A 54692-nucleotide genomic window follows, 5' to 3' on the forward strand; every position below is an offset into this window, starting at 1 on the left:
CCAGGCGCGCGGGACGGTCGTGCCTGGCCAGTTCAAGGAAGCGATGACGCCAGCGAAAGCTGGTGCTGCGGTGCACGTCGACGTGCGTTGCGGACCTGCGTACGCTCTTCGCGTCGAGCATCTGGCCCAGATAGTCGAGCCACTTGTCGCGCTGGCGCAGCCGGGAAAGGGGTGTTCCGGACAGGCGTGTGAAGGTCTTGCCGCAGGCGCGGCAGCGATAGCGCTGCAGGCCGCGGCTGTGGCCGTGCCGGTAGCTGCGTTCGCTCTTGCAAGCAGGGCAAGGCGGCGGCAGGCAAGCTGCGCCGTCGATCGCCTCGCACACCCGGTCCAGCCCGAGCGAGGGCCGCAGCGCCTGCACGAGGTGCGCGCGCTGGCGCCTCGTCAATGTACTCAATTGCCTTAGCCATGCTGTGAAGCGTCTTGCCTGCATGCCAGACTCCGCTCGATGGTCGAATAGCAGTTCGACCTCGCTAGCGCCCAGCAGTTCAATTTCTACACGTAGCGGTGACAGCGCCGTTTTTTTTCGGGTGGGCACGGTGCGCACGATGCGCCCGCCATCGGCGCGCATCGGCCCCGATGGCCCCGAAGGCCGCACGATTGGCCGTGGCCTGCGCAGTCGGCGAGGCAATGCTACGATAGCGGGCTGTCAATATTCGAGACCGCCATGCCCAAATTCGCCGCCAACCTGAGCACGATGTTTACGGAACTCAGTTTCCTCGAGCGCTTCGCTGCTGCGCGCGAAGCCGGGTTCGATGCCGTCGAATTCCAGTTTCCCTATACCTGCGAGCCGGAATGGATAGCCGGGCGCCTGGCCCGCTACAACCTCGAGCTGGTGCTGCACAATTTCCCGGCCGGCAACTGGCCCGGCGGCGACCGTGGCATGGCCTGCGATCCGCGCCGCATGACCGAATTCCAGGACAGCGTCGAACTGGCGCTCGATTACGCCGACGAACTGGGCGTCAAACAATTACACTGCATGGCTGGCATCCTGCCGCCGCATGTGCCGCGCGCGCGCGCCCACGCCACCTATATCGCCAACCTGCGCTTTGCCGCCGCCGCACTGAAGAAAAAAGGCCTGGCGCTGCTGATCGAGCCGATCAACGACCGCGACGTGCCCGGTTATTTCCTTACCGGCTCGCGCCAGGCGGCGAGCGTGATCCGCGAATGCGCCGTCGATAACCTGTTCCTGCAATTCGACATCTATCACGCGCAGCGCATGGAGGGCGATCTGGCCAATACCATCCGCGACCTGCTGCCGCTGATCCGCCATATCCAGCTGGCCGACGTGCCCGGACGGCATGAGCCGGGTACAGGTGAAATCAATTTCCCTTACCTGTTCAAGCTGCTCGACGAGCTCGGTTACGACGGCTGGATCGGCTGCGAGTACACGCCGGCAGCGGGCACGCTGGAGGGCTTGCGCTGGCGCGGTACGCAGCACGTCGCGCCGGTGTCGGCGCCGCAGGGCTAGACAGGCAGTGACGGCTACGGCAATATTGTTCACTTATCAATCAGGAGAACGCCATGATCCAGGGATTGCGCACCGTCGTCTATCCGGTCACGCAGCTGCCGGAGGCAACGCAGTGGTACCGCTCGGTGCTTGGCAGGGACCCGTATTTCAGCGAAGCCTTTTATGTCGGCTTCGAGGTCGGCGGTTTCGAGCTGGGCCTGGTTCCGGATGGCGTGCCGGGCAGCGCCGGAGCGACCGCCTACTGGGGTACCGAGGACGCGCAAGCCGAACTGGCGCGACTGGAATCGCTCGGCGCGGCGGTCGAATCGCCGCTGGCCGACGTCGGCGAAGGCATCAGGGTCGCCACGGTGCGCGATCCCTATGGCAACCTGTTCGGCATCATCGAAAATCCGCATTTCGACCGTGCCAAGATCGCCTGATTCGACTCTGTAATTGATCCACGGCAACGCTACCCTGCACGGCGTTTGCCAGAATGGGGACTTTCCGCCCGGCATTTTCGCCGGGTCGAGAGGACCCGATGACATTCTTCCGCCCTGCCCTCCTCACCTGCCTGGTCGTTCTCAATCTGCTGCTGGGCGGCTGCGCTTCCACCGGCGGCCCGGTCAGCTTGCAGGAAGTCCGCGAATTCGCCGATGCCTCCGCCAAGCTGGGCGGCTACGGCGAACTGTCGCGCCGCTATCGCGACACGTACGAGCGCGAACAACCTTATTTGCCGGCCTCGAGCGACAAGCTGGCGCGCGACAACGATGCCAAGCGGCGCGCCGTCTACGAGGACTTCGTCAGCGTGCAAAAGGCGGTCGTGCTCTATATGCAGACGCTGAGCCTGCTGGCAGGCGACACCCGCTACGACCTGACCGCGCAGATCGATGACCTCGGCAATGGCTTGAAGGCCAATGCCGAATCGGGCTTGCAGCAGCGCCATATCGCCGCCTACACCGGCCTGACCCGCTTGCTGACGCGGGCGATCGCATCGGGTTACCAGAACCGCAGCGTCGAGACGATGGTGCGCGACGGCGATGCCGATGTCCAGACCCTGCTCGAAGCGATGATCTCGCTCACCCGCCTCTACTACAAGACCAACGAGAATGAAAAGAAGACGATTCTCGGCATCTTCGACGTCGAGCTGCCTTTTTCGAAAGGCAATAACGAACGGATGCTGGTCACCCTGGCGAAGGTGCATTACCTGAACAAGGCCAGCGAGTACAAGCTCATCGACCGCCGCTACGATCTGGCCTTGCAGGGCCTGACCAAGGTGGCGCTCGGGCACCAGAAGCTGCGCGAAAACCTGCACAAGCTCAAGCAGGAAGACGTCAAGCGCATGCTCGGCAATTACGGACGCGACCTGCGGATGATCCGCGAGGGCCTCGCGAGCGAATGATCATCAAGGAGGCCGCATGGCGAACCAACAACCGAAGGGCGACACCACCGATCAGGCCATCGATGCGTTTGAGGGCGCGGTGGCCGGCGCCGCGGCGGCAGCCCCGCAACCCGGGGCCGCGGCGGGCGAAAGCAACGGCGGCCTGGCCAGCGTGGCCCAGATCGTCGAACTGGCCGACCAGCTGTCCGCCTGCGCCGACCAGCTCCACGAGCGCATCGTGCGCGACATCCGCGCCTACGAGGGCAACGCCGTGCCTGCCAAGGTGCAGGCGGCCGCGCGCGCCCTGCTGGAAGACGAATTGCTGCTGCGCCAGCGCGCCAACGGCCTGTATGCCGACGCGGCCACTTATGTCGTCAAGTCGCTCGGCAAATCGCAACAGGGCGTGGTGGCGCTGACCACGGCGGCGGCCGAAAAGATCCGCAAGATCGCATTGATCGGCGACATTACCGGGCTGGTGGCGGGCCTGCTGCACCTGGCGGGAGCGGCGGCCACCGGCCAGGCGGCCTCGGTCATCACCGCGCTCGACAAGATCCATACCCAGCTCAAGGCCATCGAGACCCACCGGGCGCCCGCGCCGAAGCCGGCCTGAAGATCGCGCGTGCGCCCATGTTCAAGGGGCGCACATCGCGCTACACTGGTCGCGCACCAGTGCATGCGGGAGGTCGCAATGAACGGTTTTTCGCGGTTTCGGCCCGGCGCGCGGCAGCCTGCCGCGCGGCCTTGACATGTGCGGACTTTCCCATGGCATCCCTTGATACCGGCCAGCTAGCCCAGTTGCATGCGGCGCTCGAGGCGCAGCTGGCGGCGCTCAGCCGCACCGACGAGCCGCCGGCGGACGACGGCGCACGCGACCTGCCGGTTCCCGAAATCGAAACCTCTCCGGCCGACAAGGCCACCGTACGCCTGCTCAACGACCTTGCGCTCGAAGCGGCTGGCCACCATGCGGCCAGGCGCCAGGTCTTGCGCCATGCGCTGGCAAGATTCGACGACGGCAGCTACGGCCTGTGCGAGGAATGCGGCGGCGACATCGGCTTTTCGCGACTGCAGGCATGTCCCGAGGCGCGCCTGTGCATCGGCTGCCAGACGCGCCTGGAAAAACGCTAGCGCATGTGCTGGCCACCGTTGATGGCGATGTCGGCGCCGGTGATGAAGCCGGCAGCGTCCGATGCCAGGTAGGCAACCAACGCGGCGACTTCTTCCGGCTCGCCCAGCCGTCCCAGCGGAATCTGCGGCAGGATCCTCGCTTGCATGATCTCTTGCGGCACGGCCTCGACCATCCTGGTGCGCAGGTAACCGGGCGAGACGGTGTTGACGGTGACGCCGTGGCGCGCCGTTTCCAGCGCCAGCGCCTTGGTGAAACCATGCATGCCGGCCTTGGCCGCGGCGTAGTTGGTCTGGCCGTAGGCGCCGCCGTTCGCATTCACGGAAGAGATGTTGACGATGCGCCCCCAGCGCTGCGCCGTCATCGGGCCGACGGCCTGGCGGCACAGGTGGAACACGCTGTCGAGGTTGGTGCGCAGCACGGCATGCCAGTCGGCCAGGGTCATCTTGCGCAGACTGGCATCGCGCGTGATGCCGGCATTGTTGACCAGCACATCGATACGCCCGAGTTCGGCCAGCAACGCCGCCATCATGGCCGCGCAGGCATGGTCGTCGGTAACGTCGAGGCGCCAGGCGCGAAAGCAGTAACCCTCGTCGCGCTGCGCCGCGAGCCACCCCTCCGGCGCGCCATTCGCGGGCGAATAGGTGAGCGCCACCGTGAAGCCCGCGTCGGCCAGCCGCCGGCACAGGGACGTGCCGAGTCCGCCCATACCACCCGTTACCAACGCAACCTTGTTCTTATCCATGTTTTCCCCTTGTCATGAACGGCCTGAATGGCTGAAGCGACAAGTTTAGGAGGCGGCACAATGCCGCCTTTGACATGGATCAAGATTTCCAGGACTGCAGCACGCGGCACGGGCCGCGCGCCCCGTCGCGTCAGTGGATGATATCGGGCGCCTGGGATGGGTCGAAATCGGCCCAGTCGCCATCGACGATATTGCCGCGCGCACGTTCGATCTGGACCGCGCCGAGGCGGCGCAGCGCATCGACCGCGCGCGCCTCGTCGCCGGCATCGTCGAAGGCGACGGCGACGAGCATGCCGGCCTTGCGTTGCTCGAGCGGGGCACGGCCGCCCTCTTCGCCTTCGCCGGCTTCCTTCATCTTGGTAAAGCTGAACAGCGAGCCGACGTGGGCGCCGACCAGGCCGCCGACGATGGGACCGGCCGGTCCGGTCAGCGGCGCGGTGGCGGCGCCGAGGACGGCCCCGATCACGCCACCGGTCGCGCCGCCTTGCAGCACGCCTTCCGGCGTTTCCCTGGCGCCGGGCGACAGGATGTTGTCGCCGCCGATCGGCGTCATGTCATGCTGGCCGGCCTGGCTCAGGTAGAAAGTACTGATGCGCTCCTGCGTGAAGCCGGCCTGGGCCAGCGCGCTGGAGGCGGCGTCTGCCTCCTCCAGGGTTTCGAAATGCCCTGCAATAATCGTAGACATGGCCTTCTCCTGCATTGTTGGTTACCCGAAGCATGCGCCTGCTGGGCTGCACCCTCTGTACGGAAACGCACGCAGCCTGGACCCGATCGCCAGGATCTTAGCGCCACTGCCCGTAGACCATGCCCTCGCACGCCGGCTCGGGCGCCGGTGCCGCCTGCCACTGGCGCGGATCGACCCGGTAATACTTCAGGAATTCCTCGTAGAGTGCCGGGTGGCGCAGGGCCAGGCGGTGCGGCTGCTCGAAGAACGCTTCGGTGGCGACGGCGAAGAACTCGGCCGGATCGGTCGCGCCGTAATGGTCGAGCACGCCTTCCTGTCCGAACCAGGCATCGTGGCGCAGGTCCGCGAAATCGCGCGACAGCACCTCGGACCAGCTGCGGTAGCGCTCCGGGCTGCCGAGATAAGGCGCGCCGTTGGTCGTCCCCGATTCGCTGTCGAGCTGGTGCGCGAATTCGTGCAGCACCACGTTATGCGAGGGCGCCACCGCCACGCCGGCGCGGCGCACGTGGTCCCAGGACAGGATCACGCGGCCGTCGCCCCAGGATTCGCCCAGCAGATCCTGGCGCTCCTCGGTCACCACGCCCGCCGCGTCCACCTGGCGCCGCGGCACCAGGAAAGGGCCCGGGTAGACCAGCACCGCGCTCAGGGTCGGATAGACAGCCTCGCCGCGCGCGCCCAGCAACAGCAAGCAGGCCTGGCCGGCGATCGTCAGGCGCATCTCGTCGGTGATGTCCAGGCCGGCGCAGCCGACGAAGGTTTTTTCATGGAGGAAACGCCGCACCAGGCGTTCGAAGCGGGCACGCTGCGCGCCGTCCATGGCCCGGTATTGCTCGACATTGCGTTCGAGCACCGCCAGCGCGGGCGCGGCCAGCGGCTGGGCCAGCGCGCGACGCAGGCGCCAGCGCGGCCAGGCCCAGGCCAGCACCGCGCCCGCCCCCAGCAACGCCAACGTCAACAAGGCTTCCATCAGGCTGCTCCCGCGTCGACGCCCATGTTCACGCGCCGGACAGGTGCGCGTCAAGCTCGTCCGCGCCGCCGATCAGGCGTCCGCCGATGAACACCTGGGGCCAGGTCATGCGCCCGGTGATCGCGCGCAATACGCCGCTGTTGATCTTCTGGTCCTGTGAAATATCGGTATAGCGCAAGCCGCGTTCCGACAGCGCCGCCTTCGCGCGCGCGCAGAAGGGACAGCCCGGACGCGAGAAGACGACGATCGGTTCCGGCGCGCGCGCCTCCGGATTGATGTGGCGCAGCATGGTATCGGCGTCGGATACCTTGAACGGGTCGTCTTCCTTGCCGTCGGCATCCTCGATGAAGGCTTTTTCGATCACGCCGTCGCGTACCAGCATCGAATAACGCCAGGAACGCATGCCGAAGCCGAGCGAGCGCTTGTCGACCAGCATCCCCATGCCACGCGCGAAGTCGCCATTCCCGTCGGGTACGAACGTAATGCCGTCCGCTTCCTGGCCCTGCTTCCATTCGTTCATCACGAAGGTATCGTTGACCGACAGGCAGAGGATGTCGTCGACGCCGTTGTCGCGCAGTACCGACGACAGTTCATTAAAGCGCGGCAAGTGCGTCGAGGAACAGGTGGGCGTGTAGGCGCCCGGCAGCGAGAATACGACGACAGTCTTGCCTTTGAATAGTTCTTCAGTCGTCAGGTCGCGCCACTGGTCGTCCACACGCGCCTTGAACGTGACTTGCGGAACGGGTTGGCCTGCGAGCGATTCGGCGGTGGGCAGCATGGAGTTCCTTTGCATCGGTGGAGAGGCTTTGCCCGCAGGTGGGGCTTGTTGCCGGGTTTTCAATGTTGTTCGTGCGTGCACGCGGCGCATCGGAGGTGAGGAGCAAACGATCGAGCGGAGCAAATTGTAAAGCGTAAACGGCAAACGCCGCGCAATGCGCGGCGTTTGCTTGACGACAGCGATCGTCGGTTACGGAAATGCGCCTCGGGTCTCCACCGCTGCGCCTTCCGGCAGAAGCGACTTACTTGGCAAGCTGGCTCGGCGCCGGGCCGAACAGGGCTGCGACCAGCGGATCGCGGGTCACCGGGCTACGGTTCACGCGGATCGCGTAATGGGTGTCGTCGGCCAGGATGTGGAAGTGGCGGCCGCTGCCGGCCATGCTCTGCTCGCGCAGGCCGGGACGTTCCTTGCGCGGCGCGACGCCTTCGCGCTTGGGCTGGCAGATCGCGGCGAGGAAGGCCTTGACGCGTTCCTGGTCGGGGCAGATCTGATAGACGGCCTTGCCGAGGTAAGTGGCGGTACCTTCGATGTAGCGGGCCAGTTCGATCACGCCGGCTTCGCGCAGGTCGCGGATATACTTGCGCGCGCCGGACGGCGAGAACTTCAGGAACCAAGCGATTTCGTCGGCCAGCATTTCGTGGGTCGACAATTCGTTGATCAGCTTTTGCATGTTCTCGATCCGACGCTGCGTGGCAGAGGTCGACCGCACGCGCTCAATCGGCGCCAGTGAAATCGGCGCGCGTTCGGTAGGCTGTGGCGGGACGCGTTCGATCAGCGCTGAATTGCTGGAAGTGTGCACTGCGCCGATGTCGCCTTGCACCGCGTTGTGATGAGTCGTTGCATGCATGTTGGTGTACTCCAATAGAAAATGAGACTGGGAGGTCCGGGTCGCTGTGTGTGGTCTGACACTCTGACAACACCTCGGGTTCCGCTTAACTGGCCTCAAGATTGCCTGTGTCAGCCCGGCCGGTCTGTGCGCCACCCCACATTGGCAAGATTCCTCCAAGCATTTCAACATTTCTGTTCACACGGAAACTTCGGCGAATATTTCCAATCGGATAGATGTCGCAAAAACGCAACGAATCAAACGCTATTTTTTGGAAATAATTAATTGAAGAAATTACACGGTTTTATGCACACTATATAAAGGGATGAGAATTACCAGGCGAATCTGTTGTACATCTGTCACTCATCAGTAAACCTAGGTGCGCTAGCGCACCGACCCGTTTGAACTCGGCCTCGTATTCTTCAGTCCAACATCACTGTCAAGCACGCGATGTCACACTACCTTTTTAACTTATGGGAGTTTCCTGTGAACAATACGAATAAGATCGCCCTGGCTGTCGCCATGTTCTGCGCCGCCGGTTCCACGCTGGCCCAAGAAATCAACCCGTCCTGGTACATCCAGCCGAGCGTCGTCGGCATGAAGCCGGACGCGGACTTCGGCGTGAACGACCGCGATTGGGGCGGTGGTCTGAAATTCGGTAAAGCCGTCAACCAGAACTTTGATGTCCAGTTCGGCGCCACCCACGTGCGCGCTGAAGACGGTTCGGCACGTTACCGCCAGACCGTGGTCGGCGCCGATGCCCTGCTGATGCTGTCGCGCTCGGCAGTGCGTCCATTCGTGTTGTTCGGCGCCGGCGTCGAACGCGACAAGGTGGAGAATTCGATCCGCCGCGTGAGCAAGAACTCGCCCTATCTGACCGCCGGCATCGGCGTCCAGGCCAGCCTGACCCCTCAGCTGTCGCTGCAAGCGGACCTGCGTTCGGTGCGCGGCTTCCTGCGTCACGAAGATCTGTATGGCTTTAGCCGCAGCAACAACAAGTACCTGACCATCGGCCTGAACTACGCGTTCAACCCGCCGCCAGTGGCCGCCGCGCCAGTGATGGCACCGGCACCAGTGATGGAAGCTGCACCGGCACCGGCACCGGCTCCGGTCGCTCCGCCACCGGCACGTTTCGAGAAGGTCACCCTGTCGACCACCGAACTGTTCGCATTCAACAGCGCCGCCCTGAACATGCCACAGCCTAAGCTCGACGAAATCGCTGCTGCCCTGCAAGCCGATACTAGCATCACCGACGTCGACATCACCGGCTACGCCGACCGCCTGGGTTCGGACAAGTACAACCTGAAGCTGTCGCAGCGCCGTGCAGACGCCGTCCGCGAATACCTGGTCGGCAAGGGCGTCGACGGTTCGCGCCTGAAGGCCTACGGCAAGGGCGAAGCCAATCCGGTCGTGACCTGCACCGAGAAGAACCGTGCCGCGCTGATCAAGTGCCTGGAACCGAACCGCCGCGTCGAGGTCGAGCAGATCACGATCGAAAAGCGCGTTCAGTAATCGCTTGACGAGCCGCCCCGCCACTGCGGCGGAGCGGCGCCATGCCGCGCCGGACGGCGCGGTTCGAGGGGTACTTCGCTCATGCTGGAAGCGTGGAGAATCGTTGCCGGGAACCCGGTGCCTTCTTCCATCTTCCAAGGGGCCTGGTGCCCCTTTTTCTTTTCCGGAGAATTGGTATGGATACGGTCAGTAACGAAAGAAAACAATGGTTCCCCTATTCGCGGCAAATCGCCCACATCCTGAAATGCGCGGTGACGGAATGGCTGGCCCACCGTGCCGCCAGCAAGGGCGCGGCCCTGGCTTTCTATACGCTGTTCTCAATGGCGCCGATCCTGGTGCTGGTCATCGCCGTGGCCGGATTCTTCTATGGCGCGGAGGCGGCCCAGGGCCAGCTGCTCAATGAATTGCGCGGCCTGGTCGGCAAGGAAGGCGCCGAAACCATCCAGGCGGTGCTGGCCGGCGCGCAGGACAAGGAGACCGGCAAGTTCGCCACCATCATCGCGACCGTGCTGCTGCTGGTAGGCGCCACCAGCGTATTTGCCGAGCTCAAGGACAGCCTGGACGAGATCTGGGCGGTGCCCGCACCCAAGGACGCCGGCTGGTGGGACATCGTGCGCACCCGCGTCCTCTCGTTCGGACTGATCCTGGTGCTGGGTTTCCTGCTGCTGGTCTCGCTGGTCGTCAGCGCCGCCATGGCCGTCGTCGAAAACTATCTCGGTGGCGTCTGGAAAGATTCCGCCGTGATCCTCGGCTGGGTTTCGTCGTGCATCGGTTTCCTGGTGATCGCGACGATGTTCGGCACGATCTACAAGCTGCTGCCGCGCATCAAGCTGTCCTGGCATGACGTGATCATCGGCGCCATCGGCACGGCGGCTATGTTTACCTTGGGCAAGTTCTTGATCGGCCTGTACATCGGCAACAGCGGCGCCGCCAGCAGCTTCGGCGCGGCCGGTTCGCTGATCGCGCTGCTGCTGTGGGTGTATTATTCTGCGCAGATCTTCTTCCTCGGGGCCGAGTTTGCCCGCCAGTACGCGCTGCAGCTGGGGAGCTTGCGGCACAAGCCGGCGCACGAGACCGGGGCGAAGAACGTGAAGCGCATGGCCTGAGGCCGTTCTTCGACGCCATGTAAAACGGCGCGGGATCCGCCAGGGTCCGCGCCGTTTTCTTTGCCGGAGGGATGAGCTGCGCCTTACTCGCCCAGCAATTCCGCGACCACTTCCATCCCTTCGACCCGCTCGGCTACCGTCTTGAGGATCACCACGACCGGCACCCCCAGCAGCAAGCCCCACATGCCCCACAACCAGCCCCAGAACAGCAGGCTGACAAACACGGCGGCCGGGTTCATCTTGGCGATCTTGCCGGTCATCCAGGTGGTGACGACCATGCCGACCAGGGTGGCAATGCCCATCGAGGCGCCGGCGACGAGGATCACCATGCGCAGCGATTCGAATTGCAGGAAGGCGACCAGGCCCGTGGCCGAGGTGATCAGGAGCGGGCCGAAATACGGCATCACGTGCGCCACGCCGGCGAAGATCGCCCAGGCGCCGGCGTTGTTCAGGCCGATCGAGCGCAACGCCACCCACATCAGCAGCGCCAGCAGGATATTGGTCACCAACAGCATGAACATGTAGTTCTGGATCGAGGTGTTGATGTCGTCCAGGATGTGGACCGTGACTTTCTTGCGCGTCAGCGAAGGCCCGGTCAGCTTGACGAGCTTGCGCTTGAAGGTGTCGCCCGCCAACAGCAGGAAGAACACGAGGAACAGCACCATCGTGGCCTGGGTCACGAAGGCGGCCAGGCCGACCGAGCCGGCCAGCAGCCAGTCCATGATGCGAAAGCCCGGCGACTGCGGCTGCGACAAGGTCGGGCGGCGCTGGATCAGGCGCGCGTCCTTGTTCTGGCCGACGCTGGCCGTGGCCTTCTCGATTTCGGCGGCGGCCTTCTGCATTTGCTGGATGGTCGAGCCCTGCCCGCTGGCGGCATTCGACACCAGCTTGGTGACCTTTTGCGTGAGCGTCGGGAGCTCGTCGATGATATTGAAGAATTCGTCTTGCAGGCGGTACATGGTCGCGCCGAGTCCGCCGATCAGAAGCGCGGTGACAAGGGTGGCGCCAATGACGCGCTTGATGTGGATGCGTTCGAGCCAGCGCACGACCGGGCTGAGCGTATAGGCGATGAAGATGCCGAGCAGGAGCGGCACGAAGAATTTCTGCGCCCACTGGAGCGCGAAGACGAAAGCGACCGTGGCAAGGATGCCGAGCGAGAGACCGCGGGCATTGACGTGGATGGGCAGGCGCAGGCCGCCGGAATGCAGGGTGAGGTCGTCGCCGGAGGCGGACACGAAGTCCGGCTTGTCGGCCGCGTCGGTCATCGCGTTCACGATGACCGGCGTGGCTTCCGGGGCGGCGGGATTGTTCGGATCGGCAGGAACCGATCCAGGACTGGCGAGATGCATATGTTTGCCAAATAAAAGTTGCCAAACCGCCGCCCAGCGCCCTTGCGGGCGTGGGGGAAATTACTTAACGCGGATGTCGTTCTTGACCGATGTTACACCCTTGATGCCACGTGCGACTTCGACTGCGCGCTGTGCATCGCCTGGCTGGGCCACGAAGCCCGACAGCTGAACGTCGCCCTTGAAGGTTTCGACGTTGATCTCGGTCGCCTTGACGGTAGGATCGGCTGCGAAGGCCGCCTTCACCTTGGCGGTGATGATGCTGTCGTCGACGTATTCGCCGGCGCTTTCCTTCTGTGGACCCGATGCGCAACCGACCATGGTGAAGGCGAGTGCGCCGGTGAAGATGGCGGTGGCGAGGCGTTGGGTGATTTTCATGATGTATCCCTTTCGTTGGTCAAGTCAAAGTCAAAATTGCTCGTGTGAGCGAATCCGGTACGTCACTTGCCGTACGCGGTTTTTGCGGCGTCGACACACTGGTCTTTCGCCGCGCCGGCAAACGCGTCGCACTTCTCGAGTGCGACCCGGTATTCCGCCGTCAGTTTGTCTTCGCGCGCATTGCTGCGCGCTTCGATCATCTTGCGGTCTGCGGTGGCATCGGCCTGGGCGGCGATCAGCGTCGCCTTGGCCTGCTTGATGCACACGTCGCGGTCGTTACCCGTTACCGCGCCGCAGCGTGCCTTGTCGCGGTCGTAATTCGCGTCGGCGATGCGCATGCGCGCCTGGGTATAGGATTTCAGCGTGTTCTTGTAGGCGGCGCCCGCCTCTTCCTCGACCCGCACGCGCTCGGCCTTCGCCTCGGCGACGCAGACATCGCGCGGGTTGCCGGTCACGGCGTCGCAGCGTGCGCGCGCCACCTTGTAGTTGGCGGCGGCCATGTCGCGTGCCGTGTTGTAGGCGGTCTTGGCATCGGGTACCACCACTGCCGGCGCGGCCGGGGCCATTGCCGGCGCCGGTGCGACCGCTTGCGCCTTGGCGTGGGCCGTCCACAGCATGGCGGCACCGATGATCAGTAGTGCATGGACGTTTTTAAGCTTGGTTGTCATGTTCTTGTTCTCCTGTGGCGTGACCTTGATGATGTTTTACGCGGAATGCGCCATCTCCTCTGTTCGCTGTCGAACACAACAAGGAATGTCGATTAGATAATGTGAATCTGGCAATATTAAAATAGCAACTCAAAGTGCGTGATTGCACAGACCGTGTTGTTGGGCGGGCATATTCTGGACTCACACTTTTTGCCAGGAGAACAATATGAAGTCACCACGTACCCTCGCCGCCGCCGCCACCGTCGCCGTCGCCCTGCTCTCGGGCTGCGCCAGCTCGCCGATGAACAACACCGGCTACAACGGCGGCGCTAGCAGCGGCTATGGCAACACTGCATCGATGGGCTACGGCACCATCGAATCGATCCAGGTCACCCAGGCCGACAGCGGCCGCACGAGCGGTGCCGGTGCCGTCGCCGGCGCCCTGGTCGGCGCGCTGGCCGGCAATCAGGTCGGCAGCGGTAGCGGCCGTACCGCCGCCACCGTGGCCGGCGGCGTCGGCGGCGCCCTGGTCGGCAACAACATCGAGAAAAGCCGCAATGCAGGTGGCGGCCAGGAGATGTACCAGGTCAACGTGCGCATGGATAACGGCGAATACCGCACCGTGGTCCAGGACAGCGTCTACGACCTGCGCGTGGGCAACCGCGTACGCCTGGTCGACGGCCGCGTCTACCGCTATTGATCGCGCCGGCGCGCGCGCGGGCATCGGTTGATGCCGCCGATTGATGCATCGACGGGCCGGCTTTGCCGGCCCGTTTCGCTTTTGGAGGTCGAGATGACGCGTCATACCACCCTATACGGCCTGCTTGCCGCTTGCCTGCTGGCGTCCGCCGGCGCAACGGCGCACGCCCCCCAGAGCAACGACACCCTGGTCGCACCGGCGGCGGCCAACAAGCAGGCGCACGAGATCGCGCGCGGCGACCCGGCGCGCTGGTACCGGGAGGACGCGACCAGCCAGCAGCGCCGGCGCACGCGCCAGAAGGAAATCGGCGCCGCCTTCGAAGAAGCGAAGATTGCCTGCCGCCAGGGTCCGGCGACGGAGCGTGCGGACTGCCTGAAAGCGGCGCAGGCGACATGGAAGGAAGAAATGGCGGCAGAGCGTGCCGAAGCATCGGCCCAGGTGGAAAGCCAGGTTCGCTAGCCTGCGACGGCGGCCAGGGGCGAGACAGGCTGTCTTGCTTGCCGCGCACAAAAAAAGACGGCGTCCAATCGATGATTGCGACGCCGCTCAAGCCCCACCATATTCGTTTCCCATCAGCTCAGGCTAGCGGCCGGGATGGATGGCATGGCAGCGGGAACCGCCACGCCGGTCTTGCCTACATTGCCCGCTGCGCGCGGCGCTTCTTCATGTACCAGCCCGCCACGCCCATCAATATGGCGCCGGCCACTGCGGGTTTTCCCAAGCGGCGCTGGCGCACGAAATTGAATGCGGTCAGCGCATACGGCATCAGCACGGAGATGCTCGTGCCGGTGGGTTTCAGCAGGGCATCAGCCCGGGCCCGCAAGGCCCATGTCGCGTGGTCCAGAGCAGAATGTAACATGACTTCGGGCCGCGCGCCGTGCTTTACCTGTGCCTTGGCGTAGCTCACGCCTGCACGATAGAACTCGCCTTCGCGCAGCAGCTCGGCCTTGCGCATGACCGGGTCGCGGCTGTGCTTGTGGCCGGCCAGTCCGGTAAGCTCGTCCTTGTGATGTTTGTGATCGTGTTTTTCCATGTTTCTCCCCCTGTAGGTGGCCGTTTACAGCAGCGCGTCGCGGTCGTTCCGGAGTTCGTTCATCGTTTCCGGGAAGGCGAGCTTGCCCTGCTTGAGCATGGCCAGCCCTTTCATCACGAGTGCGGCCGTGACCGCCAGAAACACCAGGAACATCACCAGCAGAATCTTCCAGCCCCAGCTGTCCCAGGCCAGCATCACGATCGTCGCGGTGCCATAGGCCAATGCGAACCACACGGCGAGAACGGCGCCGGCGAAGATCGCCAGCAGTTCGATCGCGTGGTTGCGCACTTCCGACATCTCGAGTGCCGCTAATTCCACGCGGGACACGACGAGGCCGAACAGGTTCTTCGCCAGGCCGGAGATGCCGCCCATCAGTCCAGGACCATGCACGACGGTTTCGGTCTTTTCCATGGCGTTATCTCCGGCGGAAATTATTTACGACCCAGATAGATACCGACCAGCAAGCCGACGCTGGCTGCGGCAGCGACCGTGCGCCATGGGTTGTCTTTAACGTAGACATCGGCGGTCTCTGCCAGTTCCTTGCTCTTGATGACAGCTTGACCTTGGTACTGGCTGGCCTTGCCCATGGCGCGGTCCAGCAGTTCCATGCCGCGCGTGCGCAGCTCATCGGCCTTGACGCCGGTCAGCGAGGCTGCCGCGGTCAGCATGGCCTGGGCATCCTTGACCAGGGCCTTCATGTCGGTGCTGGTGTTGTGCATGGTGTCATCGAACGAGCGGGTAGTGCGGGTGGTGGTGTCTAGCATGGTGAACTCCTGTTGTAGGTTATGTGAAAGGTGAATAAAAAAAATCAGCGCACGAGGAAGTCGTGCATGTCGTCGGCGTGTTCTTCCTCGACGGCGAGAATTTCGATAAGCATTTGTTTCGTGGTCGGATCCTTGTCGCCCAGCGCCACGATCATCTGGCGGTAGGATTCGATGGCGACGCGTTCGGCGATCAAGTCGGCCCGCACCATGGCCTGGGTATCCTCCGAATCGTCATATTCGGCGTGGCTGCGCGCGGTCAGTGTGGCCGGATTGAAGTTCGGCGAGCCCTTGAGCTGCACGATGCGTTCGGCGATGCGGTCGGCGTGCTCCTGCTCCTGCTGGGCGTGCTCGAGGAACTCGGCCTTCAGCTGACCGTTGTTCGGGCCGCTGACGGTGAAGTAATGGCGCTTGTAGCGCAGCACGCACAACAGTTCGGTAGCGAGCGCGTCGTTCAGCATCGCAATGACCGCCTCGCGGTCGGCCGCGTAGCCCTCGGTGACGGCGCCGTCGTCGAGGTTGGCCGCGGCGCGGCGGATGGCTTCGATATCGAAACCATGCGCCTTGGGAATAGTGCTATGTTCCATGATGCTTCCTTGAAAATTCAGCGGTGAATCAGCGGCTGGCCGTGCGCGCCGGAATCGGTGCGTTGTCGTTCGACAGCACGATCTCGACGCGGCGGTTCAGCTGGCGGTTGCCGGCGTTGTCGTTTGCGGCGACCGGGAAGGCTTCGCCATAGGCTTTCATGGCGATGCGCTCGCGCGGCACGCCCATGCTGCCCAGGGCCGTGGCGACGGCATTGGCGCGGCGCTGCGACAAGTCCTGGTTGTAGCTCGAGCTGCCGGTGCTGTCGGTAAACCCTTCGACCAGCACCGTACGCTCCGGGTTCTGCGCCATGACATCGGCCAGCTTGCGCAAAGTCGACATTCCGTTCGGCGTCAGGTTGGCCGCGTTGGTGGCGAACAGCACGTCGCCGATGGTGACGACCATGCCGCGCTCGGTTTTCTTGGCATTCAGGTCGACCAGCAGCGCTTCGAGCTTGGCGGCGCGCTCGGCCATCGCACGGGTCTGGTCCTGGGCGGCGGCGGCCTGCTGCTGGGCCATCGCGGCCTGCTCCTGGGCGGCGGCCGCCGCGGCCTGGGCCTGGGCGGCATCGCGCTTGGCGCGGTCGGCTTCGGCGGTGCGCGCTTCCAGGCGCACTTCGTTGCGCTGGCGCGAAGCGTCGGCGATGTTGGCTTCGGCGGCCTTGGCGCGGGCCACTTCCTGGGCGGTGGCGATCTTCTGCTTGGCCACATAGGCCAGGCGGTCGATGTCTTCCAGGCTTTCCTTCTTGGCCGCGGCAGCGTTGGCGGCATTGAGCGCATCGCTGGCCTGCTTGAATTCGAGCGGCGCATAGCTCGACACCTGCGGGTTGTTATTGGCGGCGACGAAATCGGCGCGTGCCTGGTCCAGCTGCGGCGTGGTCATCGGCGTGGTGCTGCAAGCGGCCAGCAGGATGGCGCTGGCGAGAACGGCCGGTTTCAAGAAACGTGGTGTCATGATCTTTCCCTTCTATCGAAGCGCCGGGCGGGGCGCGGTCGGGTGTTTGTGAACAGCGGGCCGGCGTGCGCGACGCCGGCGTGGCGCGTGCGCTTGCCGCGCGCTGAGCAGCTTGCGCTTACTGCGCTTATTGTGTATTAGCGCGCTCCACTTCCTGGCGCAGCACGCGCAGGTCTTCGTTGAGCGCGTTCGAGGCGGCGGTGGCCTTGGCCGAATTGGACTTGCTCTGGGCCAGCTGGGCATCGGCCTGGGCCTGCATCGCCAGTTCGCGCGCCAGCTTGTAATCCTTGGCCGCGAGGGCTTCGTTGGCACGCATCATCTTCGCGCGCGCCGCCGTGATCTCGGCCGGAGCCAGGTCGGCCGCGCCGGCCTGCACCGCGTTCTCGACAGCATTGCGCGACACCGCGACATCGGCCGTTGCGGGCGCCTTCTGGCTGGCGCAGGCGCCCAGGGCCAGCACGGCAGCCAATGCCGCGATGCGACCCAGCGAATTCATCGGGCGATTCATGTCCATGTCTTTCTCCTGTAGTCGTACGAAATTGTTAACGCGAAGTGGATACTTAAGTTGATACCTTTATAAGCTTGTTATCGCTCCAGTTCGGTTCGGTGCCGCACATAGAAGAAATATCGCACTGGCAAGCCGTCCGCTCATCGGGCGCACCGTGCGACACCGCACATTGGTGCCCACTCCCTTTACGCTAAGCTTGGCCGCAAGACCGGTACCCAATGAAGGATCGTCATGCCCGATACCCCCCCCCAGCACGACACCGGCCGCAAGCACGGCGGCAAGACGAGGAAAATCCTCTTCGGCCTCCTGTTCACGGTGATCGCGCTGCCGCTCATCGCCGTCATTGTCATCCTGACGTTCGACTGGAACAAGGCCCGCCCATGGCTCAACGCCAAGGTCGGCGAAGCCATCGAGCGCCCGTTCGCGATCCGCGGCAACCTGTCGGTGGAGTGGGAGGTGCCGGCCAGGCGCATGGCCAAGGCCGACCGCCACCTGCGCGACTGGCTGCCCTGGCCGCACCTGATCGCCAACGACATCCGCGTCGGCAACCCGGCCGACATGAAGCAGATGGACATGGCGCGCGTGCGCCAGTTTTCGTTCTCCCTCAATCCCCTGGGCCTGCTGCAACACAGGATCGGCATCCCGGTGCTGCGCTTCGATTCGCCATATGTGGAACTGCAGCGCACCGACAGCACCCACTACAACTGGGCCTACAAGAAAAAGGACACCGAATCGAAGTGGGAGCTCGACCTCGAGCGCGTGGTGCTGACCGACGGCGTGGTGCGCGTCATCGACGCCGTCACCAGGGCCGACGTCACGGCCCAGGTGCGCACCCTGGACAACGACCCGAAATACGGCATCGGCTTCAAGGTCGCCGGTACCTACAACGGCGCGCCGGTCACCGGCGGCGGCAGGGTCGGCCAGGTGCTGTCGCTGAAGGACACGAACGCGCCCTACCCGGTCCAGGCCGACATGCGCAGCGGCCAGAGCCGCATCGCGGTCGAGGGCACCGTCACCAGCCCGGCCAGGCTCAAGGCCGTCGACCTGCAGCTCGCGCTGGCCGGGCGCAGCATGGCGCGCCTGTATAACTTCACCGGCATCACGCTGCCGGAAACGCCGGCTTTCTCGACCTCGGGCCATTTGAAGGGCGAGCTCGACCGCGAACATGGACGCTGGACTTACGACAACTTCAAGGGCAAGGTCGGCTCGAGCGATATCGGCGGCAAGCTGGTCTATCAAGGCGGCAAGCCGCGCCCCAGGCTGTCGGGCACGGTATCGACGCGCAAGCTGGTGTTCTCCGACCTGGCGCCGCTGATCGGCGGCGACTCGAACGAAAGCAAGAAGGCACGCGGCGTCGACGCCGTGCAGCCGGGCGGCAAGGTGCTGCCGGTCGAGGAGTTCCGCACCGAACGCTGGAAGGCGATCGACGCCGACGTGCGCTACGCGGCCGAGCAGATCATCCGCGACAAGGCGCTGCCGATCAGCAAACTGTCGACCCATTTGCTGATGAAGGATGGCGTCATCACCCTCGCCCCGCTCGACTTCGGCGTGGCCGGTGGCACGCTGCGCTCGACCATCCGCATGGACGGCAGCGGCGCCAGGGGCAATACGATCGCGGCCACGGCCAAGGTCAGCGCGCGCCATATCCAGATCAAGCAGCTGTTCCCGACCATCGAGAAGATGCAGGCGACGGTCGGCCAGATCAACGGCGACGCCCAGCTGTCGGCCACCGGCACGTCGGTCGCGGCCCTGCTCGGGTCCTCGAACGGCGAGGTCAAGGCGCTGGTCAACCAGGGCACGATCAGCAAGATGTTGCTCGAACAGATGGGACTGAACGTGGGCAACATCATCATCACCAAGCTGTTCGGCGACAAGCAGGTGCAGCTGAACTGCCTGGCGGCCGACTTCGACGTCGACCGGGGCGTGATGCGGTCGCAGGTGTTCGTGGCCGATACCGCGGAGGCGATCATCCAGGTGACAGGCACGATCAACCTCGCCAACGAGCAGATGGACCTGACGATCAAGCCCGAGACGAAGGCGCTGCGCCTGTTCACGCTGCGCGCCCCGCTGTATGTGCGCGGCCCGTTCAGCAAACCCGATGTCTCGGTCGACAAGGGCGTGCTGGCCCTGAAAGCGGGCGGCGCGGCCGTGCTGGCCACGGTGGCGGCGCCGGTGGCCGCCCTGCTCCCGCTGATCAATACCGGCCCCGGTGAAAACAGCGACTGCGCCCGCCTGGTCGCGCTGGCCAAGGAACGGCCGACCGCGCCGGCGCCGGGCAAGGCGAAAACGCGCTGATGAGTTACTTGAACGATGTGTGTGTTGCCGAACAGACTCTACATCGTGGAGGCTTTACTCTGACCCTGACGCTGAAACAGGAATACGGCACGCAAGTACTTAGGATGACGCATGATGCATTGGAAACCGGCCCTGGCCTTGCTGGCGGCCCTGATGTTCGGGGGCAGCCTGACCGGCTGCGGGAGCAGCGCCAGCTTGCTGGCACCGGCCGCGAAGGTGGACGATTCCACCATCACGGCCGGCGTGAACGAGGCGATCAGGCGCAGTACGGAACTCAATGCGGCGGACATCGGTGTCGCTACCCGCGAAGGCATTGTCCAGCTGAGCGGTTATGTCAGCTCGGCGGAAAACGTGGCAACCGCAGCGTCGGTTGCGCGGACAGTAAAGGGCGTGAAATCGGTCAGGAATGACCTGCGCCTGAAGTAAACCCACCCAAGGAGATCATTATGAAAAACATCAAACACCTGGCAGTGAGCGTCACCCTGGCAACCCTGGCATTGGGCCTGACCGGCTGCTCGAACATGTCGCGCCAGGACAAGGCCACCGCAGTCGGCGCCGGCGCCGGCGCAGTGATCGGCGGCGCCCTGACCGGCGGCAGCGCCGCGGGCGTGGTCGGCGGTGCTGCCGTCGGCGGCGTGGTCGGTAACCAGGCCGGCAAGACCAACTAAGCTTCACCCCCGTAGCAGCAAGGCAAACACACACGAAACGCCCCGCTTGCGCAGCGCGCAAGCGGGGCGTGACGTTTGCGCGAACGGTTTTCGGGCGGCGCCGGCATAGGCCGCCGCGAGCCGCTTAGCGGCGGCTTTCGGTGGCGCTCAGCATGCACTGCGAGAGCCGGTCGAAATGCATGAGCGCGGCCTGGGTCAGTTCGATCCGCTTGCGCCGCGTATCCTCGGTATCGGCCAGCATGATCCAGCCCTTCTGGCGCATCGACTTCAGGCGATTGTGCACGGTGGCCGGCGCACCGAGATCGCCGTTGGCCATCACATCGCGCACCGACAGGCGCTCGTCGGTCTGGCCGGCGCGGGCGATCAGGGCGAGGATGCGTTCTTCCAGCGGATCGAGTTCGGGCAGGGTCGGCAAGCCGCGCAATGCTTGCGACAATTGCAGGAAGCGCAGATAGATGTCGGCGGGGCGGGTTTTTTTCATGATGGTGTCGTTGAAAAGCCGGTAGCCGCGGCGACTGGCGCTTGCATTTCGCTACCGGCTGGATCGGGAATATTGTACTGTATCGACCACGATGATCAGCCAGCTCAAATTAAATACACTGATGGTGGGCGCGACCATCCTGATGTTCCTCATCGCGCTGGCAATCAACGAACTGCTGTTCACGCGGCTGGAATTCGCGCCCGGCATCAACTGGATCTACCTGCCGGCAGGCGTGCGCCTGCTGTCCACCCTCCTCTTCGCCGAGGCCGGGGCGCTGGGCCTGCTGCTGGTGTCGTGGGCAGTGTGCTTTTTCTACTTGTTCCCGGACGATCCGGTGCGCTCGTTCGCGGGCGGCGTGCTTGCCAGCGCCAGCCCCTACCTGGTCTATCTCGGCATGCGCCGCTATGGCGGACTGCAGTCCACGCTGGCCAACCTGACGGCGGCCCGGCTAATTGCCTGCGCCCTCGCCTTCTCGCTGGCCAGCCCATTGCTCCATCATCTCTGGTTCGCGTTCTACGAAGGCAAGGAAGACCTTGCCCACAGCTTCCTGGCTATGGCCATCGGCGATTTTTGCGGCACCATTACCGTGCTCTACGTGGCCAGGTTCGTGGTGGGACGCATGGCGCCGGTGCGCGCCTGACAGGATGCCGCAGGCCTGCCGCTGGAGGCGGTCGCGCATCTCGTCGGCCTCGTGGCGCAAGGCGATCACGACCGGATCGCGCTGGTCGGGCTAGGCATGCGCCAGCACATCGAGCAAGCGGCAGTCGAGGGCGTCCATGCGCGCACGCAAGGCAACGGCGTCGTGCGCCGGGTCGGCCGCCGCCGCGATCCAGGCACGCCACATGCTTTCCAGGTCGAGTTCGATCCCGTAGCGGCGCGCCGAAATCAGGTTCGCGTCCTCGATCAAGTGCAATGCCGTATCGGTAAGTGGCCACATGGCAAACGACGTGTAGAAGGCATCCGGCAGCCCCGGTTGGCCCGACGAGCGGGCGGCGGCATTGAAGGGAACGACCGCTCCAGAAATCATAACATTATTTTCAAGCCGTACGCGCATGGTATTGACGATTGCAGACGTTATGGAATGTGGAACGGCGCTACATGAAGGCGCTCGACAGCGCCCCGGCGCCCGCGTCCTTGACGATTTCATAGCAGGTGCAGGCCGCCGCCGCCAACCCTTCGGCATCGAGAATCTCGATATTGCCGCGGCTGTAGATGATGAGCCCCTGCTGCTGCAATGCGCTGGCGGCCTTGGTGACGCCGACACGGCGCACGCCGAGGGCATGGGCGAGGAATTCGTGCGTCAGGTGGAATTTGTCGGACTGCAGGCGATCGCGCGTGATCAGGAGCGAGCGCGCAAGGCGCGCCTCGAGCACGTGGAAACGGCTGCAGACGGCGATCTGGATCGCCTGGGCGAGCAAGGTGTCGGTGTAGCGGTAGAGCACGCGCTGCAAGGCGCCGCTGCGCTTGAACTCGGCCCGAAAAGCGGCGCTGTCCATGCGGCTGGCGCTGCCTGGACGCTGGACCACGGCGCGTACCTGGGCCGTCTCGTGGCCGAGCGCGACAGTGGCGCCGAGCATGCCTTCGCGGCCGACCAGGCCGACCTCGAGCGTCATGCGACCGCCCGCGACACCCAGGAGCGAGATCAGGCTGTCATGCGGAAAATAGATATGGCGGATCGGATTGCCCGCCTCGCCCAGCACTTCGCCGGCCTCGACGCGTACCTGGTCGAGCATGGGCAGCAACTGGGCGAGCTCCTGCGGCGGGAGCGCGGCCAGCAGCAAGTTGGCGTTGTGCTCGGCGACGTCGGGAGAAGCAGCAAAGTTCATCGAACCCTCGCGGTGAATGGGGAAACTCCGGCCAGCACGGCAAGCGCCGGACCGATGGCGGATACATTTGCAAACAATTTCGATCAGGTTAAATGCTCCGATAGGGAGTGTATGTTCGGTGACGCACGGAATACCTTGTTGTTCCTAGGGACAATCTTCGCTATCGGCGGGCATCGAGCCTGCCGAGGCGGAAAGCACATGCCGACCGCAATTTTTGGAGAACAAGCCATGAATAACATCCCCACTCCACCAGCTCGCACCAGGCAACATCCGCTCCTGCTGGCCGCTGCGCTCGCCGTCGTGCTGTTCTGCCTGATCGGCACCGCGGCCATCATGGGCTGGATCCCTTCTTCGATCGGCGGCAATGCGAACCGCCAGCTGAGCGAGGCCGACCGCGCCGCGCTGGCCGCGCGCCTGCCGCCTGGCGGACAGCCGGTGCCGCTGGCCCCTGCCGCAAGCATGGCGCAGCTGGCGCCCCAGGGCGGCGCCCATGCGCAGGCGCCTGCAGCAGCCTATCCCTCGCAGCCGCCGGGGCAGGCCTACGGCCCGGCGCCGAGCCAGGGCTATGTGCCGGCCCGCGACCAGGGTTACGCCGATGAGCCCGAGCGCGCTCCGGCGCCACGCACGGCGCCCAAGCCGAAGCCGGCGCAGGTGGCGGCGGCCGAACCGAAATGGTGCGGCAACTGCGGCAATATCGAATCGGTGCGTGCGATCAAGCAGCGCGCCGAGGGCAGCGGCCTCGGCGCGGCCGGTGGCGCCATCGTCGGCGGCCTGCTGGGCAACCAGGTCGGCGGCGGCACGGGACGCCAGCTGGCGACGGTGGCCGGTGCGGTCGGCGGCGCCGTGGTCGGCAACCAGGTCGAGGGCAACATGAAGGCCACGACCAGCTACGAAATCCGGGTCCGCCTCGATGACGGCACCCTGCGCACTTTCCGCCAGGAGAGCGAGCCACGATGGCGCAGCGGCGACCGCGTGCGCATCGTCAAGGGCCGCCTGCGCGCCGCCTGATCCAGCGTACTGTCCAGCGTCGAAGTCCGGCCGTCCGCAAGGGCCGCCGGACTTGCCCGTTAACGTAAACGCAGCGACCCGGGGCAACGCTCCCTTATTTTCTTTAATGCAATGTGAGATACCGCACGGAAATGTCTAGGTGTTGGCCCGAGAATGCTTGAGCGCCACGGAGCGCAGGCAGGCGGCGCAAGCCGCTCAGTTCAATCTTCGCTACAAGGAGAGCACCATGAACAATCTTGCATGGCTCGGCATCCTCGCCTGGGGTCTGGCCGTTACCGCATTCGGCCTGGCCTGGGCGCCGGCACCCCTGCCGCAAGCGGGCCATGTGGCGGCGCACGACGCCTTCTTCCTGGTCTGCGGCGGACTGCTGACCTGCCTGATCGGACTGGCAGGCTTGCTCGGCCTGATGGGCTCGATGCCGGGCATACAAGGTCCGGGGTTGCGAAATGAACAAAAATCTCGCGCATAATGTACGCCAACGAACGGTGATGCTGAGCTGAAACTCCGATACTGGATTCACGGCGCCAACAACGGCGCAAACCCCTGTGAGGAGACTCATCATGCTCTATACAATCGCCATCGTTCTCATCGTCTTGTGGCTGCTCGGCCTGGTCACCTCCTATACCATCGGCGGCTTCATCCACATCCTGCTCGTGGTCGCCGTGATCATGATCCTGGTGCGCCTGATCAGCGGTCGAGGCATCTAGCGAGCCGCATGCATTACCATATTGGTTGTATCGGGCCGTGCGCGGCGCTAGGCTTCGCATGTCCAGGTAGCGACCATGCACCACCCGAAGCAGGTTGACCAATCCGTTTCGCGGTCGTGCCCCCTTGGGCGCGCCTACGAAACGGATTTCTTTTTTTTCCAGGAGATCACTATGCATACCAATCTGACCAAATCCGCCATCGCCGCCACCATCCTCGCCCTGGGCGTTTCCGGTTGCGCCGACATGAGCGCCACCCAGCGCGGCACCGCCACCGGCGCCGGCGCCGGCGCCGCCCTCGGCGCGCTGATCGGCGGCACCACCAGCGGCGGCGGCAGCAACCGCGCAGCCAAGGGTGCGGTCCTCGGCGGCGCCGCTGGCGCCGTGATCGGCAATATCTGGTCCAAGCGCATGGAACAGCAGAAGCAGGCCATGGAGCAAGCCACCCGTGGCACCGGCGTGGAAGTCAGCCAGACCTCGGACAACCGCCTGAAACTGCAGATCCCGAGCGATGTGTCGTTCGATACCGGCCGCTCGGACATCAAGCCGAACTTCCAGCCGGTGCTGGAACGCTTCGCCACCACGCTCAACGAAAACCCGGCAACCAATGTCGTCATCATCGGCCACACCGATGCCACCGGCAACCCGGGCATCAACCAGCCGCTGTCGGTCGACCGCGCCGCGCGCACCCGCGACTACCTCGCCGGCCGCGGCGTGAACCCGGCCCGCATCACCATCGAAGGCCGCGGCGAGCGCGAGCCGATCGCGTCGAACAACGACAATAGCGGCCGCGCACGCAACCGCCGCGTCGAGATCTACGTCGCCGAGCCAGGCCGCGGCTAATTCCCTGCCCGTCCCGACTGCCCATGCATGAGGTTTTCCTCGTGCATGGGCATGTTTGTTGGTGCATGGGCCTCAGCCTGGCGCTCGCCGTTCGATTTGGCGCAAGACCGGGGTGCGGCATCGGGGGGATAGTGTTGCTTCTTTTAGGCAACATTTCCTATCCCCATCATGCCCGACTCCTGCGTTTCATCCGAGACCTGCGTTTCATCCGAGACCTGCGTTTCCTCCGAGACCTGCGCTTCTTCCGATATCGGGGATGCACCTGCCCTCTGGCGTCCCTCCGCGGTCGCCGCCTGGAGCCTGCTGTTTACGCCGGTGTTCGGTTCCTGGCTGCTGATGCACAACTGGCGCGTGCTGGGCCAGGCCCAGGCAGCCCGCGGCGCGCGCCGCTGGCTGCTGGCGAGCCTGTGCGTGCTGCTGCTGGAACTCTTGGCAGGCGCCATCACCCGGCGCGTCAACGGCACCACGCCGCTGCCGCAGATGATCGGGCTGGCCTGGCTCGGCTTCTGGCTGCTGGCGGCCGTGGCACCGCAATGGCGGCTGGTGCGGCGCCGCTTCGGCCGGCGCTACGCGCGGCGCGAATGGAACGCGGCGCTGGCGCTGGCGGTGGTGTTCGGCGTCGCGTGCTGGGCGACCGGACGCATGCTCACCGGCTTGCTGGTCGCGTTCACCTAAGCCCAGCGGCCGCGCCGCCAGGCACGGCGCCGTGCACGTCCTTTCCCAGCAGCCTCAACTGCCCGCTGTGTACGCTGCCGTACCAAGTCCGGGCGGCCCCAGCGCGTACACTGTCGGCTATGGGTAAATGGACATTGTATGCTTGACATTCTTGAACGCGTCGACCCGCACAGCGACCGCATCGACCTGCTCATCGAGCTGGTCGACTGCCTGCGGCCGCGCCGGCATCAGCGCGGCCATGCGCACGCGGCGGTACGCACGCTGACGCAACTTTTGAGGGGAAATCCGGCGCAGGCCTGGGCGTTGCGCAGCTACCTCGTCACCCTGCTCGAGAAACGCCGCCACACCAGCCTCTACAGCGACATCGGCATTCTCTCCAACGACGGCTTCTTCACCGAACTCAAGCGCCGCGTCGCCTGGCGCCTGCTGCCGCCCGCGCTCGACGACCTGTACCTGTCCGACGCGCTCGACCAGGTGCTGTTCGCCGAAGAGGACCATCAGTGGATCCGCTCGGTGCCCGACGCCGACTGGCTGGCCCTGTTCGACGTCGTCGCCGGGGCCCCGCCGCCGGTCGACGCCGCCCCCGACCGCGCGCGCCTGGTCACGACCATGGGCATGCTCGATGCCATCCGCACCCTCTCCTGCCGCGTCTGCGCGCTGGGCCTGGAGCCGCGCCTGGTGCACAGCTACAGCGAGATCGAGGATTTCGATTCGCCCTTCCTGATGCAGAACATCGAGGTCAACCACTACCTCGACGAATACGGCCGTTTCCTGGAAGGCAGCATCGCCCGTCCGGACGACCCGCGCCACTTGCTGGTGATGCTCGACCAGTGCGAGAACGTGGTGGCCAAGATCCGCCGCAATTCGCTGTCCTTCGGTACCAGCGTCGCGCTGACCTATGTACTGGTGGCCATCACGCAAAGCATCGGGCGGCTGCGCAAACTCCTGTTCCTGGTCGACAGCAGCGAGGGCGCCGAAGAGCAGCCGGCGGCGCTGCCGGCCGCGCCCGAGGACCAAACCGGACGGCGCGTCTCGGATAGCCGCGCCCTGGCCACCGTGCCGCCGCATGCCGGTGCGCCGCCTGCGCCGAGCGCACGCCGCGCGGCCGCGCTCGAACTGGCCCAGGAACTGATCGAGGCCCACAACACGAAATACCAGGTGCGCGGGCTGGTTCGCGACACGATCCAGCTGCTCGCTCGCAACGTCACGGAAAACGCCAGCCGCACCGGCGAGCATTACATCGCCGAGAGCCGCGCCCAGCTGCGCGGCATGTTCAAGGCCGCGGCCGGCGCCGGCTTCATCGTCGGCTTCATGGCGATGTTCAAGATCTTGCTGTCCTACCTGCGCGCCGCGCCCCTGGTCGAGGCCTTCCTGTTCAGCATGAACTATTCGCTCGGCTTCATGCTCGTGCACATGCTGCGCTGGACGATCGCGACCAAGCAGCCGGCCATGACGGCCCAGCGCATCGCCGCCGGCCTGCACAGCCCGGATGGGCGCAGCATCGATTTCGACAGCATGGCGGCCCTTGTCAACAAGGTGTTCCGCACCCAGATCGTGGCCGTGCTGGGCAACGTGATCGTCGCCTTCCCCACCGCGCTGGTGATCGCGATCGCCTACCAGCAGCTGATGGGGCATCATCTCGTCACGCCCGACAAGGCCCTGCACCTGCTGCACGACATCGACCCGATCCACTCGCCCGCCCTGTTCTACGCGGCCATTGCCGGCGTCTGGCTGTTCGTGGCCGGCCTGATCTCGGGCTACTACGACAACAAGGCGCTCTACACGCGCATGGGCCAGCGGGTGCGCCAGCTGCGCTGGCTCGGCACCTTGCTCGGCGTGGCGCGCCGTGACCGCCTGTCGCGTTACGTCGAGAACAACCTGGGTGGCCTGATGGGTAACTTCTTTTTCGGCATCCTGCTCGGCACCACCGGCACCGTCGGCTACCTGCTTGGCTTGCCGCTCGATATCCGCCACGTGACCTTCTCGACCGCGAACTTCGCCACCGCCCTGGTCGCCCTCGACTACCGGATGAGCTGGCAGATGGCGGCCAATGCGGCCGCCGGCGTCGCCCTGATCGGCGCCGTCAATCTGCTGGTGAGCTTCAACCTGGCGCTGTGGGTGGCATTGCGCGCTCGAAATATCCGCTTTACCCGCAGCGTCATGCTGCTGCGCGCACTGGGGCGGCGCTTCCTGCACGCGCCGCTCGACTTTTTCATCGGGCCCAGGGATGCCGACGCAATCGATGTCCCATTTTCCTCAAGGGGAAACAAATGAAGAAAAGCATCAAATGGTGGATCGCGGGCCTTGCCCTGGTCGGCGCGATGGCGTCCTGCCGCACCCTGCCCGACGCCGACAAGCTGCCCGAGACCACCAGCAAGACCAATCCGACGGTCGAGAACGCGCGCGGCGCCACCCTGTCCAAGGGACAGACCTCGGCCTTGCTGCAGCGGCGCTGGGCGAATGCAACGGCCGACCTGAAGCAGCTGGCCGTGCTGGAGGAACAGGCCACCGGCCTGCCCCTGATCGCCGGCAACCAGGTGCAGCTGTTGTTCGACGGACCCGCGACGATGCGCGAGATGATGGCGGCCGTGCGCAATGCGACCACCTCGATCAACCTGGAAACCTATATCTTCGACCAGGACCCGATCGGCCTGCAGTTCTCCGACCTGCTGATGGAAAAGCGGCGCCAGGGCGTGACCGTGAACGTCATGTACGACAGCGTCGGCACCCTGGGCACGCCCCAGGAATTTTTCGACCGCATGCGTGCGGCCGGCATCAACATGCTGGCCTTCAATCCCATCAATCCCGCCAAGGCCAAGGGCAACTGGTCGATCAACAACCGCGATCACCGCAAACTGATGGTGGTCGACGGCCGCGTCGCCTTTACCGGCGGCATCAACATCAGCAGTGACTATGCCAACAGCTCCCTGTTCCGCTCGCGCCGCAAGCCCGGCAATGTCGACAAGAACAAGGTCGGCTGGCGCGATACCCACGTGAAAATCGAAGGACCGGCCGTGGCCACGCTGCAATGGGCGTTCGTGGACAACTGGGTCAGCCAGGAGGCCGGCGAATTGCCGGCGCGCGATTACTTCCCGCGTCTGTCCGCGGCCGGCGACAAGTTCGTGCGCGTGCTGGCCACCGATCCGGGCAGCAATTCGGAAATCTACAAGTCGCTGATGGTAGCGATCAACGAGGCCAAGAAATCGGTCCACATCACCTCGGCCTATTTCGTGCCCGACCAGCAAGTGGTCGACGCCATGATCGCCGCGGCCAGGCGCGGGGTGGACGTGAAGCTGGTGCTGCCGGGCGTGTCGGACCACGGCCTGGTGATGTATGCCGGCCAGGCCTTCTACGAGCAGTTGCTGGCCGGCGGCGTGAAGATCTACCAGCTGCAGGTGGCGGTATTGCACGCCAAGACGGCAGTGATCGACGGCGCCTGGTCGACGATCGGCTCGGCCAACATCGACCGCCGCAGCTTCATCCACAATTACGAGTTGAACATCGTCGTCATCGACCCGGCCTTCGGACGCGAGATGGAGAGCGCCTTCAACGAAGACTTGCGCGACTCGAAAGAAGTCACGCTGGAGCAATGGCGCAAGCGGCCCTGGGCCGACCGGGTCAAGGAATGGGCGGCGCGCCTGACCGAATACTGGATCTGATCGCACGGCCAGGCAAGGCCGGCGCACTGCCGGTCAATATTACTCAGATCCCTGCGGCCAGCATGCTTTCGCAGGCTGGCGACCAGACGTTACCGCTGCGCAGGAATTTTTCCGTGAGCATGACACGGAAGGTATTCGTCAGCGCGTCCCAGCCGTAACGGTCGATTTCGACCCGTTCGTGTTCGACCCGCAGCAGATTGAAGGAATTGACTTCGCCGCGGCCCCGGGTCGAAGTTGCCGTGCCGGCCTGCACCACGAGCGCCGCGTAGGCGTCGATCTGGTAGCGCGACGCCGTGCTGGCCGCGTGGCTCACGTGCATGTGCCCGGCCAGCAGCACGTCGACGCCGCATTCGGCGAACGTTTCCATCGCCATCGCGGCCCGGTCGACCAGGTCTTTTTCCTCGAAGCTGGTCGGCAGGTCGAAGGGATGGTGGGTGACGACGATGCGCGTGATGCGCGCGTCGAGCCCGGCGAGCTGGGCCCGGATGCCGGCCACCTGCTCCTTGTTCAGGCGCCCGTCCTTGATCGTCAGCGAGCGCGCCGTGTTCACGCCCACCACGGCAATCTCGTCGTCGACGAAGATCGGGTCGAGATCGTCGGTGATGTAGCGCTTGAAGCGGTCCAGGGGTTTGACGAAGCGCCGGAACACGTTGTACAGCGAAATATCGTGATTGCCCGGCACCACGATCTGCGGTCCCGGCAGAGTGTCGAGGAAGGCGCGCGCTTGCTCGAACTGCTCGGTGCGGGCGCGCTGGGTGAGGTCGCCGGAGACGACGACGACGCTGGGATTGATCGCATGGATCAGGTCGTGCAGTGGCTGGAGCAGGGCCTCGTCGACCCGGCCGAAATGCAGGTCCGACAGGTGAATGATTGTGCGCATCGAATTTCCTTGTTAATCAGTATGAGCGGTTGCCGGATGCGCGTGCCGCCTGGCGCCGGCGCAGCGTGGATACGCCGGTCACGCAGATCGCCAGCCAGGCGCAGCCTTCCGCCATCGCCGCCAGCACGTCGGACAGGTAATGGGCGCCCAGGTACAGGCGCGAGCCGGCCACCAGCAGCACCATGATGCAGGCCGCGGCGACAATCGTGGCGCGCGCCTGCCAGCCTCGTGCCTGGCGGCTCAGGTAACAGGCCAGCACGCCGTACAGCAGGGTCGCCGCCACCGTGTGGCCGCTGGGGAAGCTGTAGGTGGTGAGCGTAAGGATGGGCTCGCCGAAATGCGGCCTCGCCCGCTCGAACGTATGCTTCATCGCCACGTTCAGCAGCATCCCGCCCGGCACCGCGGCCACCAGGGTCAGCATCCAGTGGCGCGCATCCCGGCGCACCAGCCACCAGCCGGCCAGGGCGGTGAGCGCCAGCATGCCGGGAGTACTGTGCAGGTGTGTGACACCCAGCAGGAAATTGCGCAGCAGCGGACTGTGGTGCGCGTGCGCGTGCAGCCAGTTCGCCAGCCGCAGGTCCACCGCCGTGATCGGTGCGCCGTCGACCACCGCCCCGGCGATGCGCGCGAAGCCGGCCATCGCCAGCAGCATGGCCAGCACCCCCAGGGTCAGGTGCAGGCCGAATTCTTCCTGTGGCGAGAAGCGCGCGGCGGCAAATCGATGCAGGCGCTGGATGAGGGACTTGGTCATGGGGCAAAACCGGGAACGATACGGTGTCGATGGCAAAAAAACCACATTTGGAATTTTTTACTGGTGTTATGTACAGTACCTGTGGATTTGTACAGTAGTTGTGCTATCCTGTTTTCACTGACCAACATAATTCAAACAAGGGAAACGTCGATGACCACTCTGAACAATTCTTTCGGCCTGGAATACGCTCCTGCACCTTTTCTTATGCGCATCGGACGCCGCGAAATCCTGATCACCCGTGACTTCCGCAAGCGCTTCTACCCGATCAATCCGATCATGGAATGCGATACCGGTGTCGAGCCGGGCCATGTCGAAGTGCTGCTGTTCGGCCGCTGGCTGCTGATTCTATCGAAGGCGCATTAAGAAGCTATGTCAGTAGGAAACGAGTCGTCATCGACTTTTTCCTTCCTGCCGGGCAAGGTGCTGGGCGCGCCGGTGCCGGGAGAGCGCAATTAAGCCAAGTATCGCTTGCCCGGTGCATGGATGCCAACACGCAAGCGATTGGCGTCGCGATTGAAATTCACATATCGATAGCTGAAATCATTCGTTTTCTTCCGATGAGTGGCGCAATACCCTAGCGGTCATCTGTTCCAACTCATCCGAAAGAAGACCTATGTTCAAAAAACTCGTCCATGCGCTGGCCGCCGTCGCGTTGCTGGCGCAGTCGGCCGCTTTTGCGGCCGAGGTCACCCTGCTGAACGTCTCGTACGACCCGACGCGCGAACTCTATCAGGACTACGACAAGGCCTTCGCCAAGCACTGGAAGGCCAGGACCGGCAACGATGTCAAGGTACGCCAGTCGCATGGCGGTTCGGGCAAGCAGGCGCGCGCCGTGATCGACGGCCTGCCGGCCGATGTCGTCACCCTGGCACTGGCCTATGATGTCGATGCTATCAGCGAACGTGGCCTGATCGCGCACAACTGGCAGGCTCGACTGAAGAACCGCAGCGCGCCCTATACCTCGACCATCGTGTTCCTGGTGCGCAAAGGCAATCCGAAGGGCATCAAGGACTGGGGCGACCTGGTCAAGCCGGGCGTCGCGGTGATCACCCCGAACCCGAAGACCTCGGGCGGCGCGCGCTGGAACCATCTCGCGGCTTGGGGCTATGCCCTGCGCCGGCCGGGCGGCAACGAAGCGGCGGCGCGCGACTTCATCAACAAGCTGTACAAGAACGTGCCGGTGCTCGATTCGGGCGCGCGCAGCGCCACCACCACCTTTGTCGAGCGCGGCATCGGCGACGTGCTGCTGGCCTGGGAAAACGAGGCGCTGCTGGCGCTGCGCGAACTCGGCCCCGGCAAGTTCGAGATCGTGGCGCCGTCGGTCAGCATCCTGGCCGAACCGCCGGTGGCCCTGGTCGACAAGGTTGCCGACAAGCGCGGCACGCGTCCGGTGGCCCAGGCTTACCTGGAATACCTGTACAGCGATGAAGGCCAGGACATCATCGCCAGGAACTACTACCGCCCGTCGGTCGAGAAGTTCTCGCGCAAGTATGCCGCCCAGTTCCCGAGCATCAAATTGTTCACGCTCGACCAGGTGGCCGGCAACTGGGCCCATGCCCAGAAGGTCCACTTCGCCGACGGCGGCATGTTCGACCAGGTGTACCAGCCGGGCAAGAAATGACTTGAAATCCGCAAGATGGCCACGACTGTGTTGATTCGCCAAGTCGTGGCCTGCCCGCGCGGACGCGTCGCCGCGCGCCTGCCGGGGCAGTCCTTCCCAACTACTCCGTGGAAAGGAAGCTCTCATGTCCGTAAAACTTCGCAATATCAACGAGCAGGTGATCGTGATCACCGGCGCCAGCAGCGGCATCGGTCTCACCACCGCGCGCATGGCTGCCGAACAGGGCGCCAAACTCGTGCTGGCGTCGCGCAACGGCGAAGCCCTCGACCAACTGGCCAGCGAATTGCGGCGCCAGGGTTGCCAGGTGGCGACCGTCGTCGCCGACGTCGGCAACGTGCATGACGTCGAACGCATCGGCCAGACCGCGCTCGAACGCTACGGCCGTATCGATACCTGGGTCAACAATGCCGGCGTCGGCACCTTCGGCCGCCTCGAAGACGTTCCGCTGGAAGACCACCAGCGCCTGTTCCAGACCAATTTCTGGGGCGTGGTCAATGGCTCACTGGAAGCGGTCAAGCGCATGAAGCTGCGCGGCGGCGGCGCCCTCATCAATGTCGGCAGCGAAGTGTCGGACGCCCCGATTCCGCTGCAGGGCATGTATGCGGCGTCCAAGCATGCGGTGAAAGCCTTCACCGAATCGCTGCGCATGGAGCTCGACAAGGACGAGGCGCCGGTTTCCGTCACCCTGATCAAGCCGGCCGCGATCGACACCATGTTCGCCCTGCACGCCAGGAACTACATGGACAAGGAAGCAGCCCTGCCCGCGCCCGTGTATGCACCGGAAATCGTGGCCAAGGCCATCCTCCACTGCGCCCGCCATCCGAAGCGCGAGATGTTCGTCGGCGGCGCCGCGAAACTGGTGTCCTCCGGCTACGCACACATGCCGCGCCTGCTCGACCGCTACATCCGCGCCACCATGTTCAGTCAGCAAAAATCAAGGGCCGACAAGCAGCCGGGCCGTCCCGACGCCTTGCATGCACCGGACCGGACGAACGCGCTGCGCGAACGCCAGGGCATGACCGAGCGCAAGGTCAAGGAAACCTCGGCCTATACGATGCTCAGCCTTCACTCGACATCCGTCGTGACCGCCCTGCTCGGCGGCGGCGCCCTGTTCGCGGCATGGAAACTGGCGCAGCCGCAGATGGCACGCCGGCGTCCGCAACGGAGGTAGGCGCGAGCGTCCGGGCAACAAAAAGGCGCGCAGCCTGCGCGCCTCGAGCTCGGAACGGCTGGCCGCTTCCAGGAGGCGGCGATTCGTGCGCGCCCCGCAAATGGGCGCGCCGATTACTTGTCCTCGTCCCTGCCGGTCGGGGGACGGCTGGCCAGGAAATCGGTATCTTCTTCCGTCAGCGGCAGGTCGGGAATCGATTCGATGTGGTCGGTGTCGATGTCGGCGCCATCCTTGACGACCGTATCGCGGCCGGCCGCGGCGCGCTCGCCGGTGCCGCCCGCATCGCTGTCGCCGGAAAAATCGGCGTCGCCGATGTCGGGACCGGCGGTGTCGCCGGCATGGCTCGCTTCCAGGTCGGAGGTCGTGCCTTGGTCGAGGTCCAGCAGCTGGTCGTCGTCGAGGTTGGTCGCAAAGCCCGGGCCGCCGACCACGTCGCTGCCGCTATCGGAAGTGTCGCTCGGTCCCAGCGCATCGGTGCCATGGCCCTTGCCAAGGCTGCGGTCTGGACGCTCCGGGAAGTTGTCCGGATCAAGGGTGCTAATGCCAGTCATGATGCCTCCGTGAAGATGGTTGTCGGATAGTTCAGAGATAAGGTCAGGCTACAGGGAAACGGGCGCCTGCGTCGCAGCGCACGTGATGCCGCGGACGATCAGAACGCGTGGCGCATGCCCACGTTGATCGCCGCATTGCCGCTGCCGCGCGCGCCGGCGTTGCCGACCGTATAGCCGGCGCCGTTGCGGTTCTGGATGCGTGAATAAGCCGCGTAGAAATCGGTGCGGCGCGACACTGCGCGGCTGGCTCCGAAGGCAACCTGCCTGGCGTCCTGGTTGGCCAGGTCGCGGTCGTCCTTGCAGATGTACGAGGCCAGCAGGGTCGTGCCCTCCCCGAGCGGCACGGCCAGTCCGAACAGCCCGTCGCGGCTGTTGCTCGAGGCCGTGCGCGCCAGGCCGGCGCCATACGGGTTGTCGGGATTGAACAGGGGCGAGCCGGCCCAGCCGCGGCTGAGGCTGTACGCGGCGTAAGCCGTGCCCCAGCCCAGGCGCAGGTTGGCCGCCAGGATCGAATTGCGCGCGACGGTGTCGTTGCTGGTTTTGCTGTGCAGCTGGACGCGTACCGCGTTCAGGTTCTGGTGCGCGGCACGTACCGTCAGGGGCCCTGCCTTGACGCCTACCGTCATGCCCCATGCGCGTCCGGCCGGCGAGGTGTCGACCTTTTCCTTGAAGGCATACGAAGCGCCGGCCGAAATGCCGCGCGCCAAGGGGCCGTAGTACTGGACGCTGTTGCTCGTGCGCCGTCCGCCGCCGATGAGGTTGCCCGCATTGCCCGCCATGCCGCCCTGGAACGGATCGGCGACGTCGGTCAGCGCGAGGTATTGCAGGTTGTATTGGCGGCCGACGGTGATGGCGCCGAATTCGCCGGCCAGGCCGACGAAGGCCTGGCGCCCCGGCACGCGCTCGTCCTGGTCGCCGCGGCCGGAGTCGACGCGCATGCCGTTCTCGAGGGTGAAGATGGCGCTGGCATTGCCGACCGCTTCGCGTCCTCCGACATACGATTCCGATGTCAGTCCGCTGCCGCCTTGGGCGCCGCAAGCGCCCGCGCAGCCGGCCTGCCCCACGATACCGGTATCGACCACGGCATAGGTCGCGACGCCGCCTTGCGCGCATGCAAGCGTGGCGCTTCCTGACAGCATTGCAAATGTGACAAACGACTTGAGCATCGGCGCATTCCTCTCCACGCCTCTACCTTACGCCTGTCAAGCAGCTTCATCTGTCGAATCTCGCACATACCGCTGACCAGTTCAGCCCGTCTTGATGTAGGCGGAATCTGACTTCTGAAAAGCAACTATTTATGCGGCAAGTGCGACCGTGTTCTTGCCTCCCCGCTTTGCCGCATACATGGCGCCGTCGGCGCGCGCCAGCCAGGCATCGAGGTCGTGCGCATCCTCGGGCAAATGCAAGGCCACGCCGATGCTCGCGCCGACCGTGACCCGGGTGCGTTTCAACGCATAAGAATCACGCAGCAGGGCCAGCAGGTTGTCCGCTTTCTCGTGCGCATCCTGGGCGTCGCTCAAGCCTTCCAGCACGACCACGAATTCGTCGCCGGCCAGGCGCGCGACCATGTCGGTCTTGCGCACCGCATTGGCCAGGCGGACGCCGAACTGGCGCAGCAGCTCATCGCCTTCCTCGTGGCCATGGGTATCGTTGACGCACTTGAAGCCGTCCATGTCGAGGAACAGCAGGGCGCAGGGCTTGTGGGCGCGCGCGGCGCGGTGCATCGCGTCGGGCAGTGTCTGCATCAGGGCACGCCGGTTCGGCAAGCCGGTGAGGCTGTCATGCAGCAACAAGGCCTGGAGGTCGGCGGTACGCGCGGCGACGGTGTTCTCCAACTGCTGGTTCATCGTCTCGAGCGCGCTGCGGTGCTCTTCCTCGCTGCGCACCAGTTCGCGCATCGCATGCGAGAGCACCTGCGCCTCGTGGAAACCGCTGACCACCGGGATGTCGTCTGGCCGCCCACCGGCGCGCGTCGCATCGATCGCCTGCTCGATCGCGCAGCTCAGCGCATCCATGGGCCGCGTCAGGCGGCGCGCCAGCAGTGCCGCGCCGCTGGCCAGCACCACGGCCATCAGCACGCTCAGCCAGATCATGCGGCGTTCCAGTGCGTGTGCCTCGGCCAGCGCCGCGTCCTCGGTATGGCGTACCAGCACTGCCCATTGCAGGGTCGTCGGGTCGCCCGTGGTGCCGGTGCGGCTGTAGCCGGTCAAATACACCTTGCCATCAGGACCTTCCTCACGCAGCGAGCCGATGCCGCCTTTCAGCGCCAGGCGCAGGCTGGGCGTGTCGATCTTCTTTTCGAGCAGTTCGCCCGGCCCGAGCAGGACGGTACCGTCCGCGCGGACCACGAGCACCTCGGCGCCGTATGCGCGCAAGGCGGGCGTGAGCAGCTGGTGCGCGCGGTTGCGCACCCACTGCCAGCTCATGTGCACCCCGACCACGCCGCGCACGGCGCTGTCGTTGCCCAGCAGCGGCGCCGACATATCGATGAAACGCCACGGATCGCTCGATTTCGGCAGCAATTTGTTGAGCAACTTCGCCGGATGGTAGTCGGTCGCGTGCGCGCCTTTCAAGCCGGCCTGGAACCAGGGCCGGGCATCGACCATGGCGCCTTCGAGCATCCGCCCTGTCGCGGCCCGCACCTTGCCGTCGGCATCGGCCACGCCGATCCAGGCGTAATCGGCCACCGCGCGCTGGAGCGACTCGAGCACCTGGCGCGTCTCCTCGGGTTTATCGTAGGAACGCACCTGAGGCAGTTGCGACAGCAACTTGACGGTCACGATAGCGCTACCGGTCACCCGGTTGAGCGAATCGCGCATTTGCCAGGACAGCTGCTCCAGCCGCAACTGGGCTTCCTTGCGCGCCTGCTGCTGGGCGAAATGGCTGACCAGGGCCACATGCAGGAGCACGGTCAATGCCACGGCAATGCTGACAGTGAGCATTGTCAGCGTAGCCAGGCGCAAGGGACGTCGCATTGCTGTGCTGGAAGAGACGCGCACTGGGTTGAGCATATGAACTTCATGTAAGATCAATCCTACATGATAGTCCTAACAATATGTCTATTCAACAAATATGATTCCACAAGGCATTAAATGTGGAATGGCTGGACAGAATTGATGTTTTTAATGAGCAGATTGCAACAACTGTGTCCTACACCCTGCTGAAATTCACATTTTCATCAGCGCGGGTAGGTGAAGCCCGTGCGGATATCCATCGGCGCAAGCCGCTTACCCTCGCGCACCATCAGCTTCTGCGGTGGCTCGTCGCCCGCCAGCGCGCGCGGGAAGAAGGCCAGGCCTTCGCCCTCGCGCAGCAGCTGGTCACAGCGTTCGTACACGTTCGGGCAGCCGGTTTCCTTCAGCAGCGCCTGGACGACGGCGACCTTCCACAACTCGACGCCGGCGGCATTGAACTGGCACACCAGAAAGCCGTCGGCGCCGCCATACCTGTGCACCAGGAGACCAGGCAAGCCGTCTTTCTCGCCATCGACCAGCTGGAACAGCGCTTGCGGGTCGGCCGTACGCCACGGCCCCATGCGGCGCTGGAGGGCAGCCTGCACGCGGCGCTTGATCAGTGCGTGGTCGATCGGCTCGTCCTCGCGCAGGGTCCAGACACGGGCGGCGATCTGGGACCTGGCGTTGTAGGCGGCGCGCGCGATGAACTGGCGCGACGAGGACTGCACCACGGCCGTGGCCCCGGGTTTTTTGAGCTCCTGCGGCTTGCCGTCGACGCGTTCGATGGCGGAGAGGTAGATCCAGGGGTCGCCGGCGAGCAGGGGTTTTTCCTTGCCCTGTTTGATGGTGATGATGAGCATTATTTTTTGGGGGGGTTGTAGAGGACGATTCGAAGAGGGCCGGGCAAGTATGCCCAGCCCTTCGAATCTCACACATAATGGACGATTCGAAGAGAGCCGGGCAAGTATGCCCAGCCCTTCGAATCTCACACATAACGGACGATTCGAAGAGGGCCGGGCAAGTATGCCCAGCCCTTCGAATCTCACACGGGAAGCGCGCAGGCGCTTCCCTCGCTTCCGCCAGGAAATAAAAAAACCGCCTGGGGCGGTTTTTTTATTTCCTGGCGGAAGCGGTGAGATTCGAACTCACGAACGGGTTCCCCCGTCGGCAGTTTTCAAGACTGCTGCCTTCAACCACTCGGCCACGCTTCCTGAAGTCCGGCATTATACATAAATCACTGTGTTGAGGGCAGGCAATCGGCCTTCCCTACTCCACCAGCAACCAGTTCTCCCGCAAGCCCTGCTCGAACCCCGCCGCCGGCAGCGGTGCCGCGTACAGGTAACCCTGCACCTCGTCGCATCCGGCATCGCGCAGGAATTCGAGCTGCTCGGGTGTCTCGACCCCTTCCGCAATCACGCGGTGACCGAGCCGGCGCCCGATGCTGATGATGGTGCTGGCAATGGCGCAGTCGTTGGCATCGGTCGGTATCCCGGTCGTGAACGAGCGGTCGATTTTCAGGGTGTGGATCGGGAACCGCTTCAGGTAGGACAGGCTCGAATAGCCGGTGCCGAAGTCGTCCAGCGAGAGCGCCACGCCCAGCGCATTGATGCGGTCCATGATGCCGATCACGCGGTCGATGTCGTGCATCAGGGTACTCTCGGTGATTTCCAGCTCCAGCCAGCAGGCGTCCAGTGCGTAGCGCGCCAGCGTGGCGGCCACGCGGGTCGGGAGCGATTCGGTGAATTCGCGGGCCGAGACGTTGACAGCCAGGCGGAACGGACGCAGGCCGGCACGCTGCCAGACTGCCGCCTGGGCGCAGGCTTGTTCCAGGACCCACTCGCCTACCTGCACGATCAGGCCCGTGGTCTCGGCCAGGGGTATGAATTCGGACGGCGGCACCAGCCCGCGCTCGGGATGGGCCCAGCGCACCAGGGCTTCGGCGCCGATGACGCGGCTGCTGCCGATGTCGAACTTCGGCTGGTAGTACAGCAGCAGCTCGCCGTGGCCGAGCGCGTGGCGCAGGCCGGACTCGATGCGCATGCGTTCGTGCATGCCCCGGTTCATGTCGAGGCTGTAGAAGGCGACGCTGTGGTCCGGGTTCGCATGCCCTTCTTTCGCGCGCGCCATCGCGATGTCGGCCATGCGCAGCAGCATGTCGGCTTCGACGCCGTCTTGCGGGAAGACGCTGATGCCGACGCTGGCGCCGATGCGCAGGTCATGGCCTTCGATCAGGAACGGCGCGTCGAGCGCGCCTTGCAGCTTCTGGGCCACCGTCGTGGCTTCGAAATGCTGGCGGATGTCGAACAGGCCGACCGCGAATTCGTCACCGGACAGGTGGGCGACCACGTCTTCCTCGCGCAGCGTGTTCTTGAAGCGCATGGCGACCTGGCGCAGCAGTTCGTCGCCGATGCGCCGGCCCAGGGTATCGTTGACCAGCTTGAAACGATTCAGGTCGATGAACAGGACGCAGCCGGTCGCGACATTGCGCTGGGCGACCATCAGGGCCTGGTCGACCAGGCGCGCGAACAGGGGCGGTTCGGCAGGCCGGTCAGTTCGTTGTAGTAGGCCAGGTGGTGCAGGCGCTCTTCGGCCAGTTTGCGCTCGGTGATATCGGTGAGATAAGCGATCAGGCCGACCGGGCGCTCTTCCATGTCGCGCAAGGGCGTCAGCGACAGGCTGGCCCAGAAGCTCTCGCCCGACTTCTTCCGGCGCCGCACTTCCATCATGCGCCCGCCGCCCTCGGCAAAGGCGTCCGGCAGGCTTTCGTCCTCGTCGACATAGAGGAACAGGATGCTTTTCCCCACCGCTTCGAGCGAGGAGTAGCCGAACAGGCGCTCGGCGCCGCCGTTCCAGCTGGTGATGTAACCCATCAGGTCGAGCGTGAGTACGGACTCGTGGATCTGGTCGAGGATCTGCGACTGGCGCGCCAGTTGCGCTTCCACGCCGGCGTAGGCGTGGGTCGCGCGCCGGGCCAGCGAATGCACTTGCAGGAGCGTGCCGGTGAGGGTCGCCAGGCCGGCTAGGTGGCGCCGGTCCTGCTCGTCGTAGTCGGGGCGCCCGCCGATTTCATAGCGGCCGTAGTAGGCGCCGTCGATGTGAATCTCTTGCAGCAGCACGCCGGGCGGGGCCACGCACGGCTCCGGCGCGCTCGGCTCGAGCGGATCGACCGCGCTGAAACGCCCTTCCGGGCTGGCCAGCAGCGCGCGTGCGATGCGCCCGAGCTCCTCGCACAGTTCCGCGCCGCGCAGGCGCATGATCGCATCGCTCAACGCCGCGCTGCAGGCAACGAAGTCGTGGCTGCGATTGACCAGCGCGCTAGACATTGCGGCCTACCTGGATCGCCCAGTGATGCGCCTGCAACTGGCTGTCCCACCAGGTGGCGGTGTCGATGCCGGCACGCGCCAGGGCGGCGGCATCGGCGCCGCATTCGCACAGCAGCAGGCGCTCGCCCAGCACGCCTGCGCGCGCCAGCAGCGCCGAACCGACGTGATCGGGCAGGCGCAGGCCGGCCAGGATCTCCGCCATCGGCATGCCGAGCAGGCGGTCCAGTAGGGAGAAGGCGCCGGTCATGTAGGCCAGGTCCTGCTCGTCGCGGTTGCCGCCGTCGCGCTTGCACAGCATTTCCAACTGGCCGGCACGCAAGGCCGCCAGCGGCAGCAGCAGGTTCGGCAGGCCGTCGGCGTCGCTGCGCGCGTAGAGCAGCAGTTGCAGCCAGCGCTGCAGCTGGCGCCGGCCCAGCACGGCGATGGCCTGGGCGTAGCTGGTGATCGTGGTGTTGACGGCGAAGGCGGCCGAATTGACCAGTTTCAGCAAATGGTAGGACAGCGCCGGATCCTGCTTGAGCAGCAGTTCGAGCTCGCGTGAATCGGCATCCGTTGCCAGCAAGGCGAGCAGGCTGAGGATACGCCGGCGCGAGGTACCGTCCTGGCCACGTTCGCCCGTGTCGCCCGCCAGCGGATAGTCGCCGCTGAACCAGGTGAAGCCGGCGCGTGCACAGGCGCGCAGGCGCTCGGCGTCGTCGACATGGTGCGCCAGGTGCGGGCCGGACAGGGCCAGCAGGCTAAGGGCCGGCGGCACGATGGCGCGCGCGTCGAACGAGACGGCGCGCAGCGCCGCCGGACGCGCCAGGCCGGGCGGCAGCGGGCCGTCGAGCATGAGCCGGTAACCGGCGTCGACGAGCGCGGCCAGGCGCTGGGCCGTGCCCTCCTGCGCCAGCACGGCGGCGGCAAAGCACAGCATGATGCGGTTCGGCGGCAACAGGGTGCACAGCTGGGGCGTGAGCTGGGCCGGATCGGCCAGCAGCAGCACGCAATCGAGAGGGGCGACCGCCGCCAGCAAGTCGGGCGGGCCGAACAGGGCCGTCACCAGCTCCGGCACCGCGGCGGCCGTCAGGTCCATTCGAAGCGCCACCCACTCGTTGTAGCCGTTCGCCACCGGGTGCAAGCGCACCAACGGGAGGGTTGTAAGGTCCAGCAAGGCCATCGGCTTCTTCGGAGTCGGTCGTTGAACAATATTAGTCGAGCACATGACCAAAAGCAACTTCATGTTTCTTAACGGATATATTAACTGTGTTGCAATCCCTGGTTAATCCACCAAGGCCGTCGTGAAGAACATGCGCTTGCTGTTTACAGCACAATCCAAGAGACGGCCCGGATTCCCGTCCATGCGCGCGGCGTTCGGGCAGCGCCGCTATGGCGCCCGCGCAGTGATTGGCCTCGCTCCGGACCCCAGGTCTATTACTACAACAAGCTCCGCGATAACGTACTGGGGAAAAAGGATGTGTTGTTGGAGCACCACTTGGCTGCCTTCATCGGTGCCGGTCCGCTGGTCGGCCCCGCGCTCGCCGCGCGAATGGGCCATCGGCCGGGCAGGATACTAATTCTTCCTGCCGGACGCGGTGCCTTGCCGCGTTGGTGCTTGCCCGCTCGCGGTGCCCGCGGCGCTGCCTTCCCTCCTGCCTTGCGCCAACGCAAAGCCGCCGCGCCTCCGCCCACGTAGTATTTTTTCTTGCAGGAATTTTTACTTCTGCAAGGAGGGCAAGCGCACGGCAGTTGCGCCCGCCCGCGTCGCCACGCTGCCCCTGCACATCGCCTTCATGCCGAATTTCGCGCGTTCCAGTCTTTACCGCAAGTTGACGACGATGTCTCTGCTCTCGACCGGCAGCGCCCTGCTCTGCATGTTCGTCGCGTTCGCATTTGCCTCGGTGCTCCACGGGCGCGAGAACGAAGGCCGCCAGCTCTCCTCGCTCGCCGGCGTGGTCGCCGCCAGCAGCGCCGACGCGCTCATCTTCAACGACCGGACCCTCGCGCTGACCCTGCTCGTCTCCCTCGAGGCCAAGCGGGAAATCTCGCGCGCCACCCTGTACGACCGCAAGGGCAAGCTGTTTGCCACCTACAGCGCGCCGGGCCATGCAGGCGAGCCGCCGGCGCCGATGCTCGATGCGGTCGACGTCGCCACCCTGGCCGCGGCCAACCTCGAAGGCGGCAGGCTTACCTCGCCGCGCCTGCGCCTGTACCGGCCGGTGCTCGGTGGTACAGGCCAGGCCGGCGTGCTCGTGATCGAACTCGACCTCATGCCGATGTGGCGTGACATCCTGCGCAGCGTGGGCGTGCTCGCCGGCGCGATGTTCGTGTCGCTGCTGGTGTCGGCGGTGCTGGCGCGGCGCTTCACGCGCAGCATCGCCGATCCGGTGACCAAGCTGATCCAGGCCGCGCAAAAGGTGTCGGTGAGCCAGAACTACACGCTGCGTGTGCAGCACGCGCGGCGCGACGAACTCGGCACCCTGATCGACAGCTTCAACGACATGCTGGCCCAGATCGAGGGCCGCGGCGCGACGCTCAGGACCCATCGCGACGAGCTCGAACGCCAGGTCTCGGTGCGTACCGAGCAGCTCGAGCGCGCCAAGAACGCGGCCGAGGCGGCCAGCCGCGCGAAGAGCGCCTTCCTCGCCACCATGAGCCACGAGATCCGCACCCCGATGAACGGCGTGCTCGGCATGACCGAAATGCTGCTCGGAACCCCGCTCAGCGAGGCCCAGCGCAACTACACGCGCCTGGTCAAGCGCTCCGGCGAGCACCTGCTGGTAATCATCAACGACATCCTCGATTTTTCGAAGATCGAAGCCGGCAAGCTGACCATCGAATACATCAACTTCAACCTCTGGGACCTGCTGGAAGACATCCACACGGTCTACACGCCGCAGGCCCAGAACAAGGGCATCGCGCTCGATTTCGACATCGCCAACGACATTCCGGTGGCGATTTGCGGCGACCCGAACCGCCTGCGGCAGATCATGGCCAACCTGCTCGGCAATGCCATCAAGTTCACCGACCAGGGCCGCATCGATGCAAGGGTGCGCGTGGCCAGCGAAGACAGCCAGGCCGTGGTGCTGCGCTTCGAGGTGCATGACACGGGCATCGGCATCCCGCGCGAGGCGCGCGGGCGCCTGTTCGAAGCCTTTTCACAGGCCGACGATTCGACCACCCGCAAGTTCGGCGGCACCGGCCTGGGCCTGGCGATCTCGAAACAGCTGGTCGAACTGATGGGCGGCGCGATCGGCGTCGACACCGCCGCGCGCAAGGGTTCGGTGTTCTGGTTTACGGTCAGCTTCGACAAGCGCCGCGTCGATCCCGACACGCCGGGCGCACAGCCGCACAGCCTGGACGGCATGCGCGTGCTGGTGGTCGACGAGGACGAGACCACCCGCGTCGCCCTCGAACGCCACCTGGCCGATTGGGATCTCGCCTGCGAAGGCGCCCCCGGCGCGCGCGCCGCGCTCGACCGGCTGGCGACCGGGGCACGCGCCGGCAAGCCCTTCGACGCCGCGATCCTCAACATGGAACTGACTCAGTCGAGCGGCCTGCTGCTGGCCGCGACGATCAAGGCCGATCCCCTGACGCGCCCGACCCGCATCATCCTGCTCAGTCCCGAGCACCTGGCGGCCGACCCGGTGCAGCGGCGCGAGGCGGGCGTGTCCTACCAGCTGATCGAACCGGCGCGCGCGGCCGACCTGTTCGCCTGCCTCGGCACCCGCGCGCGCGGCCTCACGGCGCCGGCGCCGCATTTCCTGCCGGCGCCCCTGCCGGCGTGCGGCGAGACGGCGGCGCGCGTGCGGCGCGTGCTGCTGGCCGAGGACAACCCGGTCAACGTCGAGGTGGCCAAGGCCATGCTCGAGAGCCTCGGCCTGCAGACGCAGGTGGCGCGCAATGGCCTGGAAGCCCTGGAGGCCGTGCGCAGCAAGACGTTCGAGGTGGTGCTGATGGATTGCCAGATGCCCGTGATGGACGGCTTTGCCGCCACCGCCGCGATCCGGCAGGAAGAGCGGGACACGGGCCGTCCGCGCGCGCTGCCGGTGATCGCCATCACGGCCAACGCGCTGCAGGGCGATCGCGAAGCCTGCCTGGCGGCCGGCATGGACGACTACCTGTCCAAGCCTTTCACGCAGGCAGAACTGGCCGGCGTGATCGGACGCTGGATCGCCATGCCGCTCAGCGCCAGCCTGCACCACGACGACGCCGCGCCAAGCCTGCCGGTCGAGGCGCGCGAAGTGATCCAGCGCGCCGTCATCAACGCCAAGGCACTGGAGAATATCCGCGCGCTGAGCCGGCAGGGCGGCGACGCCCTGGTGCGCAAGGTGATTGCCGCCTATGTCGGCGACACCCCGCAGCACCTGCAGACGCTGCGCCAGGCCGTCGGCGGGCAGGACACCGACACCGTGCGCCGCGTCGCCCACAGCCTGAAGTCGGCCAGCGCCAATGTCGGCGCCGAGACGCTGGCGCGCTTGTGCAAGGACCTCGAACACATGGGCCATTCCGCCAGCGTCACGGGCGCGGCCACCCTGCTGACCGACATGGAAGAAGAGTTCCAGGCGGTGCGGCAGTCACTGAACGCCATGCTCGTCTAGAGAAGGAACCTCGATGTCAGCCTCCCCTCCCCCCCAACGCGGTGTCGTGCTCGTTGCCGACGACGATCCGGTGATGCGTCTCCTGATGCTGGAAATGCTGCAGCAGGTCGGCCTCGACGGCATCGAAGCCGAGGACGGCCGCCAGGCGCTGGCGCTGGCGCTCGCACCAGGGCGCCGGCCCGACCTGATCCTGATGGACGTGGAGATGCCGCACCTGGACGGCTTCGCCGCCTGCCGCGCGATCCGCCGCGGCGACGGCGCGGGTGCGTCGGTGCCGATCGTGATGGTCACCGGCGGCGACGACATCGAAGCGGTGACCAGCGCCTACGAAGCCGGCGCCACCGACTTCGTCTCGAAACCCATCAATTGGCCGATCCTCGGGCACCGCGTGCTGTACGTGCTGCGCGCCAGCGACGCCATCGCGCGCCTGCGCATCGCCGACGCCCAGAACCGCGCCGTGCTGGCCGCGATTCCCGACACCTTCTTTCGCATGAACCGCGACGGCGTCTACCTCGACTACGAGCCGGGCCGCGGCTTTCCCAGCCGCGAGCGCGACGGCGCCGTGCCCTTCACCAGCGAGCGCTGCGTCGGCTGCCACATCAGCGAGGTGCTGCCGAAGGAAATCGCGGCGCGCATGATGGAGCAGCTCGGCGAAGTGCTCCAGTCCCAGCAGATCCGCTCGATCGAATACGAACTGCTGCGCTTCGGCGCGACCCAGCATTTCGAGGCGCGCCTGGTGGCGACCGGCCCCTCGGAAGTGCTGGGACTGGTGCGCGACATCAGCGAGCGCAAACGCAGCGAGGAGCAGATCCGGCGCCTGGCCTATTGCGACAGCCTGACCGGCATCCCGAACCGCCAGGCCTTCCTCGAAACGCTCGAGCGCGAACTGCAGCGCTCGAAGAAGGGCAACAAGAAGTTCGCGGTGCTGTTCATGGACCTCGACGCCTTCAAGCGCATCAACGACACGCTCGGGCACAATGTCGGCGACCACCTGCTGAAGATCGTTTCGGAGCGCCTGCGCGAGACGATCCGCCCGAGCGACCTGGTCTCGCGCAGCGAAGCCCTGCCCGGCGAGGTGGCCGCGGGCGACCCGTCTCCCGGCGAAACCTCGGCCACCAACCTGGCGCGCCTGGGCGGCGACGAGTTCACGATCCTGATTCCCGACCTCGAGCGCGTCGAACATGCGCTCAATGTCGCGCACCGGGTCAAGGAAGCGATGCGCCGTCCCTTCCTGATCGACGGCCACGAAATCTTCGTCACCGCCAGCATCGGCATCTCGCTGTTCCCGGAAGACGGCGACGATTGCAATTCGCTGCTCAAGTTCGCCGACACGGCCATGTACCACGCCAAGAACTGCGGCAAGAACAACGCCAAGCTGTACAGCTCTTCGCTGACCATGCAGATCATGAGCCACGTGAAACTCGAGGTCGGCCTGCGCAAGGCCTTGCAGAACGACGAACTGTACCTGCTGTACCAGCCGCAACTGGATGTGCGTTCGCTCGAGATCGTCGGCGTCGAGGCGCTGGTGCGCTGGCGCCACCCCGAGCGCGGCATCGTCTCGCCGACCGAATTCATTCCGCTGGCCGAGGAAACCGGCCTGATCGTGCCGATCGGCGAATGGGTGCTGCGCACCGCCTGCCGCCAGGCGCGCGCATGGCAGCAGGCGCTGCGGCGCCCGGTGCGCATGGCGGTGAACCTGTCGGCCAAGCAGTTCAAGGACGAGAACCTGTCGCAGATCGTGCTCTCGGCCCTCGACGACACCGGGCTCGATCCGAAGCTGCTCGAACTCGAACTGACCGAGGGCACGCTGATGGACGACGCCAAGGCGACCATGGCTACCCTGGAGCAGCTGCGCGGCATCGGCGTCTACCTGTCGATCGACGACTTCGGTACCGGCTACTCGTCGATGAACTACCTGAAGCGCTTCGAAGTGCGCGCCCTGAAAATCGACCGCAGCTTCATTTGCGGCCTGCCGCAGGATTCCGAAAACGCGGCCATCACGCGCGCCATCATCGCGATGGCGCATGGCTTGAAGATGGCGGTGGTGGCCGAAGGCGTCGAGACCGACGAGCAGCTGGTCCTGCTCGAGCAATTCGGCTGCGACCTGGTGCAAGGCTACTTCCTCGGCCATCCCTCCTGTCCGGACACGATCACGCGCATGCTCGACCCGGTGCGCCTGATCCTGCCGGCCTCCTGAGGTTCAAGGCGCGAGCGTCAGCGTATGGCGCGCCGGTCCCGGCAGCAGCGGCTGCGGCCGGGCCCGCACCCAGTCGTCATGCCCGTGCAGGAACCAGGGCGACAGCGGATGGCCGCTCTGCCCGCCCGGCATGTTGAACAGTCCCGCTTCCTCGCGGCCGGGCGACACCGTCATCCGTTCCGACTGGCCGAACCTGGGACCGGCCACGCGCGGCATGTGGGCGTCGCCGGCCAGCTGGTCGGGCGGCACGCCGAGCCAGCGTCCCAGCAGGGGCATCGCCGCGGCGATCGGATGGCCGAAGGCGGCCGTGTTGCGCCGGCCCCAGGTCGCCCGTTCCAGCGGCACGCCTTCGCGTGCGAGCTGCGCGATCACGCGGTCGATCGCCGCCAGCTGCACCTCGCGCCAGCTACGCCGGCCGGGCGGCAGCCAGGCGCGCGGCTGTTCGTCGAGCAGGCGCGCGACCAGCGCCGGCCAGCGCGGATTGGCCAGCGCCATCGTCGCTTTCGGATCGAGCGCCGCCATGCGCGCATCGACGCCGGCGAACAGGCCGTCGTGCAGCGCCCACATAAAATCGCGCGCCAGCCGGTAGCCGACCGAATCGACGTCGGCGCGGCCGTTCCAGCTCGTTTCGAGCAGGCGCCGGAAAGCGGCGCGGCGCGGCTGTCCCGCCACCCCTTCCCCGTCGAGCACGGCAAGCGCGCGCCGGCGCCAGCCGGCGATGAAGAGCGCGCGGTCGTCGAGCGCCGCCGCGAAGGCCCCTGCCTCGTCGGCGCGCGCCCCGAGCCGGTGCAGGCGCTCGCGCAGCTGGCTGGCGCGCGCGCCCAGGTCGAAGCCGCCGTCCCCCAGCAGCGCGCTGCCGGGTCCGAGTAGCTGGCGGTTGTTGGCGGTCGACACCTGGCCGCCGGGGGGATTGAACACGCGCGGATAGGCGTCGGGGGCAAGCAGCCCGTTCCAGGCGCGCGCGCTCTCGCCTGCCGGCAGCGGGAAGCCGGCCGCGTGGCCGTCGCCCGTACGCCGCGGCAGGCGGCCGGCGATCGTCCAGCCGATGTTCCCGGCGGCGTCGCCGGCGACGAAATTCTGGGCGGGGATGCCGTCGACCGCCGCGATCGCCAGCGCCTCCGCCACCGTCCCGGCCTCCTCCAGGCGCCGATGACCGAGGTTGACGGCGCCCGGCGCGTGGGCGACCCAGTGCAGCGCATAGGTCTTGCCGCCGGCCTCGCGCAGCGGGCCGAAAGCGGTCTCGCGCACTACCAGCCGCTCGGGCGGGACGCCCTTCGCCGCGATCGTCTCGACGTGCTCCCGCGGGCGCTCCCATCCCGCGGGCGTGCGCACTTCGCCCGGCCGCGCACTCGAGAAGCCGACTTCGACCAGGTCGATGCAGTCGCCATAGCTGTTCGTGAAACCCCAGGCGAGCCGGCCGTTGCTGCCGGCGATCACCAGCGGCGGTGCGCCCGGCAGCGTGACCCCGGCCAGGCGGCGCTCGCCGCCCCGCCCGTCCGGATAGCGCAACGCCAGGCGGTACCAGATGTTCGGCAGTTGCAGGCCGAGGTGCATGTCGGCGCCGACGATCGCCGCGCCCGAGATGCTGCGGCTGCCGGCGATCGCGAAGTTATTGCTGCCGACCATGTCGCCCGCCCCGAGCCTGGCCCGGGGCGCGGCCGCGCCGGCCGCGCCGCCCCACCAGGCCGGTGCGGTGGCAGGCAGCGGCGCTACGGCCAGCGCCGCCGCGCCGTCGAGCGGCGCGTCCCAGGCCGATGCCTGCGGCAGCAGGAAGGCCAGTTGCGCGCTGTCGCTGTGCGCGCGCAGCCAGCCGCGCGCCAGTTCGCGCGCCTCCTGGCTGCCTTGCAGGTCGATGAACATGGCCCACACCGCCAGCAGCGAATCCTCGGCCCGCCACGGCCGCGGCGCGGTCGCGGTCAGCAGGTATTCGAAGGGACGCGCGCCGAGCGCCTGCATGCCGTCGTTGACGCCGGCGGCATACTTGTCGAGGAAGACGCGGTCGGCCGGCGGGAGCGCCGCCAGGGCGCGCAGCGCGCGGGCGCGAAAGCGGTGCAGGCGGCGCGCCCGGTCGAGCGGCACGGCGCGCGGACCGAACAGTTCGGCCAGTTCGCCGCCGGCGGTGCGGCGCAGCAGGTCCATCTGGAAGAAGCGTTCCTGGGCATGCACGAAACCGGTGGCGTAGGCGACATCGAGCCGGCTGGCGCCGCGGATCAGGGGCACGCCCGCGCCATCGCGCGCCACCGTGACGGCCGCCGCCAGCGCCGGCGCCGCGTGCCTGCCGTCGAGCTGGGGCAGGCTGGCGCGCAGCAGCAGCCAGGCGCCCAGCGCGGTCGGCAACAGCGCTCCCGCCAGGATCAGGGCCAGGCACCGGATCCGGCTCTTCCAGCCGCGTGCGCGCATCGTTCCCCCTGCTGTTTCTGCTTGTGCGTTCGATCTTGCCAGAAAAGCCACATCCGTGAAAGCCATGCGGGCCAACCCATGCAGCGCGCATGGCGGACCCAGGGGCGGTCCGATTGGACCGGATCGAGCAGTGTTCTGATTCTTGCGCTAAGCTCGAAACCAGTGAAGTCCACTGCAAAAGGAGCTCGCAATGCGTACAACCATCGTACTGGCGGCAGCACTGCTGCTGAGCGCCTGCGCCACTCCGCAAGAACGCGCGGCGCGCAAGCAGGCGGAAATGGCGGACATGATCGCCGTCTACGGTCCGGCCTGCGACCGACTCGGCTATGCCCAGCAATCGGACCCATGGCGCAACTGCATCATCAGCCTGAGCACGAAGGACGAGATGCAGCGGTATGGCACCCACCCCGGCTATGTCGGGCCGTGGGGTCCACGCTACTGGGCCGGCGGTTACTGGGGACGCGGCTGGTGAGCGTCCAGGCCGGTCGGCCCGGAGCCGAGCCCGGAACGCCGCGGCGACGCGGGCGTCGACGAGGCCGCGCGCGGCCATTCCGGGATACCGACACGATGGCCGCAGCGTGGCCCGATTACTCTTACGCCACGGTTCCCGGCTGCAAGGCCAGCAAACGCCGCGCGCACTCGGCCTTGGTGACGGCGTCGCGCGTAGCCAGCAAGCGCTCGACCAGGCGCCGGGCATGCGCCATCAGGTGCGGGTGGCGCACGTCGGGCGGGTGCAGGGACAGGCGCATCAGCGGCGCGCCGGCCATGCAGTGCGCGGCCAGGCTGGCGGCGAGCGGCGACAGCGCGCGGCCGCTGCGGTTCCTGGCCGTGTACACGAGGGAAGGCGCAAATAGCGAGCGGCCCTGGCGCAGCAGGTGAAAGCGGGTGAAGGTCGTGGTGTACGAGAACGCGAACTCCGGCAGCACGCGCCAGGAAGCCGGGCCCAGCAGCCAGGCCGGTGGCACGAAGCCCGACACCGGCCAGTCGCGCTGGCGGAACCATTCGAGCCCGAGCGCGATGCGCTCGCGCGCCTCGTCGGCGGCCAGGGCCGCGAACTCGCCTTCGCGCTGGGTGTAGACGCCGCGCAGGAAGCGCTGGCGCAAGCCGGGCGAGCGCCGGGCCGTATCGAGATGGGTATAGCCATGCAGCGCCAGCTCGTCGCCGCGCGCCAGCGCCGCGTCCAGGCCGGCACGCATGGCGCGTTCGTCGTCGGTGCGGTCGTGGTAGCGCGGCACGACCAGCCATGTCAGGCGCACGTCGGCCACCTCGCGCATGGCCCGTGCCAGGCGCGCGCATTCTTCCCAGGTACCGGGTGCGACGTCGTGGATCGACACGCACAGCATGGGCGGCTCGGCCGGCGGCGGGGGCGTTTCAGTCGCTGACACAGATGCTCCTCGCTCCGGGTTCGTCCAGCCCGCGCGTGCCGAGCACGGCCTGGTAGCGGCGCATGACCTGGGGCAGGATTTCGTTCCAGTCGTAATGTTCGGCCGCCTTGCGCCGCGCATTGGCGCCCAGCGTGGCCAGGTCGCGCTCCCAGATCGCTTCGATGGCGCCGGCCAGGCTGTCGAGGCAGTTCGGCTGCGCCAGCAGGCCGGTGTGCTCGTCGACCAGCTCGGCCACGCCGCCGCCGGTGGTGGCCACCACCGGCAAGCCGCAGGCCATGGCTTCGAGCACGATCAGGCCGAAGGTTTCGCAGTCCCCCGGATGCACCAGCACGTCGCAGCTGGCCAGCAGGCGCGCCAGATGGCGCTGGTTGCGCTTGAACGGAATATAGGTGATCTGCGGATGGCGCGGCAAGTCCAGTCCGTCGCCGATCATGATCAGGTGATAGGGCCGGCCCAGCTTGCGCACCGCCTCGATCAGGAGCGGCAGTTTTTTCTCGAACGTGAAGCGGCCCGCGTAGACGAGCAGGCGCGCATCGTCCGGCAGGTGCAGGTGCGCGCGCAGGGTCTCGACCCGGCGCCCGGGATGGAACACGCTGCTGTCGATGCCGAGTGGCTGGTGGCGCGCGTCGTGCACGCCCATCTCGTGCAGCTGCTCGACCATGACGCGGCTGGGCGCGAGCACGAGGTCGAACTGGCGGTACAGGTGCGCCAGGTACTTGCAGGTGGCCGCTTGCGCCGTCTGGCCGAAGCGCGGGCCCACCAGGCGCGGCAGGTCGGAGTGGTAGAAGGCGACGGCCGGCACGCCGAGCCGGCGGCGCATCCGCAGCGCGGCCCAGGCGCTGTGGCCGGCGTCGCCGGCTTCGATCAGGTCGGGCCTGGCCTGGCGCAGCAGGCGCGCGGGCGCCCGGACCGACACCGGCATGCGAAAGCCGTTGATGCCGGGCAGCGCGAAGGCCGGCACGCGTACCAGGGCGGGTGCGTCGCCGCCGCTGTCGACGTTGGGGCTGAGGATGGTGTGCTGGACGCGGCCATGGCGCGCCAGCCAGCGCGCCTTGGCATTGAGATAGGTGCTCACGCCATTGCCTTCGGTGGCGTAAAACATCGTGATGTCGACGAGGTGCATGCTTGCGGGTCCGCTGGGTGTGAGTCCACGATAGCAGTGGACTTTCGATCCCGATTGCGTGCACGCAAACGCCTACCGCCACCAGTCCGTGTCTACCGCCTCATGGGTCTTGTCAGAAAATTATGCACTACGCCGATCAAGCATGGCGCGCGCGATGGTGCCGGCGTCGACATATTCGAGTTCGCCACCCACGGGCACGCCGCGCGCCAGGCGGCTGACCTTCAGCCCGCGCGCCTTGAGCATCTCGCTGATGTAGTGGGCGGTCGCTTCGCCCTCATTGGTGAAATTGGTCGCAAGCACCACCTCGGCCACGACGCCATCGGCCGCGCGGCCGACCAGCTTGTCGAGGTGCAGGTCTTTCGGACCGATGCCGTCCAGCGGCGACAGCCTTCCCATCAGCACGAAGTACAAGCCCTTGTAGGTCAGGGTCTGCTCGATCATGATCTGGTCGGCCGGGGTTTCGACGATGCACAGCAGGCTGCGGTCGCGCGCCTCGTCCGCACACATGTCGCACACTTCGGTGTCGGCAAAGGTATTGCACATCGCGCAATGGTGCACCGAATCGACCGCCTGGTAGAGCGCGCGCGAGAGCATCGCCGCGCCCTCGCGGTCGTGCTGCAGCAAATGGAAAGCCATGCGCTGGGCCGACTTGGGACCGATGCCGGGCAGGCGGCGCAATGCCTCGGTCAGGAAGTCGAGCGACTTGGACATGCTAGGCCGCGCGCCAGGCGTCGAGCGCCCCGGCCGTCATGGTCGGCACGAATTCGGTGATCGCGTAGCGCGCCAGGTTGGCGCGCGCGAACGGATCCTCGCCCAGCACCGCTTCCAGCGCGGCCCGGCTCGGCGCGTCGGCGACGATGATGCCGCCGTCGCGCGGCACCTTGCGGCCCGACATCAGGAAGGTTCCGGCCGCATAGTGCGCCGCGAGAAAGTCGCGGTGCGCGGCCAGGTGCGCATCGACTTCGTCGAGGGGCGCGGTATAGCTGAGCGATACGATGAACATGAATGCGCCGGTATCAGAAAGGCATCTTGAAGCCGGGCGGCAAGCCAGGCATGCCGGCGGTCAGGCCGCTCATCTTTTCGGCGGAAGTGGCCTCGGCCTTGCGCACGGCGTCGTTGAAGGCGGCGGCGACCAGGTCTTCCAGCATGTCCTTGTCCTCGGCCAGCAGCGAGGGATCGATCTGCACGCGCTTGACGTCGTTCTTGCAGGTCATCGTCACCTTCACCAGGCCGGCGCCCGACTGGCCTTCGACTTCGATCAGGGCCAGCTGCTCCTGCGCCTTCTTCATGTTGTCCTGCATGGCCTGCGCCTGTTTCATCAAGCCTGCGAGCTGGTTCTTCATCATGGTGTGGTTCTCCAATTAATCGTTGAAAAGGGTGTCAGACGGGCGGACGCACCGAACCGGGCACGACGAAGGCGCCCAGCGTGCGTTCCAGCTCCTGCACGAACGGATCGCCGGCGACGATGGCTTCGGCCAGGCGCTGGCGCTCTTCCCGCGCCGCTTTCGCCTCGGCGCTGGCCGTGTACCAGACCGGACCGATTTCGGTCTCGACCGTGATCCGCTTGCCGGGAAAGCGCTCCTGCAAGGCGGCCTGCAGTTTGTCGCTATTGCCGCTGGCGCGCAGCGTATCGACCGGCACCCGCAGGCGGAAAACGGCCGCATTGGCGTTGACGTCGGCATCGGCGTGGCAGTCGATCAATTCCGTCTGCAGGGCGAGCTGCTGCGACACGCCGCGCAGCGGCAAGGCCGCGGCCAGGGCCGGCCAGTTGCCGTCCCAGTCCAGGCCCGGGACCGGCGTGACCACGTAGGCGTGCGGCGGCGCGAGCGGCGCGCGCGCCGCGGCCGGCGCGTTCACCGGCGCGGCCACGGCCGCGATGGCGGCTTCGGCCGCCGCTTCGTCGGCGACGGCGGTGTCGTCGGAAAACTCGGTGACCCAGGAAGGCGGCCCGTCTTCGGCGGGACTGTCCCCGTACTGGCCGCGCGCCTGGGGCGGCTGCGGGCGCGCCTCGCCCTGCGCCGGGGCCTGGCTCCACGGCGGCGGCGTCATGCCGGCCGCGGGTGCCGGCGGCGCGGCGGCCGGCGCCATGGGCGCGCCCGTCGCCGCCGGCGCGCCGGC

General features: G+C 66.1%; 58 protein-coding genes, 1 tRNA gene and 2 pseudogenes. 27 read left to right on the forward strand and 34 right to left on the reverse strand.

Annotation, left to right across the window (positions count from 1 at the left end):
- On the reverse strand, positions 1-394 hold a 394-nt coding region (locus ACFPOU_RS09260), incomplete at its 3' end, for a transposase (RefSeq protein WP_417568524.1).
- Positions 395-664: 270 nt separating this feature from the next.
- On the opposite strand from ACFPOU_RS09260, the gene hyi reads away from it, so the two are divergent.
- The 5 genes from hyi (at position 665) to ACFPOU_RS09285 (ending at position 3950) form a co-directional block, all read left to right on the forward strand.
- Positions 665-1468, forward strand: coding sequence for a hydroxypyruvate isomerase (hyi, locus tag ACFPOU_RS09265; RefSeq protein WP_379719754.1), 804 nt, complete (start codon positions 665-667; stop codon positions 1466-1468).
- 53 nt (positions 1469-1521) lie between these two features.
- Entirely contained in the window at positions 1522-1887 is a 366-nt protein-coding gene (locus ACFPOU_RS09270; protein ID WP_379719756.1) for a VOC family protein, read from the forward strand.
- A 98-nt stretch (positions 1888-1985) separates the two neighbouring features.
- The gene (locus ACFPOU_RS09275) at positions 1986-2846 is read left to right on the forward strand and encodes a hypothetical protein (RefSeq protein WP_379719758.1); all 861 of its coding nucleotides are present in this window, start codon (positions 1986-1988) and stop codon (positions 2844-2846) included.
- A gap of 16 nt (positions 2847-2862) precedes the next feature.
- Positions 2863-3435 (forward strand): hypothetical protein, encoded by a 573-nt coding sequence (locus ACFPOU_RS09280; protein WP_379719760.1) that lies wholly within the window; start codon positions 2863-2865, stop codon positions 3433-3435.
- Positions 3436-3587: 152 nt separating this feature from the next.
- On the forward strand, positions 3588-3950 hold the full coding sequence (locus ACFPOU_RS09285; protein WP_379719762.1) for a TraR/DksA family transcriptional regulator: 363 nt from the start codon (positions 3588-3590) through the stop codon (positions 3948-3950).
- Here ACFPOU_RS09285 and phbB read toward each other — a convergent pair.
- The 5 genes from phbB to ACFPOU_RS09310 form a co-directional block, all read right to left on the reverse strand.
- Positions 3947-4693 (reverse strand): acetoacetyl-CoA reductase, encoded by a 747-nt coding sequence (gene phbB, locus ACFPOU_RS09290; protein ID WP_379719764.1) that lies wholly within the window; start codon positions 4691-4693, stop codon positions 3947-3949. The genes ACFPOU_RS09285 and phbB overlap by 4 nt on opposite strands.
- A 130-nt stretch (positions 4694-4823) precedes the next feature.
- Positions 4824-5378, reverse strand: a complete 555-nt coding sequence (locus tag ACFPOU_RS09295) for a hypothetical protein (protein WP_379719766.1) — start codon at positions 5376-5378, stop codon at positions 4824-4826.
- A gap of 97 nt (positions 5379-5475) precedes the next feature.
- The gene (locus ACFPOU_RS09300; protein WP_379719768.1) at positions 5476-6345 is read right to left on the reverse strand and encodes a M90 family metallopeptidase; all 870 of its coding nucleotides are present in this window, start codon (positions 6343-6345) and stop codon (positions 5476-5478) included.
- 28 nt (positions 6346-6373) lie between these two features.
- Positions 6374-7123, reverse strand: a complete 750-nt coding sequence (locus ACFPOU_RS09305) for a glutathione peroxidase (RefSeq protein WP_379719770.1) — start codon at positions 7121-7123, stop codon at positions 6374-6376.
- A gap of 241 nt (positions 7124-7364) precedes the next feature.
- Complete coding sequence (locus ACFPOU_RS09310) at positions 7365-7970, reverse strand: winged helix-turn-helix domain-containing protein (protein ID WP_379719772.1); 606 nt, start codon at positions 7968-7970, stop codon at positions 7365-7367.
- Positions 7971-8435: 465 nt separating this feature from the next.
- Here ACFPOU_RS09310 and ACFPOU_RS09315 point away from each other — a divergent pair, with 465 nt between their 5' ends.
- Both ACFPOU_RS09315 and ACFPOU_RS09320 read left to right on the forward strand, forming a co-directional pair.
- On the forward strand, positions 8436-9461 hold the full coding sequence (locus tag ACFPOU_RS09315) for an OmpA family protein (RefSeq protein ID WP_379719774.1): 1026 nt from the start codon (positions 8436-8438) through the stop codon (positions 9459-9461).
- A gap of 176 nt (positions 9462-9637) precedes the next feature.
- Entirely contained in the window at positions 9638-10567 is a 930-nt protein-coding gene (locus ACFPOU_RS09320; RefSeq protein ID WP_379719776.1) for a YihY/virulence factor BrkB family protein, read from the forward strand.
- 83 nt (positions 10568-10650) lie between these two features.
- Here ACFPOU_RS09320 and ACFPOU_RS09325 read toward each other — a convergent pair whose 3' ends face one another.
- From ACFPOU_RS09325 to ACFPOU_RS09335, 3 genes are all read right to left on the reverse strand, one after another.
- Positions 10651-11916: an AI-2E family transporter gene (locus ACFPOU_RS09325; protein ID WP_379719778.1), complete on the reverse strand. Its 1266-nt coding sequence runs from the start codon at positions 11914-11916 to the stop codon at positions 10651-10653.
- A gap of 60 nt (positions 11917-11976) precedes the next feature.
- The gene (locus ACFPOU_RS09330) at positions 11977-12291 is read right to left on the reverse strand and encodes a BON domain-containing protein (protein WP_379719780.1); all 315 of its coding nucleotides are present in this window, start codon (positions 12289-12291) and stop codon (positions 11977-11979) included.
- 62 nt (positions 12292-12353) lie between these two features.
- On the reverse strand, positions 12354-12959 hold the full coding sequence (locus tag ACFPOU_RS09335; protein ID WP_379719782.1) for a hypothetical protein: 606 nt from the start codon (positions 12957-12959) through the stop codon (positions 12354-12356).
- A 205-nt stretch (positions 12960-13164) separates the two neighbouring features.
- Here ACFPOU_RS09335 and ACFPOU_RS09340 point away from each other — a divergent pair, with 205 nt between their 5' ends.
- Both ACFPOU_RS09340 and ACFPOU_RS09345 read left to right on the forward strand, forming a co-directional pair.
- Positions 13165-13638, forward strand: a complete 474-nt coding sequence (locus ACFPOU_RS09340) for an outer membrane lipoprotein (RefSeq protein WP_379719784.1) — start codon at positions 13165-13167, stop codon at positions 13636-13638.
- Between the two features lie 93 nt (positions 13639-13731).
- Positions 13732-14097 (forward strand): hypothetical protein, encoded by a 366-nt coding sequence (locus ACFPOU_RS09345; RefSeq protein ID WP_379719786.1) that lies wholly within the window; start codon positions 13732-13734, stop codon positions 14095-14097.
- A 175-nt stretch (positions 14098-14272) separates the two neighbouring features.
- On the opposite strand, the gene ACFPOU_RS09350 is transcribed toward ACFPOU_RS09345, so the two are convergent.
- The 6 genes from ACFPOU_RS09350 to ACFPOU_RS09375 form a co-directional block, all read right to left on the reverse strand.
- A complete protein-coding gene (locus ACFPOU_RS09350) occupies positions 14273-14671 on the reverse strand; it encodes a hypothetical protein (protein ID WP_379719788.1) in 399 nt (132 codons plus the stop codon).
- Between the two features lie 24 nt (positions 14672-14695).
- Positions 14696-15082, reverse strand: coding sequence for a phage holin family protein (locus tag ACFPOU_RS09355; RefSeq protein WP_379719790.1), 387 nt, complete (start codon positions 15080-15082; stop codon positions 14696-14698).
- A 20-nt stretch (positions 15083-15102) separates the two neighbouring features.
- Positions 15103-15435: an ElaB/YgaM/YqjD family protein gene (locus ACFPOU_RS09360; RefSeq protein WP_379719792.1), complete on the reverse strand. Its 333-nt coding sequence runs from the start codon at positions 15433-15435 to the stop codon at positions 15103-15105.
- A gap of 44 nt (positions 15436-15479) precedes the next feature.
- Positions 15480-16019 carry a ferritin-like domain-containing protein gene (locus ACFPOU_RS09365; protein ID WP_379719794.1) on the reverse strand — a complete coding sequence of 180 codons (540 nt, stop codon included), beginning with the start codon at positions 16017-16019 and terminating at the stop codon, positions 15480-15482.
- A 28-nt stretch (positions 16020-16047) separates the two neighbouring features.
- Positions 16048-16971 (reverse strand): OmpA family protein, encoded by a 924-nt coding sequence (locus ACFPOU_RS09370; protein ID WP_379719796.1) that lies wholly within the window; start codon positions 16969-16971, stop codon positions 16048-16050.
- A 127-nt stretch (positions 16972-17098) separates the two neighbouring features.
- Entirely contained in the window at positions 17099-17479 is a 381-nt protein-coding gene (locus ACFPOU_RS09375) for a DUF4398 domain-containing protein (protein WP_379719860.1), read from the reverse strand.
- A 231-nt stretch (positions 17480-17710) separates the two neighbouring features.
- Between ACFPOU_RS09375 and ACFPOU_RS09380 the strand changes: the two genes are divergently transcribed.
- From ACFPOU_RS09380 to ACFPOU_RS09390, 3 genes are all read left to right on the forward strand, one after another.
- Entirely contained in the window at positions 17711-19774 is a 2064-nt protein-coding gene (locus tag ACFPOU_RS09380; RefSeq protein WP_379719798.1) for an AsmA family protein, read from the forward strand.
- A gap of 111 nt (positions 19775-19885) precedes the next feature.
- Positions 19886-20200: a BON domain-containing protein gene (locus ACFPOU_RS09385; RefSeq protein WP_379719800.1), complete on the forward strand. Its 315-nt coding sequence runs from the start codon at positions 19886-19888 to the stop codon at positions 20198-20200.
- A gap of 20 nt (positions 20201-20220) precedes the next feature.
- Positions 20221-20442 carry a prenyltransferase gene (locus ACFPOU_RS09390; protein ID WP_379719802.1) on the forward strand — a complete coding sequence of 74 codons (222 nt, stop codon included), beginning with the start codon at positions 20221-20223 and terminating at the stop codon, positions 20440-20442.
- 124 nt (positions 20443-20566) lie between these two features.
- Here ACFPOU_RS09390 and ACFPOU_RS09395 read toward each other — a convergent pair whose 3' ends face one another.
- Positions 20567-20923, reverse strand: a complete 357-nt coding sequence (locus tag ACFPOU_RS09395) for a winged helix-turn-helix domain-containing protein (RefSeq protein WP_379719804.1) — start codon at positions 20921-20923, stop codon at positions 20567-20569.
- A 91-nt stretch (positions 20924-21014) separates the two neighbouring features.
- Between ACFPOU_RS09395 and ACFPOU_RS09400 the strand changes: the two genes are divergently transcribed.
- The gene (locus tag ACFPOU_RS09400) at positions 21015-21563 is read left to right on the forward strand and encodes a hypothetical protein (protein WP_379719806.1); all 549 of its coding nucleotides are present in this window, start codon (positions 21015-21017) and stop codon (positions 21561-21563) included.
- A gap of 90 nt (positions 21564-21653) precedes the next feature.
- On the opposite strand, the gene ACFPOU_RS09405 is transcribed toward ACFPOU_RS09400, so the two are convergent.
- Together ACFPOU_RS09405 and ACFPOU_RS09410 are read right to left on the reverse strand one after the other, a co-directional pair.
- Positions 21654-21950, reverse strand: a complete 297-nt coding sequence (locus ACFPOU_RS09405; RefSeq protein WP_379719808.1) for a hypothetical protein — start codon at positions 21948-21950, stop codon at positions 21654-21656.
- Between the two features lie 67 nt (positions 21951-22017).
- Positions 22018-22749, reverse strand: a complete 732-nt coding sequence (locus tag ACFPOU_RS09410) for a Crp/Fnr family transcriptional regulator (RefSeq protein ID WP_379719810.1) — start codon at positions 22747-22749, stop codon at positions 22018-22020.
- A gap of 228 nt (positions 22750-22977) precedes the next feature.
- Between ACFPOU_RS09410 and ACFPOU_RS09415 the strand changes: the two genes are divergently transcribed.
- From ACFPOU_RS09415 to cls, 7 genes are all read left to right on the forward strand, one after another.
- Complete coding sequence (locus tag ACFPOU_RS09415; RefSeq protein WP_379719812.1) at positions 22978-23757, forward strand: outer membrane lipoprotein; 780 nt, start codon at positions 22978-22980, stop codon at positions 23755-23757.
- A 157-nt stretch (positions 23758-23914) separates the two neighbouring features.
- On the forward strand, positions 23915-24226 hold the full coding sequence (locus ACFPOU_RS09420; RefSeq protein WP_379719814.1) for a hypothetical protein: 312 nt from the start codon (positions 23915-23917) through the stop codon (positions 24224-24226).
- A gap of 91 nt (positions 24227-24317) precedes the next feature.
- A complete protein-coding gene (locus tag ACFPOU_RS09425; RefSeq protein ID WP_136223041.1) occupies positions 24318-24464 on the forward strand; it encodes a lmo0937 family membrane protein in 147 nt (48 codons plus the stop codon).
- A 171-nt stretch (positions 24465-24635) separates the two neighbouring features.
- On the forward strand, positions 24636-25304 hold the full coding sequence (locus tag ACFPOU_RS09430) for a YiaD family glycine zipper/OmpA-like lipoprotein (RefSeq protein ID WP_379719816.1): 669 nt from the start codon (positions 24636-24638) through the stop codon (positions 25302-25304).
- Positions 25305-25472: 168 nt separating this feature from the next.
- Entirely contained in the window at positions 25473-25979 is a 507-nt protein-coding gene (locus ACFPOU_RS09435; protein ID WP_379719818.1) for a hypothetical protein, read from the forward strand.
- A 138-nt stretch (positions 25980-26117) separates the two neighbouring features.
- The gene (locus ACFPOU_RS09440; RefSeq protein WP_379719820.1) at positions 26118-28253 is read left to right on the forward strand and encodes a site-specific recombinase; all 2136 of its coding nucleotides are present in this window, start codon (positions 26118-26120) and stop codon (positions 28251-28253) included.
- Positions 28250-29638, forward strand: a complete 1389-nt coding sequence (cls, locus tag ACFPOU_RS09445; protein WP_379719822.1) for a cardiolipin synthase — start codon at positions 28250-28252, stop codon at positions 29636-29638. Before ACFPOU_RS09440 ends, cls begins: the two co-directional genes overlap by 4 nt.
- A 43-nt stretch (positions 29639-29681) precedes the next feature.
- Here the strand turns inward: cls and ACFPOU_RS09450 are convergent, their stop codons facing one another.
- Entirely contained in the window at positions 29682-30518 is an 837-nt protein-coding gene (locus ACFPOU_RS09450; protein ID WP_379719824.1) for a metallophosphoesterase family protein, read from the reverse strand.
- A 16-nt stretch (positions 30519-30534) separates the two neighbouring features.
- Positions 30535-31269, reverse strand: coding sequence for a phosphatase PAP2 family protein (locus ACFPOU_RS09455; protein ID WP_379719826.1), 735 nt, complete (start codon positions 31267-31269; stop codon positions 30535-30537).
- Positions 31270-31419: 150 nt separating this feature from the next.
- Here ACFPOU_RS09455 and ACFPOU_RS09460 point away from each other — a divergent pair, with 150 nt between their 5' ends.
- From ACFPOU_RS09460 to ACFPOU_RS09470, 3 genes are all read left to right on the forward strand, one after another.
- Positions 31420-31632: a hypothetical protein gene (locus tag ACFPOU_RS09460; RefSeq protein ID WP_193686465.1), complete on the forward strand. Its 213-nt coding sequence runs from the start codon at positions 31420-31422 to the stop codon at positions 31630-31632.
- A gap of 250 nt (positions 31633-31882) precedes the next feature.
- Positions 31883-32890 (forward strand): sulfate ABC transporter substrate-binding protein, encoded by a 1008-nt coding sequence (locus ACFPOU_RS09465; RefSeq protein WP_379719828.1) that lies wholly within the window; start codon positions 31883-31885, stop codon positions 32888-32890.
- Between the two features lie 124 nt (positions 32891-33014).
- Complete coding sequence (locus ACFPOU_RS09470; protein WP_379719830.1) at positions 33015-34061, forward strand: SDR family oxidoreductase; 1047 nt, start codon at positions 33015-33017, stop codon at positions 34059-34061.
- 113 nt (positions 34062-34174) lie between these two features.
- Here ACFPOU_RS09470 and ACFPOU_RS09475 read toward each other — a convergent pair whose 3' ends face one another.
- The 7 genes and pseudogenes from ACFPOU_RS09475 to ACFPOU_RS09505 form a co-directional block, all read right to left on the reverse strand.
- Positions 34175-34612 (reverse strand): hypothetical protein, encoded by a 438-nt coding sequence (locus ACFPOU_RS09475; protein ID WP_379719832.1) that lies wholly within the window; start codon positions 34610-34612, stop codon positions 34175-34177.
- A gap of 98 nt (positions 34613-34710) precedes the next feature.
- Positions 34711-35778 (reverse strand): porin, encoded by a 1068-nt coding sequence (locus ACFPOU_RS09480; protein ID WP_379719834.1) that lies wholly within the window; start codon positions 35776-35778, stop codon positions 34711-34713.
- A gap of 129 nt (positions 35779-35907) precedes the next feature.
- Positions 35908-37554: a sensor domain-containing diguanylate cyclase gene (locus ACFPOU_RS09485; protein ID WP_379719836.1), complete on the reverse strand. Its 1647-nt coding sequence runs from the start codon at positions 37552-37554 to the stop codon at positions 35908-35910.
- A gap of 236 nt (positions 37555-37790) precedes the next feature.
- On the reverse strand, positions 37791-38426 hold the full coding sequence (locus tag ACFPOU_RS09490; protein ID WP_379719838.1) for an SAM-dependent methyltransferase: 636 nt from the start codon (positions 38424-38426) through the stop codon (positions 37791-37793).
- Between the two features lie 261 nt (positions 38427-38687).
- Positions 38688-38777: transfer RNA gene (locus tag ACFPOU_RS09495), tRNA-Ser, on the reverse strand.
- Between the two features lie 55 nt (positions 38778-38832).
- A pseudogene (locus ACFPOU_RS09500) lies at positions 38833-40889 on the reverse strand (putative bifunctional diguanylate cyclase/phosphodiesterase).
- Positions 40882-42048, reverse strand: coding sequence for an HDOD domain-containing protein (locus tag ACFPOU_RS09505; RefSeq protein WP_379719840.1), 1167 nt, complete (start codon positions 42046-42048; stop codon positions 40882-40884). Before ACFPOU_RS09505 ends, ACFPOU_RS09500 begins: the two are co-directional and overlap by 8 nt.
- Before the next feature lie 171 nt (positions 42049-42219).
- On the opposite strand from ACFPOU_RS09505, the gene ACFPOU_RS09510 reads away from it, so the two are divergent.
- The 3 genes from ACFPOU_RS09510 to ACFPOU_RS09520 all read left to right on the forward strand — a co-directional run bounded on the left by ACFPOU_RS09510 (position 42220) and on the right by ACFPOU_RS09520 (position 47666).
- Positions 42220-42564, forward strand: coding sequence for a carbon starvation CstA family protein (locus tag ACFPOU_RS09510; protein ID WP_379719862.1), 345 nt, complete (start codon positions 42220-42222; stop codon positions 42562-42564).
- 142 nt (positions 42565-42706) lie between these two features.
- Entirely contained in the window at positions 42707-45469 is a 2763-nt protein-coding gene (locus tag ACFPOU_RS09515; RefSeq protein WP_379719842.1) for a response regulator, read from the forward strand.
- A gap of 13 nt (positions 45470-45482) precedes the next feature.
- The gene (locus ACFPOU_RS09520; protein ID WP_379719844.1) at positions 45483-47666 is read left to right on the forward strand and encodes a putative bifunctional diguanylate cyclase/phosphodiesterase; all 2184 of its coding nucleotides are present in this window, start codon (positions 45483-45485) and stop codon (positions 47664-47666) included.
- Between the two features lie 3 nt (positions 47667-47669).
- On the opposite strand, the gene ACFPOU_RS09525 is transcribed toward ACFPOU_RS09520, so the two are convergent.
- A complete protein-coding gene (locus ACFPOU_RS09525; protein ID WP_379719846.1) occupies positions 47670-50066 on the reverse strand; it encodes a penicillin acylase family protein in 2397 nt (798 codons plus the stop codon).
- Positions 50067-50256: 190 nt separating this feature from the next.
- Here ACFPOU_RS09525 and ACFPOU_RS09530 point away from each other — a divergent pair, with 190 nt between their 5' ends.
- A complete protein-coding gene (locus ACFPOU_RS09530; protein WP_379719848.1) occupies positions 50257-50538 on the forward strand; it encodes a hypothetical protein in 282 nt (93 codons plus the stop codon).
- 121 nt (positions 50539-50659) lie between these two features.
- Here ACFPOU_RS09530 and ACFPOU_RS09535 read toward each other — a convergent pair whose 3' ends face one another.
- The 6 genes and pseudogenes from ACFPOU_RS09535 to ACFPOU_RS09560 form a co-directional block, all read right to left on the reverse strand.
- On the reverse strand, positions 50660-51451 hold the full coding sequence (locus ACFPOU_RS09535; RefSeq protein ID WP_379719850.1) for a DUF2334 domain-containing protein: 792 nt from the start codon (positions 51449-51451) through the stop codon (positions 50660-50662).
- Positions 51438-52574, reverse strand: coding sequence for a glycosyltransferase family 4 protein (locus ACFPOU_RS09540; protein WP_379719852.1), 1137 nt, complete (start codon positions 52572-52574; stop codon positions 51438-51440). Before ACFPOU_RS09540 ends, ACFPOU_RS09535 begins: the two co-directional genes overlap by 14 nt.
- Before the next feature lie 120 nt (positions 52575-52694).
- A complete protein-coding gene (gene recR / locus ACFPOU_RS09545; protein WP_379719854.1) occupies positions 52695-53285 on the reverse strand; it encodes a recombination mediator RecR in 591 nt (196 codons plus the stop codon).
- 1 nt (position 53286) lies between these two features.
- Positions 53287-53577: a YciI family protein gene (locus tag ACFPOU_RS09550; protein WP_379719856.1), complete on the reverse strand. Its 291-nt coding sequence runs from the start codon at positions 53575-53577 to the stop codon at positions 53287-53289.
- A gap of 13 nt (positions 53578-53590) precedes the next feature.
- Positions 53591-53920, reverse strand: coding sequence for a YbaB/EbfC family nucleoid-associated protein (locus tag ACFPOU_RS09555; RefSeq protein WP_379719858.1), 330 nt, complete (start codon positions 53918-53920; stop codon positions 53591-53593).
- A 34-nt stretch (positions 53921-53954) separates the two neighbouring features.
- Positions 53955-54692, reverse strand: a pseudogene (locus tag ACFPOU_RS09560) (DNA polymerase III subunit gamma/tau); the annotation flags it as partial.

It is taken from the genome of Massilia jejuensis, from assembly GCF_042656795.1.
Classification (GTDB): Bacteria; Pseudomonadota; Gammaproteobacteria; order Burkholderiales; family Burkholderiaceae_D; genus Telluria; species Telluria jejuensis.

Excerpts from the sequence above, each read along its gene's own strand:
- ACFPOU_RS09310 (WP_379719772.1), bottom strand. The coding sequence starts at position 7,970 with ATGCATGCAACGACTCATCACAACGCGGTGCAAGGCGACATCGGCGCA.
- ACFPOU_RS09425 (WP_136223041.1), top strand. The coding sequence starts at position 24,318 with ATGCTCTATACAATCGCCATCGTTCTCATCGTCTTGTGGCTGCTCGGC.
- ACFPOU_RS09465 (WP_379719828.1), top strand. The coding sequence starts at position 31,883 with ATGTTCAAAAAACTCGTCCATGCGCTGGCCGCCGTCGCGTTGCTGGCG.
- ACFPOU_RS09385 (WP_379719800.1), top strand. The coding sequence starts at position 19,886 with ATGATGCATTGGAAACCGGCCCTGGCCTTGCTGGCGGCCCTGATGTTC.
- hyi (WP_379719754.1), top strand. The coding sequence starts at position 665 with ATGCCCAAATTCGCCGCCAACCTGAGCACGATGTTTACGGAACTCAGT.
- ACFPOU_RS09550 (WP_379719856.1), bottom strand. The coding sequence starts at position 53,577 with ATGTTCATCGTATCGCTCAGCTATACCGCGCCCCTCGACGAAGTCGAT.
- ACFPOU_RS09305 (WP_379719770.1), bottom strand. The coding sequence starts at position 7,123 with ATGCTGCCCACCGCCGAATCGCTCGCAGGCCAACCCGTTCCGCAAGTC.
- ACFPOU_RS09350 (WP_379719788.1), bottom strand. The coding sequence starts at position 14,671 with ATGGAAAAACACGATCACAAACATCACAAGGACGAGCTTACCGGACTG.
- cls (WP_379719822.1), top strand. The coding sequence starts at position 28,250 with ATGAAGAAAAGCATCAAATGGTGGATCGCGGGCCTTGCCCTGGTCGGC.
- ACFPOU_RS09530 (WP_379719848.1), top strand. The coding sequence starts at position 50,257 with ATGCGTACAACCATCGTACTGGCGGCAGCACTGCTGCTGAGCGCCTGC.
- ACFPOU_RS09520 (WP_379719844.1), top strand. The coding sequence starts at position 45,483 with ATGTCAGCCTCCCCTCCCCCCCAACGCGGTGTCGTGCTCGTTGCCGAC.
- ACFPOU_RS09320 (WP_379719776.1), top strand. The coding sequence starts at position 9,638 with ATGGATACGGTCAGTAACGAAAGAAAACAATGGTTCCCCTATTCGCGG.
- ACFPOU_RS09440 (WP_379719820.1), top strand. The coding sequence starts at position 26,118 with ATGCTTGACATTCTTGAACGCGTCGACCCGCACAGCGACCGCATCGAC.
- ACFPOU_RS09275 (WP_379719758.1), top strand. The coding sequence starts at position 1,986 with ATGACATTCTTCCGCCCTGCCCTCCTCACCTGCCTGGTCGTTCTCAAT.
- ACFPOU_RS09475 (WP_379719832.1), bottom strand. The coding sequence starts at position 34,612 with ATGACTGGCATTAGCACCCTTGATCCGGACAACTTCCCGGAGCGTCCA.
- phbB (WP_379719764.1), bottom strand. The coding sequence starts at position 4,693 with ATGGATAAGAACAAGGTTGCGTTGGTAACGGGTGGTATGGGCGGACTC.
- ACFPOU_RS09360 (WP_379719792.1), bottom strand. The coding sequence starts at position 15,435 with ATGCTAGACACCACCACCCGCACTACCCGCTCGTTCGATGACACCATG.
- ACFPOU_RS09460 (WP_193686465.1), top strand. The coding sequence starts at position 31,420 with ATGACCACTCTGAACAATTCTTTCGGCCTGGAATACGCTCCTGCACCT.
- ACFPOU_RS09505 (WP_379719840.1), bottom strand. The coding sequence starts at position 42,048 with ATGGCCTTGCTGGACCTTACAACCCTCCCGTTGGTGCGCTTGCACCCG.
- ACFPOU_RS09345 (WP_379719786.1), top strand. The coding sequence starts at position 13,732 with ATGACGCGTCATACCACCCTATACGGCCTGCTTGCCGCTTGCCTGCTG.
- ACFPOU_RS09405 (WP_379719808.1), bottom strand. The coding sequence starts at position 21,950 with ATGATTTCTGGAGCGGTCGTTCCCTTCAATGCCGCCGCCCGCTCGTCG.
- ACFPOU_RS09525 (WP_379719846.1), bottom strand. The coding sequence starts at position 50,066 with ATGCGCGCACGCGGCTGGAAGAGCCGGATCCGGTGCCTGGCCCTGATC.
- ACFPOU_RS09485 (WP_379719836.1), bottom strand. The coding sequence starts at position 37,554 with ATGCTCACTGTCAGCATTGCCGTGGCATTGACCGTGCTCCTGCATGTG.
- ACFPOU_RS09400 (WP_379719806.1), top strand. The coding sequence starts at position 21,015 with ATGATCAGCCAGCTCAAATTAAATACACTGATGGTGGGCGCGACCATC.
- ACFPOU_RS09390 (WP_379719802.1), top strand. The coding sequence starts at position 20,221 with ATGAAAAACATCAAACACCTGGCAGTGAGCGTCACCCTGGCAACCCTG.
- ACFPOU_RS09335 (WP_379719782.1), bottom strand. The coding sequence starts at position 12,959 with ATGACAACCAAGCTTAAAAACGTCCATGCACTACTGATCATCGGTGCC.
- ACFPOU_RS09480 (WP_379719834.1), bottom strand. The coding sequence starts at position 35,778 with ATGCTCAAGTCGTTTGTCACATTTGCAATGCTGTCAGGAAGCGCCACG.
- ACFPOU_RS09355 (WP_379719790.1), bottom strand. The coding sequence starts at position 15,082 with ATGGAAAAGACCGAAACCGTCGTGCATGGTCCTGGACTGATGGGCGGC.
- recR (WP_379719854.1), bottom strand. The coding sequence starts at position 53,285 with ATGTCCAAGTCGCTCGACTTCCTGACCGAGGCATTGCGCCGCCTGCCC.
- ACFPOU_RS09340 (WP_379719784.1), top strand. The coding sequence starts at position 13,165 with ATGAAGTCACCACGTACCCTCGCCGCCGCCGCCACCGTCGCCGTCGCC.
- ACFPOU_RS09330 (WP_379719780.1), bottom strand. The coding sequence starts at position 12,291 with ATGAAAATCACCCAACGCCTCGCCACCGCCATCTTCACCGGCGCACTC.
- ACFPOU_RS09450 (WP_379719824.1), bottom strand. The coding sequence starts at position 30,518 with ATGCGCACAATCATTCACCTGTCGGACCTGCATTTCGGCCGGGTCGAC.
- ACFPOU_RS09300 (WP_379719768.1), bottom strand. The coding sequence starts at position 6,345 with ATGGAAGCCTTGTTGACGTTGGCGTTGCTGGGGGCGGGCGCGGTGCTG.
- ACFPOU_RS09365 (WP_379719794.1), bottom strand. The coding sequence starts at position 16,019 with ATGGAACATAGCACTATTCCCAAGGCGCATGGTTTCGATATCGAAGCC.
- ACFPOU_RS09295 (WP_379719766.1), bottom strand. The coding sequence starts at position 5,378 with ATGTCTACGATTATTGCAGGGCATTTCGAAACCCTGGAGGAGGCAGAC.
- ACFPOU_RS09270 (WP_379719756.1), top strand. The coding sequence starts at position 1,522 with ATGATCCAGGGATTGCGCACCGTCGTCTATCCGGTCACGCAGCTGCCG.
- ACFPOU_RS09515 (WP_379719842.1), top strand. The coding sequence starts at position 42,707 with ATGTCTCTGCTCTCGACCGGCAGCGCCCTGCTCTGCATGTTCGTCGCG.
- ACFPOU_RS09285 (WP_379719762.1), top strand. The coding sequence starts at position 3,588 with ATGGCATCCCTTGATACCGGCCAGCTAGCCCAGTTGCATGCGGCGCTC.
- ACFPOU_RS09410 (WP_379719810.1), bottom strand. The coding sequence starts at position 22,749 with ATGAACTTTGCTGCTTCTCCCGACGTCGCCGAGCACAACGCCAACTTG.
- ACFPOU_RS09430 (WP_379719816.1), top strand. The coding sequence starts at position 24,636 with ATGCATACCAATCTGACCAAATCCGCCATCGCCGCCACCATCCTCGCC.
- ACFPOU_RS09455 (WP_379719826.1), bottom strand. The coding sequence starts at position 31,269 with ATGACCAAGTCCCTCATCCAGCGCCTGCATCGATTTGCCGCCGCGCGC.
- ACFPOU_RS09375 (WP_379719860.1), bottom strand. The coding sequence starts at position 17,479 with ATGAATCGCCCGATGAATTCGCTGGGTCGCATCGCGGCATTGGCTGCC.
- ACFPOU_RS09395 (WP_379719804.1), bottom strand. The coding sequence starts at position 20,923 with ATGAAAAAAACCCGCCCCGCCGACATCTATCTGCGCTTCCTGCAATTG.
- ACFPOU_RS09325 (WP_379719778.1), bottom strand. The coding sequence starts at position 11,916 with ATGCATCTCGCCAGTCCTGGATCGGTTCCTGCCGATCCGAACAATCCC.
- ACFPOU_RS09470 (WP_379719830.1), top strand. The coding sequence starts at position 33,015 with ATGTCCGTAAAACTTCGCAATATCAACGAGCAGGTGATCGTGATCACC.
- ACFPOU_RS09540 (WP_379719852.1), bottom strand. The coding sequence starts at position 52,574 with ATGCACCTCGTCGACATCACGATGTTTTACGCCACCGAAGGCAATGGC.
- ACFPOU_RS09555 (WP_379719858.1), bottom strand. The coding sequence starts at position 53,920 with ATGATGAAGAACCAGCTCGCAGGCTTGATGAAACAGGCGCAGGCCATG.
- ACFPOU_RS09370 (WP_379719796.1), bottom strand. The coding sequence starts at position 16,971 with ATGACACCACGTTTCTTGAAACCGGCCGTTCTCGCCAGCGCCATCCTG.
- ACFPOU_RS09280 (WP_379719760.1), top strand. The coding sequence starts at position 2,863 with ATGGCGAACCAACAACCGAAGGGCGACACCACCGATCAGGCCATCGAT.
- ACFPOU_RS09380 (WP_379719798.1), top strand. The coding sequence starts at position 17,711 with ATGCCCGATACCCCCCCCCAGCACGACACCGGCCGCAAGCACGGCGGC.
- ACFPOU_RS09435 (WP_379719818.1), top strand. The coding sequence starts at position 25,473 with ATGCCCGACTCCTGCGTTTCATCCGAGACCTGCGTTTCATCCGAGACC.
- ACFPOU_RS09415 (WP_379719812.1), top strand. The coding sequence starts at position 22,978 with ATGAATAACATCCCCACTCCACCAGCTCGCACCAGGCAACATCCGCTC.
- ACFPOU_RS09490 (WP_379719838.1), bottom strand. The coding sequence starts at position 38,426 with ATGCTCATCATCACCATCAAACAGGGCAAGGAAAAACCCCTGCTCGCC.